The organism is Gemella sanguinis ATCC 700632 (assembly GCF_000701685.1).
In the GTDB taxonomy this organism is placed as follows: Bacteria; Bacillota; Bacilli; order Staphylococcales; family Gemellaceae; genus Gemella; species Gemella sanguinis.
Window position 1 is genome coordinate 1 of sequence record NZ_JNJO01000009.1, and the last position, 57,671, is coordinate 57,671.

Sequence of the window (57,671 nt, forward strand, 5' to 3'; positions counted from 1 at the left end):
ATTCTTTTTATTGTTTCTCTCATAGATTTTATTCCATAAAAGTCTTTTAAAAATACCAGTTTAAATAATACAACAGGATCTAGACTATTTCTCCCTGTCGTATGGCTATAGTATTTTTCTGTTAAATCATAAATAAATTTAAAATCGATAGCTTTATCTACTTTTCTTAAAAAATGGTCTTTAGGTACTATTTCTGATAGTGTCATTAGTATTATTTCATCTTTTATATTTTCTACTTTATTAAACATACTAAAACCTCCTTTGTATACTTATATTATACCATTTTAAAGGTTTTATTTCAGTTAAAAAAGGCTGTTGACTTATTTGTCAACAGCCTGAGGATTAACTAAAATATTTTTAGTTAATCCTTTTATAATATTACATAATATATTTCATAGATAATATAAACAGTAAATATTATTAATAAAAAGTTAGTAAATATTCTTAAATTATTTTTTAATAAAAGTGACAAAAAGTTAATAAACAAAACACCAATTATAGCGCCTAATGTGTTAGTAATTAAATCTGTTATATCAGGAAAACCAATTTTAAATATATATTGAGTACTTTCATAAATAAAACTTAACAAGAATCCTAAAATTATAGCGCTAATACCTGAGCGCTTTGGATTTAAAACCTTAATATATATACTAAATGGAATGAAAAATACTATATTTAAAAGTACTTCCATTGGATCGAAATTACCATTTCTAAATGGAACTAAATTAATAGATCTCCATGTAACACCTGGATGAAGTAATAGTTTTGGATTATCTAACCAACTAAGATTACTACTTTTTAATAAAGACCAGTCCATTTTTGCAACTATTACCCAAGTTAATATAAAAAGATATATAAAGAATAAGGATAAAGATAATTTCTTACTGTTTAAAAATGCTTTCATAATATCTTTCCTTTCTAATTTACATTATATTGTTCGATTTTAGCATAAAAGACTAAAACCAACTTAAATTATATTTTTAATACATTAAATAATTAATATTAATTAATAACTGACTATGTTATAATTACTATATTAATATATATTTTAGGAGTTTTCAAGTAATGTATAGATTAAAAAAAATATTAACTTTAAGTATATTTACTATATTTTTAATTTTTATATCCGGGTGTGACAATTCTAAAAATTTACTTCTTGGTGAATGGAACGCAGAAAAAGATGTTGATGTAAATGATATTGTAAAATTTGATAATGATAAAATGACAGTAAATGGAAAAGAATATAATTTTAAGATAAAATCAATTGAGAAAAAGGATGATGCTATTTACTATAAAATAGAAAAAGATGGTGAGTTATTTACAGTTTTATTCTTATTTAAGGAAGATAGGAATATTGCTTATATGCTTCAGCCTTATAAATCAGATAATTTAACAGAAGGTAAATTAATTTATAATATGCGTAAAGTTAGTAATAAAAACTAATTATATTATGTATAAACTATCTCATGTTAAAGTAAAAGATTATTATAGTTTGATTAGATATGACGGATAACTTACACTTAATATGATATAATAAAAAATAAAAAAATTCTAGGAGAAAAAATTGATGAATAAATATATAAAAATAATATCTTATATTTTATTAACAATCTTTTTAATTTCTTTATCAGCATGTAGTAAGTCTACAAATTTAATTGAAGGAGAATGGAAAGCACAAACAGGTGCAATGAATAATGAAATTGTAAAATTCGATAATGATAAAGTAACAGTAAATGGTAAAGAATACGACTACAAGCTAAAATCTAAAGAGAATAAAGGAGATCTAATATACTATAAAATTGAACAAAATGGAGAAACGTATACTATTATTTTTCCAGATAAAGATAAAAATATAGCAATAATGATCCAACCTTATTCTCAGAATGATGACTTATATGGTAAGGTACTTTATGCAATGAATAAGAAAGATCAACCTAATTATAAAGAATATGTTAAAAAATATATTAGCCAATAACTAATTAAGAATAAGATTTTTAAATCGTCTATAAAAGTAAAATATTATGACTTTTATTCTAAAATCGATTTAAATATTCTTATTCTTTTTTGTTTCATAATCTATACTTATATGGTATAATAACTACGTTAAGAAAACTTTTAGGAGATTAATAAATAGATGAATTTAGAAAAATATATTTCAATCGTGGAAGATTGGCCAAAAGAAGGTATTAGCTTTAAAGATATTACTACATTAATGGCAGATGGAGAAGCGTATAAATATGCAACTGATCAAATAGTGAATTATGCTAAAGAAAGAAAAGTTGATGTTGTAGTAGGTCCTGAAGCTCGTGGATTTATTATAGGTTGTCCTGTGTCTTATTCACTAGGTATAGGCTTTGTTCCTGTAAGAAAACCAAATAAATTACCTCGTGAAGTTATTAGCTATCAATATGACTTAGAATATGGTAGTAACACTTTAACAATGCATAAAGATGCTATTAAACCAGGTCAACGAGTATTAATTACCGATGATTTATTAGCAACTGGTGGAACAATTGAGGCAACTATAAAATTAGTAGAAGAATTAGGAGGAATTGTAGTAGGTATAGCGTTCTTAATCGAATTAGATGGACTAAATGGTATAGACAAACTACAAGGTTATGACGTTCTTACATTATTAAAAATGTAATCTACTATATCAAATAATATATGACATTTGAACTATTAGAAAAGAAATATCTAAAAAATATAAATACTGATGCTTATTTATATGAGCATGAAAAAACACAAGCAAAACTTGTATTTCTAAAAAATGATGATATAAATAAAAGTTTTAGCATAAGTTTTAAAACTGTTCCTTACAGTGATAATGGTATTTTTCATATTTTAGAGCATTCTGTTTTATGTGGTTCAGCGAAATATCCTGTAAAAGAACCTTTTGTAGAATTACTTAAAGGTTCTTTTAATACATTTTTAAATGCTATGACATTTCCTGATAAGACCATGTATCCAGTATCTTCTAAAAATGAAAAAGATTTAGAAATTTTAATGGATATATACTTAGATGCAGTATTCAATCCGAATTTAAAAAATAATCCGAATATTTTGGCACAAGAAGGTTGGCATTATCATCTAGAAGATAAAAAAGATGAACTTATTTATAAAGGTGTTGTTTATAACGAAATGAAAGGTGCTTACTCTTCTGTAGATGAAGTATTAGATCAGTATGTAACTGAACATTTATTTAGTGATACTTCTTATAAATATTCATATGGAGGGAAGCCAGAAGCCATCCCATCTATTACTCAGGAAGAGTTTCTAAGTACATATGATTATAACTACCATCCAAGCAATAGTTATATTGTTCTATATGGGGATATTAATGTAGAACAATATCTTAATCATATTGATAGTTACTTGAATAATTATGAATACAGAGACTATTCTAGTTACAAACTTAGTAGGCAAAATACTTTTACAAATGAAATAAAAAGACATGAATACTTCAATGAAGATGTAAAAGATAAATCTTATGTAGCATATAATTACATACTTGGAGACAGTAATAAATTCAGTGAAATTGAAAATATTGATATAATTGATGATATTTTATTGGGTAGTAGTAATACTGAATTTAGAAAATTCTTTATTGATAATGGTATTTGTGAAGATGTCTACAGTTATTTACAAAAAGATAGAAAAGAAACTGTATACTCTATTATCTTTAAATATGTTAATGATGATAAACTAGCAGAATTAGATATATTATATAAAAATTTACTTGCTAAAATTATAAATAATGGATTTGATTATGAACAGGTTCAAGCATCTATTAACAAAAAGAATTTCAGTATAAAAGAAGAAGTAAATAAAACATCATCGCCAAAAGGGGTATCTTATGCTATAAGATTATTACGTACATGGTTGTATGACGATAGTGATATCTTTAATGCATTTGATTTAGATAGTATGATTGATAGTTTACAACAAAATTGTGATAGAAAAAATTATGAGAATTTAGCTAAACAGTTTATCTTAGACAATAACAAACAGGTAATAATTCACTTAATACCTACAACTGTTAAAGAAAATAGAGAAAAAGACTTGGTAGAATATAAAAATTCATTATCAGATGATCAAATTGAGAAAATTATAGAAGATACTAAAAAATTGCAAGAATGGCAAAATACTCCTGATAAAAAGGAGGATTTAAATAGAATTAAATGTGTAGAAGCAAGTGATGTTGTATTGAAAAATCCATTTGCTGAAACTTCATTTGAGAAAGTAGAAGATATTAATTTTGCACACTTTAATACTGTAACAAATGGTATTTCATATTCTAAATTCTTGTTTGATATTACGGATTTCACTATTGAACAAATTCAATATTCTTCTCTATTAACTTATTTATTATTTAATTTTAATACTAAAAATAAAACTGAAGCAGAAATTATTAAGGATATAGGATTTAATCTGGGAGGCCTAAGCTCATATATTGATGTAATAAGAAAGTATCAAAGCGAAGAATGTGAAGTTAAGTTTATTATAACTGCTAAAAACTTAGTCGAAAAGGTTAAAGAACTAGCAAGTATTTTAGAGGAGACAACACTAAATGTTGATTTTAGTGATAAAGATGCTTTATATAATGTCCTTTTAGAAATTAAGTTAATGTTAGAAAGTAAATTTAAAAATGCTGGACATGGATTCGTTGCAAGAAGAATTAGCAGCTATTTCAACCCTCAAAGTAAATTAGCTTCATATCATAGTGAATATGAGTTCTACTTGTTTATATTAGACCTATTAAATAATTTCGAAACAAAATCTAGTGAAATTATTAATCAATTAAATATAGTTTCAAATTTAATATTTAGTAGTTTTAGAGTATTAATTAATTTTGTAGGTAGTGAAGAAGAATATTCAAATTATAAAAAAGACATATCAGCTTATACGGACAAGTTATATAATGATACTGAAAAGCAAGATGGGTTTACACTAAATTTTGAAACTCCAGGATATTCAGAAGGATTTTATTTTGATTCTCTGGTACAGTATGTAGGATTAGGTTACAACATAGATAATTACTCTGGTAGTCATCTTGTTTTAAGACATATTTTAAGTTTAGATTATTTATGGAATAATATCCGAGTGAAAAATGGTGCATACGGAGCAGGAGCCATATTTAACGCATTTGGTGACTTTAATTTATGGTCTTATCGTGATCCAAACTTAAAAGAAACACTTGATATTTATTACAATATAGATAAATATGTTAAAAATTTTACTTCTGATAATAAAGAAATGAATAAGTATATTATTGGTACATTAAATACATTAGATGTAATTATGTCTCCAAGTGCGTTAGCAACATACTCTTTAAATTTATATCTTACTAATTCACCATTTTATAAATATGATGAAATTGTTGAAGAAATAAAAAATACAAATGTTGATGATGTTAATAAACTTTCAAGTAACTTTATTAATATGAAAGATAAAGCATATGTATGTGTGCTTGGATCAAAAGAAAAAATATTATCTAATTCAGATTTATTTAGCAAAACAATAGAAATTAAGTAGAAAGGTATATAAATGAGAGTTCGTAATAGAGCAGATGCTAGAGAGCGTCTTGAAAATAGTCCGGTTGTTTTTTTACAACCTAAGGACAATAAAGGAAAGTGGAGAGAAATATTTGGAAATAATAATCCGATACATTTAGAAATTGGTAGTGGTAAAGGAAAATTTATTCATACTCTTGCAGAAAAGAATCCTAATATAAATTTTATAGCTATGGAAGCACAACCTACAGTTCTAACATTCCTATTAGATAAAGTAGAAGAAACACATAGAGAGAATTTAAAACTAATTTCTGGAAATGCTGAAGACTTATTAGAGTATTTTGCAGATGAAGAGGTTGATCAACTTTACTTAAATTTTTCAGATCCATGGCCTAAAAATAGACATGAAAAACGTCGTTTAACTTATCATACTTTCTTAAGTCGTTATGAAGTAATCTTAAATGGAGATAAAAAGATAGTTCAAAAAACGGATAACCAAGGTTTATTTGAATATAGCTTGATGAGTTATGTGAAGTATGGGTATATCTTTAATAAATTATCTTTAGATTTAACTAATAGTGTTTATGAAGAAGATAATATTCATACTGAATATGAAGATAAATTCATTAAAAAAGGTAATAGAATTTATATGGTAGAGGCTATAAAAGTAAAACAGAATATTTAGTTTACATAAATTTAATTATGTAAACTAAATAGGATTTATATTATTTTTATATAGAATGGCCAATATATCTTGATTTTAAAAAAAAATTTAATTATAATAATATTAGTATAAATTAAAGGAGAAATAGAAATAATGATATCAGTTAATGATTTTAAAACTGGAGTAACTATTGAAGTTGATGGTAACATTTGGAAAGTAATGGAATTCCAACACGTTAAACCTGGTAAAGGAGCTGCATTTGTTCGTTCTAAATTAAGAAACATGCGTACAGGTGCTGTTAACGATAAAACATTTAGAGCTGGTGAAAAAGTAGCTAAAGCTCAAATTAATAACCAAAAAATGTCATATCTATATTCTACAGGTGATGCATATGTATTCATGGATAATGCTACTTATGAACAAATCGAAGTTCCTGAAGCACAATTAGAACATGAATTAAACTTCTTAAAAGAGAATATGGAAGTATCTATTTTAATGTTTGGTGATGAAATTTTAGGTATTGATTTACCTACAACTGTAGAATTAGAAGTTACTGAAACTGAACCTGGAGTAAAAGGTGATACTGCTCAAGGTGCCACAAAAGCAGCTACAGTAGAAACAGGTTATACTCTACAAGTCCCTCTATTTGTTAAAGAAGGTGATGTATTAGTTATTAATACATCTGAAGGTACATACGTATCTAGAGCATAGTATATAATATTTGAACTCTCTATTTCGGTGGAGAGTTCTTTTTTCACCTAAAAAAATAAGCTAAAATCTTTACTTATACGTTTAAATGATGTTATAATTGCCTAATGTATTTTTGAAGGAGATTATAATGAAATTTGAAAAAGTATTAATTAGTATAGGTCTAATTTTTTATATTATAATTGCTAGTATGCTTGGTATTTATTCATATAAATTATTATTAGTTTTTTTTGGTATAAGTACTTTAATATTTTTAATAACTAAATTAAATTTTGAACCTTTTTTATCTATATTAATAGTTGCAATTGTTCTAGGGGTATTTTTAGGATTATCTCCTAATGTACTGATAGATTCTATAGAGAAGGGGACAGGTTCTCTTTTAGGTCATTTATCATTGATTTTAGGTTTAGGAGCTATGTTTGGAAAAGTTTTAGAAGAATTAGGAGCTGTTGAAATAACAGCAAAAAAAATGATAAGCATATTTGGAATTAAGAGAATTCAACTAGGCTTACTAATAGCAGGAATGTGTATAAGTTTCTCATTATTTTTTGATGTAGCGTTTATATTAGTTATACCAATAATATTAGCTGTAGCTAAAGAGCTTAAATTAGAAAAAATATATCTTGCTTTACCTGCTAGTATAGGTATTTTAACTATACACGCATTATTTCCACCGCATCCAAGTCCAAGTATAATAACAAAAACATTTAATCTTAATATGGCGGAAGTATTTTTCTATGGTTTAATTGTTGCTATACCAACAGCTTTAATAGGTGGTTTACTACTTACAAATTCTAATATTATAAAAACAAATGGAATTAATAGAGATTTACAAAATAAAGCTAGTATTTTTGAGATTAATAATAAATATATGAGTTCAACTTTTGCTATTATATTGATGCTACTCCCTGTATTATTAATAACTATACCTACTATAATTTTGGGGGTAACTAACCTACCTGAATTAATTAAATCGACACTGATTATAATTAGTAATCCAGTAGCAGCTTTACTTATAAGCTTACTTATAGCAATTGTAAAATTAATGACATCTAAAAAACTAAGAATTACTAGTATAGTGCCTTTGTTAAGCGAATCTATAAAAACAATTGCTGTTGTACTGTTAATTAACGGTGCTGCTGGTGGCTTAAAACAAGTGCTTGTTGATTCAAAAGTTACTGATGAGATAGTTAGACTTACAAATGGATTACATTTATCCCCTATTGTAATAAGTTTTTTTGTAGCAGCGATATTAAGAATTTCCTTAGGAAGTGCAACTATTGCAGCTATAACAACTCTAGCTATAGTTGAACCACTTGTGCAAAATATAACATATTCAGCAGTATTTATTATGTTAAGTATTGCATCAGGAAGTATGTTTTGCTCACATGTAAATGATCCAGGTTTTTGGTTATTTAAACAATATTTAAATTTAGATTTTAAAACAACCTTTAAAACTTGGACTTTAGGTACCACAATATCTTCATTAATAGCGTTTATTATAATATTAATAATTACTTCGCTTACATAAATTTATTTTAAATAATATCTATTTTTTACTTGCTATTTATGTAAAGGTATGTTATATTATATCTTGTGTATGTAGTAAATGTTATGAATAAACTATTTCCAAAAGGAGGATTAATTCATGGCAAAAGTTTGTTACGTAACTGGACGTAAAGCTCGTTCAGGAAATACTCGTTCACACGCGATGAACGCATCAAAAAGAAAATTCAAAGCTAATCTACAAAAAGTAACAATTTTAGTAGATGGACAACCTAAAAAAGTTTGGGTTTCTGCTAGAGCTTTAAAATCTGGAAAAGTTGAGCGTGTATAATAAATAACGATAAACTTTAAGCTATCTAAGGAAACTTAGATAGCTTTTTACATTTTTTTAATAAAATAAGTTAAAAAATATACAAAAAATTAAAAAAAGCCATTTAAATTGATTCTAAGCGCTCTATATTGTTTTTGGATAAATAGTACTAAAAAAATTTTTAGAAAGCTTATACGGCGTTTTACGAGGTCAAAAATCAAGTGCTAACTTAAAATATATGTAATATTAGAAAGAAGGTCTAATATATAATTAATAGATAAAGTAAAAGTTATATTTTGAAGTTTTATATTAAAAATATATTAAATTAAAAAAAGGGATAAGATATTAAACAATGTAATTAATTATTCAAATAGAGTATGAAGTTAAAAATTGTTTTGAATATAAATTATCTATTGATTAAATATAGGAACTAGAGTAATCAAAAATGTTATATAAAACAAAGAATATATAAATGTAGTTTTCAATAAGTAATTGATAATTAAATTGTTAAAGTATATAATTTTTTGAAATTAATAATATAATTATAGATAGAAACAATATAAATGTATTTCTAAATTAATATTAGTTTAAATAGGTAGTATACAAAGTATTGATTAAGATTATGAAATATGGTATAATATATTTGTTCGTATAATACATATTATATGTATAAATAAATAGTAGAAGGAGAATCCAGTAATACCAATGAATCAGCGTGATTATTATAAAAATAAAATAAATAAAATACTTCCCGAGTTTCCAGATTATATAGATGATTTTGTTGATACATATTATGATACTTTATCTCCACTTACATTATATAGATACTTGGAAACATACAAAAACTTTCTTTCATGGACTATTCGCGAAACTATTTCATCTGCTGATAATATTAAAGATGTTGAATTAAGTGTCCTTGAAAATATATCTAAAAAAGAAATGGAAAGTTATTTTAAAAGCTTAGCACGTGAGCAAGTTAATGGTAAATATAGATCACAAACTACAGTTAATAATTATAAGGCTGCTATGAGATCCTTATATAAGTTTTTAACTGTAACTAGTGAAACTGAACAAGGACGAGCATATTTTGAACGAAATGTAATGTTAAAAATACCTATTACGCGTGTAAAAGAAACTTTATCCTCAAGATCAAAAAAAATATCTGAAAAGATATTTCTTGATTCTCAAGATGAAGAATTTCTTAATTTTGTTGAAAACGAATATGAACAAACTCTTTCAAAACATGCAAAAAGTTTCTTTTTACGAGATAAAAAGCGTGATTTAGCTATACTTACTTTATTTCTTAAAAGTGGAATTCGTGTTAATGAACTAGCTAATTTAAAAGTTAAAGATGTAGATTTTCTTAATAGTGAAATAAATGTTATTCGTAAAGGAAATAAAACAGATACAGTAATAATTACCCAATCAGCATTAGATAAACTTAATGACTACCTTTCTTCATTAGGATTTAAATTAGAACGTGAAGATTATGTTTTTATCAATAAAAACAAAAAAGGACTATCAATAAGAGCAATACAAAAACTTGTAATGAAATACACAGATGCATTTAATGTACCTATGTCCCCTCACAAACTTCGTCATAGTTATGGGACAAAACTAGCACTCAAAACTAACGGAAATATTCCAATTATTATGACTCAGATGGGACACTCTAACAGTGATACTTCAATGCTCTATATTAATGAATCTAAGAAAATTATTAAACAATCTATAGATAAATTAGACGATTAAAAGAATATGGTTCACATAATGTTATTTATGTAAACCATATTCTTTTTTTATTTTGTTTATGAGTTCTGTTTTTCCATTAGTATAAGATTCTCTATCATATTTATACTTAATTTCAAGTTTTAGCTTTAGTTTCTCATAAGTTCTAGCTACTTCAGGATTTTTCAATAGTATCTCCTTAAACTTTACTTCATCAATATCCCCTTTTTTTCTTATGTGCAGATGAAATACTTTTGTTAGAAAACCGTTCGGACCATATCCTTTAACAAAAAATGCTCTATTATCCTCTTTCCAGCGTAATTCCCATTCTTTTGAGAGAATAGTTATTATATTATCAAAACTATTATTATCATTGGTTTCTATTATTATATCAATAATATTTTTTGAATATATATTTGGTATTGCTGTACTTCCAATATGGTATACTTTTATTGAGAAATCTTTCAAAACATATAATAACTGATTTTTTTCTTCTTCATACCAAGTTATCCATTCTTTATTAAATGGTACAAGTTCTATAGGATATTTCTTTTTGAATTGTTTATTTTTAAATATATTTGTTTCCATAATTTCTCCTTAATATAAAAATGCTAGGATAGGAAACCCTACCGCTAGCATTATTTAAATACATGAATAGAATTCTTAAAATACTCTATTCCTGATAAAATTGTCAATATTACTGATATCCATAATATTATATAATCCAATTCAAAATTCCATGTGTTGAATATCGGATTACCTAATAAAATTAATACTATTGCAACAAGCTGGCTAATAGTTTTTAATTTTCCTAGCATACCAGCTGGGATTACTTCCCCCTTCTCTACTGCTAGTAATCGTAGTCCAGTAACTGCGAATTCACGAGCTATAACAACTACAACCATCCAACTATGCATAAGCCCAAGTTCAACCATTACAATAAAAGCACTACCTACAAGAAGCTTATCTGCTAAAGGATCTAGGAATTTTCCCATATTTGTAATTAAGTTATACTTTCTAGCTAAGTAACCATCAATAAAATCTGTAATCGCAGCAACAATAAATATTAACGCAGCAATAAAAATATTTAGTTTAACAGGTCTTCCATTTATAATAGATACAGTACTATCTCCCATATTAAAAAGGAGACAGAATATAAATACTGGAATTAGAATTGTTCTGAATAAAGTAATTCTATTTGGTAAATTCATTGAAACTAATACCCTTCTATAACAATTTTTATTTCTATTTAATTATATCACAAAGTAAATTTGTGAACAATAGTAATTAATATTTAAAAACATAAAAAAAAGAGAAAATAAAAATATTTTCTCTTTTAAAGTAAGTTATAAAAATTAATAATTTAATTAGCTATGTTTATTATCTACTTCTAGTTGTTCTTCTAGTTGTTGTTGATTGGCTTCTAGTTGTAGCTTGTTGCTGATTAGACTGATAAGTTTGAGGTTGTACTTCTTGAGTATAGTTATAGTTTTGGCTTTGTTGAATTACTGGTTGTGAGACAACATTATTATTTAATGCAGTATCAATTTCTACTATGATTTCATTTGCTTGTTCTTCATTTTCATATATATCTATAGCATTTTTTGTTACAAAAGATTTTAATTCTTCTAATTTATTTTTTGAAGATTCTACTTTTTGAGCATCTGATAAAGCTTGACTATCTAATGTATTCTCTTTTATTGTATTCTTAATTGAACTTTTTAGTTCTTCTTTCATTTGAGATATAGTATCATTATATTTTGAGCTTATTTCATCATCTTTTGAATCTAATATTTCATTTTTATCATTAATCAATTTTTTAAAGATCTCAAACTTTTTATTAAGATCATTTTCATTTTTGAAGCTTGTTGAACTATTAGTAATTAATGTTATTTTGCTATTTTTAGTAGTATCTACGGGAGAATTATTTATTTCTATTTTTTGATTACTGTAGCTCTTTTGCTTATGATAAGCATAAGTAGATAATCCTGTAACTATTAATAACATTATTACATTCAATACTATTATAATTTTGTTATTTTTCAATATCATTTACCTCTCTATTAATATAAAATATTTACTGTGTAGGTGAATAGAATTTTAGATAGATATTTTATTCATAGTCTTCTGCAAATTCTTTTTCTAAAAATACCTTTCTAGGCTTACTACCATCTACAGGTCCGATATAACCATCTTCTTCTAGCATATCAATTATTCTTGCTGCTCTATTATACCCTATTTTGAATCGTCTTTGCAATAATGAAGAAGAAGCTTTTTGAGTTTTTGCAATAAATAAAAGTACTTCTTTATATAAAGGATCAGCTTCATCTGCTGAAGAGCCGCCACTTTGTGAGCTAACCTCACTAGGTGTCATATTTGGATCATATTGAGCTTCTGATTGACTTTTTACAAAATCAACTACTTTTTCTACCTCATCATCTGATAAGAAAGCACCTTGAATTCTGACAGGTTTACTTGAATCAGCTGATAAGTATAACATATCTCCTTTTCCTAATAGTGTTTCCGCCCCAGACTTATCTAATATAGTTCTTGAATCGACACTGGAACTTACAGCAAATGCTATTCTAGAAGGAATATTAGTTTTTATCACACCAGTGATAACATCAACAGAAGGTCTTTGTGTTGCTATAATCATATGTATTCCTGCTGCACGAGCTTTTTGGGCAATACGTGCTATAGATTCTTCTACTTCTTTAGATGATACCATCATAAGGTCAGCTAATTCATCAATAATTACAACTATATAAGGCAATTCTTTGTAATCAGGATCTTTTTCTGCTATTTTATTATACCCTTCAATATTTCTTACTCTAGTTCGAGCAAATTCTCTATAACGACTTTCCATCTCTAATACTACTTTATGAAGAACATCTGCAGCTTTTAGAGGATCTGTTACAACAGAAGTTAGTAAGTGAGGAATTCCATCATAGATAGAAAGTTCTACCATTTTAGGGTCAATCATTATAAGTTTTACTTTATCAGGTTTATTTTTTAATAAAATACTTGTAATAATTGTATTTACACAAACAGACTTCCCACTACCTGTTGAACCAGCAATAAGTAAATGTGGAGTCTTATCAATTCTTGTAAACATAGCTTCACCAGATACATCTTTACCTAAGGCAACAGATAATGGAGAATTATCTTTATCATTTACAAATACTTCTTTCATTGTAACTAATTCATTTACTGTATTTGGTATTTCGATACCAATTAATGATTTTCCAGGTATTGGTGCTTCTATTCTTACATCTTTTGCTGCAAGGTTTAAAGCTATATCATTACTTAAATTAACAATTTTACTGACTTTTGTTCCTGGAGTTGGTAAAATTTGGAATTGTGTAATTGAAGGACCTACAATAGCTTTAACTATTTTTACTTCAATACCAAAATTGTTAAATGTACTTTGTAATATTTTAGATTTTTCTACAATGTCTCCCTTAGTAACAGTTTGTTTTTTTGTTGGATTATTAAGTAAAGTTATTGGAGGCAGAACGTAGTTATCATACGATTCTTCATTTACTTCAATTTTATCAATTTCTTGAGCAGGCTCCTCTTTTATCTCTTGTATAATTCTTCTCTTAGTAGGACGTGAAGGTACTATTTCATCAGTATTTTCCTCTTCGGGAAACTCTCTAATATCAACTACTAATTCTTTATCTTTAATATCATTATATCTTTGCTCATTAGAATTTTCATTATTTAAATCTTCAGTATTATTTATTTCAAATTCAGAAGCTTCAATATTACTTTCTTTTTCTTCAACATATGTATCACGTTCAAAAGCATTAGATACATAATATTTAATCTTAAGTACAAAACTTCTATAGTTAATATTTAAGTATAGAACAATTATTGTTATAATTGCTGAAATAACAATAAGTAGTGAACCATAGTAAGAAAGTAAGTAAATTAGAAGTTTAACAGGATAGTATGAAATTATCCCACCACCATATAAAGATACTTTGTTATTATAAATATCACTAAATGAAATATAGTTAGTATCTTTATTACCTATTAAAACTAGCTGAAATAAGAAATCTATTAAAATAAATACACTGGCAACTAATATTGGAGATTTTAATTTTTTATCTAAAATATAATATATAGGTATTGCAATAATAATTAAATAAAAAATATAGCTAAAACTTCCGAATAAATATTTAAAAAAAGAATCAAAAAATCTACCGATTATTCCCATTTGTAAAACAGATAGTATTACAATAAGTATAGAAATAACAAAGTATAAAGACCTATACGCTTCTTTAGACAAAGTAGGTATATTATTTTTTTTCTTATTTGTCTTTTTTGTATTTTTTTTCTTAGTACTCTTTGTTTTTTTTGTTTTATTACTCAATATTCTCTCCTTTCTCTTTCCCATTCTCAATAAATATCGCCTCTGTTGGACAATTTTCATATGCTTCTATCACAAGACTTTTGAATGATTCAGGAATTTCCTTTTTAAATTGATTATTATCTATATGGCAAAATGCTATGCCATCTTCATCATAATCATATACATCTGGACATATGGCGTTGCAGTTACCACATGCGATACAATTTTCTCTTATTATTTTAGTCTTCATTATCTTGTTCTCTTAAATAATTTGAAAATTTCTTTAATGACTCGCTTCGATGACTAATTGAGTTTTTTTCTTCACTAGTAATTTCTGCAAAAGTCTTATCTAATTCTGGTACATAAAAAATGGGATCATAACCGAATCCATTATCCCCTCTTTTTTCAAAGATAATTTCACCATGACACTCTCCTCTGAATGTTTTTTCAACTCCATCAGGTGTAACATAAGCGATTACAGAAACAAATTTTGCCTTAGAATAATTACCATCTAACTCAAAAAGAACTTTTTCAATATTTTTTTCATCAGTTTGTTCTTTAGAATATCTAGCTGAAAAAACACCAGGTCTACCATCTAATAAATCAATAGCTAATCCACTATCATCAGCAATAGCAGTTTTTCCTGCAAACTTCGCTATTGTTCTGGCTTTAATTAGTGCATTTTCTTCAAATGTGTTTCCATTTTCTTCTATTTCATCAGTAAAACCTATTTCATTTAAAGTTAAAATATTATAATTATTTAAAATACTCTTAATTTCTTCAACTTTATGTAAGTTATTTGATGCTAATATTAATTCTTTCATAATAATATCTCCTATACTTCAACAATTTCAGATTTTATATTCTGTTTTAACCATTTTGAAGCTATATTATCAAAATTTTCACTTTTTGCTGATATGAAAAATTTGTGTTCAGTTTTATTAACTTTACTTTGATGTAATTTAGAGTACCCTAATACAGTACTTACTTCACGAGCGGCTTCTCGCCCAGATGAAATAACTTTAATTCGATTACCATAAAATTCTTCAATATTATTTTTTAACATAGGATAATGTGTGCAACCTAATACAACAGTATCCATTCCTAAACCTATAGTGTCATTCAGTGTTTCTTTTATAATATTATCAGCTTCTTCTTTATTTAAATACCCCTCAGATTCGATAAATGGTACAAAGCTAGGACAGGCTTTATCATATACAACTATATCAGAATTAATATTCTGTATTTCAATATCATAAACTTCTGATGTAGTAGTAAATTTAGTACCAAGAACCAATACTTTGTTATTTTCAGTTGCCTGAATAGCACGACGAGCTCCAGGTTGAACAACACCAATTATTGGTAAATCATATTTTCCTTGAAGATATTCAAGCGCAGCAGCTGTAGCTGTATTACACGCAAGGATTATCATTTTAACACCTTGATTAATAAGGTACTTAATTGCTTTTTCCGTATTAATAATTATTTCATCTTTCTTTTTATCACCATATGGACAATTTTTCACATCTCCAAAATAGTAAATAGTTTCATTAGGTAGTTGTCGCATTATTTCTCTTGCAACTGTTAGGCCTCCTACTCCACTATCAAAAACGCCTATTGCATTATTCATTAAAATCCTCTTTCTTATTAGAACCTAATAATTCCTCTAGTTCTAGTATTTTTTTATATGATTTAGCTACAATTCCCACATACTCCTTTAAAAGTATATTAAAGAATGAAAATAATTTAACCAAATCAGAATCGCTAATATCTAAGTTTTGTAAAAATTCGATATTATTTATACTTAGATAATAAATTAATTTAACAAGATTATTATTTATTCCATAAATAGATTCATCAATGTTAAATCTATCAACAAAGCTATTTTTTAGAAAGCTATACCCAACATAATCATAATCTGTTTTCTGATATTTAAATAAAAAACCTTGATTTTTTAAAATATATAATAAAAAATAGCTGCACACTAGTTTTTCAGAGGTTCCTTCCTCAACTAAGTCTAGTGATCTTTTTAAAAGTCTATACGATACTGGTGCGTTAAAAGCAATATAATTAACAAATTCCAATAAGTTTGATATATAACTATTTTTTAGCACATCATACACAATATTACTATAAGGATTTTCAATTTCAAGGTTAGTAATTTTATTCATACCGTTGGTAGGAAAATAGTTTATTGAAACCTCATAAGGTGAACTAACTTTTAACTTTTTTTTACTTTTATAAACATTCTCATAAAAGAAGCTTTCAATATTACCTTGCTCAGTTAAAATATGTAATATTTCATGATAATCCTTATATCTTATTTTTTTTATAATAATACCTTTTATAAAATTTCTGTTATTCAAAAACATCATCTCTATAACCTAAATCTCGTATTTGATTAGGTTTTGATCTCCAATTATCTATAACTTTTACCCATAATTCAAGAAAAACTTTCTCTCCAAGAAGTACTTCTATATCTCTTCTAGCTCGAGAGCCGATTTCCTTAATCATTTTACCTTGTTTACCAATAATCATACCTTTTTGAGATTTTCTCTCCACAACTATGGTAGCAATAATGTTCTTTTTCTTACCCTCTTGTTTCTCAATTCTATCAATAACAACTGCAATAGAATGAGGAATTTCTTGATCAGTTAACTGTAATACTTTTTCTCTTATAAACTCTGAAATTACAAAGTATTCTGGAGAATCTGTAATTACATCATCTGGATACATTTTAAAGCTAGGTTGTAAGTATTTTTTTGTAGTACTTAGTAGATTATCAACATTAATGGATTTTAGAGCTGAAATAGGAACTATTTCAACAAAATCATATAGTTCATTATAAAATGTAATAATTTCTAATAATTTTTCTGGAGTTATTAAATCAATTTTATTAATTAATAAAAAAGTAGGAACTTTAAGTTCTTTTACAATATTGATTAAATGTTGATCCCCAGGACCAAATTTTTCACTAGCATTAATAATTAAATATACAATTTCTGATTCTTGAATAGCACTACTTGCTAATTTCATCATATAATCACCTAATTTATGTTTAGGTTTATGAATACCAGGAGTATCTATAAATACGATTTGTGAATCAGAATCTGTATAAACACCATTTATTATATTTCTAGTTGTTTGGGGTTTATCAGACATAATTGCAATTTTTTGCTTAAGAATATTATTTAATAATGTTGATTTTCCAGCATTCGGACGTCCAATAATAGTAACAAAACCTGTTTTTATTTGTTCATCAAACATAATTATCTCCTTAATCCAAATTCTTCTAGAATTTTATCTTGTTTTTCAAACATTTCTTTCTCATCTTCTGGTGTCATATGGTCATAACCTAATAGATGTAGAAAGCCATGAACGGCTAAAAATCCAATTTCTCTATCGAAACTGTGATTATAGTCTTCAGCTTGTTCCTTAGCTATATCTACACAGATTATAACATCACCAATTGAATTAATTTCGTCTTCTAAACCGATAATACTAATTTCAGATTCAACCTCATCGTTAAGGGCAAATGAAATTACATCGGTTGGAACATCTTTACCACGGTAATCTCTATTTATTTCTTGAATTTCTTCTTTATTCACAAATGATAAAGACATTTCAGTAATATCCGTATTTACATTTTCATGTTTTGCTGCAGATTCTAACAGTTTCAATAACATATTTTTTGTACTGTCTTGTACTAAATTATCATCGTCAATAATGTCTACAAAAGTCATAACTTTCTCCTTTAATTTTTTAAAGATGCTAAGGGATAGTTTAAAGATAATAAATATAAATTAATCTAAAAACTCTCCCCTATTAATTAATTTAATGAACTAAAATTTTGTTGTCTTAATGCTTCATAAATTATCAATGCAGCAGTATTAGAAAGATTCAATGAACGAACCTTATCAGACATAGGTATTCTTAAACATTGATTATTGTACTTTTCTCTGAATTCTTTAGGTAAACCTTTAGTTTCACGTCCAAAAATGAAATAAATTTCTTCGTCATTTTTATTTGAAAAATCAAAATCTGAATAGTTTTTTTCACCAAATTTTGTAATTAAGTAATAATGTTTATCTTCAGTATTTTCTAAAAATTCTTCAAAACTATCCCAAACAACTAAATCAAGATCTTTCCAATAGTCTAGACCAGCTCTTTTAACTTGCTTATCATCAATTGAGAACCCCAATGGTCTTATAAGATGTAATCTTGTGTTTGTACCAACACAAGTTCGTGCAATATTACCGGTATTTGCAGGGATTTCAGGTTGATATAAAACTATATTATTCATACTAATTAGAATGGAAGTTTGCCACCAAACATTCTTCCAAGTCCCTTTCTCTTAGATTTATCATTCATTAAACCACCGAACTGTTTCATCATTTTACGCATTTCTTCAAATTGTTTAATAAGTTTGTGAACTTCACTTATTGGACGTCCACTACCTTGAGCAATACGTTTACGACGTGGAACATTAATGATATCAGGATTTTGTCTTTCTTCAATTGTCATTGATTTTATGATAGCTTCAATATATACGAATTGCTTTTCATCAACAGCATCAAGATTCATATTTTTCATTTTTCCCATACCTGGAATCATACCCAAGATATCTTTAATACTACCTAATTTTTTTACTTGTTCTAATTGTGATAAGAAGTCTTCAAAAGTAAAACTTTGTGTTAGAATTTTCTCTTGCATTTTTTTTGCTTCATCTTCATCAATTGAAGCTTGAGCTTTTTCTATTAGCGTAAGCACATCACCCATTCCAAGAATTCTAGATGCCATACGTTCTGGGTGGAATAATTCTAAATCATTCATTTTTTCACCCATACCTACTAATTTAATTGGTTTTCCAGTTATAGATTTAATTGATAATGCAGCCCCACCACGAGTATCACCATCTAATTTAGTTAATACTAAACCAGTGATGTCTAATTGTTCATCAAAAGATGTGGCTATATTTACAGCTTCTTGACCTATCATTGCATCAACTACAAGTAAAATCTCATCAGGATTTGATACTGATTTTATATCTTTAAGCTCATCCATAAGTAACTCATCAATATGTAAACGACCCGCTGTATCAATAATTACATAATTATAATAGTTTTCTTTAGCAAATTCTAAACCTTCTTTTACGATATCAGCAGGATCTTTATCGACAAAGAAAACTTCAATGTCCAATTGTTTTCCTAAAGTTTTTAACTGCTGAACTGCTGCTGGACGATATACGTCTGCTGCAATAAGAAGCGGTTTTTTCTTCATTGTTTTTTTAGCTTTTAAAGCAAGCTTACCCGCTGTAGTAGTTTTACCTGCCCCTTGCAGCCCAACCATCATTACTGTTGTAATTTTTCCGCCTTGATTTAGTTCTACGTTTGTACCACCTAATAGTTCAACTAATTCTTCATTAACAATTTTTACAATTTGTTGTGCAGGGGTAAGAGATTTCATTACCTCTGTTCCAACAGCACGCTCACTAATTTTTTTTACAAATTCTTTAACAACTTTAAAGTTAACATCGGCTTCTAATAGTGCTAGACGAACTTCTCTCATCATTTCCTTTACATCAGATTCAGATACTTTACCTTTACCTGTTAGCTTTGCAATTGTATTTTGTAATCTTTCTGATAAATTTTCAAATGCCATACAACACTCTCCTAATTTTCTAGTTTTATTAATTGATCGACGTAAGAAAGTATTCCTTCGTCACTAGTACTTTTTCTTAACTCATTTAACAAGAATAATCTCTCATTATTCAATTTTATTAAGTTTAATTTCTCTTCATACTGCTCTAATTCAGTAATTGTTCTTTTTATATTATTAGAAACAGCTTGTTTTGAAATATCATAATTCTCTGAAATTTCTGTTAGCGAAAAATCATTGAAATAATAATCATTTAGATATTGTTTTTGTTTTTCACTTAATAATTCAGAATAAAAATCGTAGAGTTGTGAAATTTTAATAACTTGTTCTATTTCCACAATTTTCCTCCAATTTAAAATATAAATCTACATCCTTATATTATACGATAAAACCTTACTTTTTTCAATCTTTTGCCCCTTAATATGTCCGGTTTAATAGCTTTACAGAAGAAATTAATAAGTAAAAAAAGATAAATTATTTGTTAATTATAATTTATCTTTTCTCGTAATTTTTTAAATATAATCTAATGCAGAATTGTCAATTGAAATAGAAATTTTTTCAGTTGTAAAACTCTCTGAAAAGTAGTTATTTATATATTTTAATAATAAGTGTAGTTTGTTATATTCAGTATCTTGGTATTTAATGATAATGTTAAATTTATATTCGTTGTTAACTTTATAAAACATACTTTTATTTGGACCTAAAATATCTAATGTATTTTGTTTTTCATTTAAGAAATTATATATAGTTTTTGCAGCAAATTCTGTTTTTTGTTCATTGTTCCCTTTTATAGTAATGAAGGATATTTTACAAAAAGGTGGATAATCTAATAATCTTCTACGATTCAATTCATATTTATAAAAATTTACATAATCGTGATTAATTGAATAATCTATAATATTACTTTCAATATTAGTTTGGAATATTACCTCACCAGTTTTATTACTTCGTCCTGCCCTTCCAGCTGTTTGAACTAATAATTGGAATAGTTTTTCATTTGCTTTAAAACTAGGTATTGAAATTAGACTATCTATTGATAGCACACCAACAAGTGTAATATTTGGAAAATCAAGCCCTTTTGAAATCATTTGTGTACCTAAAAGTATATCTGATTTTTTATTTTTAAAATTAGTTAATAATTTTTCGTATGCTCCCTTTTTGTTAGTTGTATCGGAATCCATTCGTGTAATACGTATTCCAGGAATATGCTCCAAAAGGTATTCTTCAACACGTTGTATTCCATAATTACCAGAAACTAATTCAGGCTTATTGCAGCATTTCTTTATATTAGAAACGTATTTTTTGTAACCACATAAGTGACAACGTAGAGAATTGTCATGTTTGTGATAGTTTAAACTAATATCACAATTTTCACATTTATATATATGACCACAAGAAAAACATCTTATAAAATTAGTATAACCTCTCTTATTCATCAGTAGAAGAACCTGTTCATTTCTTGAAACCTTCTCTTTTATTTTATTTAATAATTCATTTGAAATAACTTGGTTTTTATCATCTACATGTGAAATAGAAATTTTAGGTAAATTATTGTTATATCTTTGTGTTAAAGTTAGCAAATTATTGTTATTATTATTTTTAAAATAATAATATAAATCTATAGTAGGCGTTGCACTAGCATAAAGAACAGTACATTTATTATATATACCACGTTTTTTGGCGATATCTTTTGTGTCGTAACGTGGAGATTCTGTTTGTTTATAACTATTCTCATGTTCTTCATCAATAATAATTAACCCTAAGTTTTCAAAAGGAGCAAAAACTGCCGATCTAGTACCTAAACAAATATTAACTTTACCATCTTTAATTTTTTTCCATTCATGATACTTATCTTTAGGAGATAATCTAGAATGAATTACTGATATATTATTACCAAAAATATTTCTAAATTTTTTTTCAATTTGAGGAGTAAGAATTATTTCAGGAACAAGGACTATTGAATTTTTATTTGATTTTAAAGCCTCTTCTACAAGTCTTATATATATTTCTGTTTTTCCTGAACCTGTAACACCGTGTAGTAAATATTCATTAAAACTATTTTTGTTAAAGTCTTTTAAAATATGATTAAGAACTCCTTGTTGCTTTTCATTTAGTTGTACATTATTTGATAAGATTTTATTATCATAATTAGTTTTAATTTCTTCTTCTAATAGTTTAATTGAATTATTCTCTATAAGTTTTTTTACAACATTATCCCCAATAGATAATACTTCTTTAACTAAAGATTTCTTAATTTTTTTATTTTTTACTAAATAATTAATTAAAGTTGTTTGTTTTTTAGTGAATTTCTTTTCTTTATAGTCATTCAAGATGATATATGTTTCGGTATCTGCTTTTATTTCTTTATTTTTACTAATAAGTTTTATAGCCTTTAATGAAATTAATTGGCCTATTTGTTCTTTAGTGAATATTTTTTCAAATTTTTTCTTTTCAATTAGTTTATTGTTATTAAAATACTTAGCATAATCAATTAATAATGTTGTATTTGGGTCTAATAATTCATAATACTCAATATACTTATTTTTAAATATTGTTGGAATAATTGTTTCAATAGCTTGTATTCTTGTACAAAATAATTCCTCTGACATTACTTTGGAAAGTAAAATCATTTCTTTAGTAAGAACAGGGAAATCATCTTTTACTTTTTTTATATATTTAAAATTAGAAATATCTGTTTTTCCTTCATATTTTTCAAAAGTATCAATTACATAACCTTGTACAATTCTCATACCGAATGGTACTTCTACTCTAAAGCCTATAATATTTTTATTTTTTAATTCATTTGGAATTTTATAATAGAAACTTCTATTAACGTTATAGTTACTTATATCAGTAATTACTTTCGCAAACATTTTTTTCCCCTCCTTTCTAAGAAACATAAACTAAGAGTGGAATAAATCAGATTGATTTTAACCACTCCTAAAATTTATCAAGTAACTTTATTAATTAAATAATTGTATTTAATATTTCTTTAGCAATAGATTCTTTACTACTTTTTTCAATTTTTCTTACATTCTTATTTTTATCAATAATATAAACTTCGTTATCATCACTACCAAAGCCTATATCATTCTTCGAAATGTCATTAGCTACAATGTAGTCAAGATGTTTTTTTTCAATCTTTTCCATAGCATATTCTAATAATGAATTTGTTTCTGCAGCAAAGCCAATAACTATTTGATTATCTCTTTTATTTTCACCTACGTACTTTAATATATCCGGTGTACGTTTAAGTTTAATAGATAAATCACCATCTTGTTTCTTTACTTTTTTATCGAATACTTCAATTGGTGTGTAGTCTGAAACTGCGGCTGCTTTAATAATAATATCACAATCTAAAAAATTATTTTTTACTACATTATACATATCTTGAGTACTTACTATTTTCTCAACAGTTATATTTAGGTGTTGAGGTTTTGTATCTACTCCAGTTACTAGTATTACTTTCGCACCTCTTTTAGCACATTCATTTGCAAGTGCAATTCCCATCTTACCACTAGAAGGGTTCGTAAAACATCTGAATGGATCAATGAACTCTTTTGTAGGCCCAGCTGTTATTAATACTTTTTTATTTAAAAGCTCATTATTGCTTTCGAATAGAACGCTACTAATAATAGTATCTGTAGAAGGAAATTTTCCTTTTCCTACATCACCACATGCTAATAATCCTGATGCTGGTTCTATTAGATTAAATCCTAATCTTGAAAGTTTTTTAATATTTTCTTGAATTATAGGATTTTCATACATAGCAGTATTCATTGCGGGAAAAATAAAAACTTTATTAAAGTTTCTAACTGCTAACATTAAAGATGAGGCTAAATCATCAGCCAGACCATTTGCAAATTTTGAAATTAAGTTAGCAGTTGCAGGTGCTACAATAATTTTATCAGCCCATTTTCCTAAATCAATATGTTGTATTTCTTCTTCATTAATTTCAGTAAACGTATCTGTATAAACTTTATTTTTAGTTAATGTTTGAAATGGAAGTTCCGTAACGAATTGTTTGGCATTATTTGTTAATATTACTTTAACATTATGACCTTGTTTTACTAATTGACTAGTAAGATCAATAGCTTTATATGCTGCAATTCCTCCTGAAACTATTTGTAATATATTCATTATATGCTCCTTATTTTATATGCTAGAAATGAAATTAGAAAATATCATTATTTTTTCCACCAGGTCCAAATACAGCGATTTCTAATTTTGATAAACGTTTTAATATATCAACATTAGTGACTTGAACAGGTTTTTCTTCTCTTGAAGAATTTTTAAGAGCCTCTACTTTAATTTTTAAATTTTGGTTTTCTATTTCTAATTCTTTTAGTTTAGTTAATAATTTATCTAATTTCATATAGTCTTCAATAATTAAATCTAAATAATCATTAACATCATCTTCACTATATCCTTTTGTTCTGCTTTTTTTAAATTCTTTTTCATAAATATTTTTTGCTGTTAAATTTAATTCTATACTCATTTTATTACTCCTTTTATTCAAATTCTGAAAAATATGCAATACAACTTACTAAATAAAGAGGTGCCGTTTCTGCTCTCAAAATCCTCTTACCTAAGCTTACCATTTTAAATTCAGATTTAGTTAAAATACTAATCTCATTTTCTGATATTCCGCCTTCGCTTCCGAAAACTGCTATAATTGATTTATTATCTAAATCATCTTTTAATAAAGCTTTTAAATTTTCATTATTTTTATTTTGTGATTCTTTTTCATAAGCTACAACTTTATAATCCATATTAGTTGTAGTATTGATTAATTCCTGTAAATTATTAACATAACTCAGTGTAGGAATTATATTACGTTTAGATTGCTCAGCAGCTTCTTTTAATATCTTATCCCATCTTTTTAATTTTGAATTTATTTTATCAGACTTAATTTTTGCGATATTTCGTTCAGAGTTAAAAAGAATAATATTAAAAACACCAAGTTCTGTTAGCTTTTGTAGAAGGTATTCTATTTTATCATTCTTTAGTGGTGGAATCGCTACAGTTATTTTAGTTTTAAGCTCATTAGATTCTTCAACTTTCTCAAATGGTTCAACAATTACTCTATCGATATTGTTGTCTATAATATTGCATACATATTTTATCTCATCGTTAAATACGATAAATACCTTATCATTTATATTTTTTCTCATTACTCTCACAATATGATTGCTGTCTTCTTTAGATAGTTCATACTCTGAGTTTAAATTAAAATTCTTATTTACAAAATATTGTTGCATAAGCACTCCTATATCTTTATCTTTATATATAATTTTACATTAGAATTTATATTAATGCAATAGCTACTCCAATCTCATTTATTAAATAATTATTAAGTAAAACAACAGTACGTTATTTAAATTTAAATTCAATGCTATAACGCATAATAATACCCCTCTTACTGGTTTGTTCAGTAAAAGGGGTACATATCAGATTTTTATTAATCTCTTTTTTTATTAACTTCCAGAAGGAATATATCCTTCGATATGTTTTTTAGCTAACTCTTCATGTTCAGCATATGTTTTTGAGAAATATCCTTTGCCATCTTTTGTAGCATGTAAGAAATATAAATAATCTGTTTTTTCAGCATTATTTAGTGCTTCAAATGAAATTGTACTAGTCGAAGCTATTGGACCAGGAGGTAAACCTACAGTTGTATATGTGTTATACGGTGAATCTTCTGTTAGTTCTTTTTGAGTAGGAGCTCCAGTCAATTTATCTGCTGCATAGTTTGCAGAAGGGTCTGTTTGTAGTTTCATACCTTTTGCAAGTCTATTTAAGAATACACTAGCAATTAGTTTATTTTCATCTGTTTTTGTAGATTCTTTTTCTAGAATACTAGCCATTGTGATATATTTGTGAATTGAAATTTGAGTTTTCTTACCATTTATATTCCAAGTTTTATTTGTATTTTTATACAATGGAACAATTTTATCATTCGCAGCTTGAACCATTTTTGTTATTAGGCTTTCTACAGTCTCGTTATCGTCTATGTTATAAACTGCAGGATATAAATAACCTTCTAATGCATATTTAATATTTTTACCATAAACTTCATCAGTAATTAATTCAGGGAATTGTTCTTGTAATTTCTTAATAAAATCAGAATCATTAACCTTTTCTAAAAATTCTTCAGAACTTAGTTTTGTATTCTCAAGATTTTTAGAAATTTTAAGGATACTATCACCTTCTATAACTGAAAATGTCTTTCCGGTTCTTGCATTATCTTTTGAAGTTAATTCTTCAATTATTTGTGCAAGACTCATACTTGGTTTCAAGTTGAAGTTTCCAATATAAAATCCAGAATTTGAATTCAATCTTGTGTAAATTTTAAATACAGTTTCATTTTTTATTAGCCCTTTACTTTTTAGTTCTTGAGCTATTTTTGCACTTCCATAATTTTCTTTTACTTCTATTCTTACATCATTATTGTTATTTTTATCAACAGGAGTTGTCATGTAATAGAAAAACGATAATGCAGCTATAGCAATAGCTAGTATTACAGTAAAAATAATAGGTAAAATTGAAGTTTTTCTTTTATTTTTTTGTCTTAGTTCTTCTCTACGCTTTAATTTTTCTTCGTTCATTCTTTACTCGCTTTCGTCATAATAAAAAGTATCAAGTACTTCTGAAATCATATCATACTCTTCGTCAGTTTCTACAGGTTCGAATCTAATTCTCTCGTCATCTTCTTCTACACATACCATAGGGAAGATACTTATTTCATCTTCGTCAATTGTTTCTTCTTCAGCAAAAATATAATATAAATTATTATTTGTTGGATTAGTAAATTCTAATATTTTACGATACTCTTTTTCTTCTCCTTCTAGAGTGCTTAGAGTATAAATCTCTTCAGTATTATCTATACTAATTTTTTTTAAATCTTTTTCTTCCATTTTTTTATCCTCCGTAGAATATTTATTTTAATTTAATTTAATTTGTCTAAATAAGTTTGTAATATTAAAACGGCAGCCATTTTATCTATTACATTTTTTCTTTTTTTTCTAGAGACATTAGCTTCAAGAAGTACTCGCTCTGCCCCCATAGTTGTAAGTCTTTCATCTTGTAGGATGATTTCAACTGACTTAATTTTTTTCTTAAGAACTTCAACAAAATATAAAGTAGCTTCACCTCTAAAACCAATACTATTGTCCATGTTTTTGGGTAAACCGACAATAATTTTTCCTACATTATGTTTATTTACCAGCTCTTTAATTCTCTTTATTTTGAAATCCTTTATTTGCTCATTAATATTTATTGTTTCGATTCCTTGGGCTGTTAAACCTAATAGATCACTTACTGCAACTCCAATAGTTTTAGATCCATAATCCAAGCCCATTATTCTTTTTTCTAACATTTAAGACTCCTGTATAAAAAAGTACAATAGAAATTCTAATATATCATCCATTTCTATTAATCTAATTTGTTCTCTGGCATGATTATCACGAGGAATATAAATTGGATCAGCTGTTTTTATATATCCCATAAGTTGATTAATAGGGTCATATCCACGTTGTTTTATTGTAGCTACAACATTTTTTAATATATTATGAATATCATTTTTGTCATAAAAATTACTATCAAACAATCTAGTTTCATCAAAATTTGTCATAATTATTACCTCCAATTATGCTAATTCAATTAAAATTCCTACAGCATTTTCTCCAGTATGTGTTGAAATAATAGGTGTTGTAACAAAAATATCTTTGTCTTCAACATAGTAGTTAAAATTATCTTTTATTTCCTGTCTTATTAAATTGACATATTCATCAGAAATTGCATGTGGTAATGAAATTTTTTTAATTTCACGGTCACCAATTACATCCCTCATGTGATTAATTAAAGAATGTACTAGTTTCTTCTTACCTCTTACTTTATCAATAGCAATTAGTTCAGTTTCTTTTAATTGAGTTAAAACTTTAATATTTAACAAATTACCAATAAGAGCTGAGGCTTTACTTAAACGACCACCCTTAACTAAATTATCAAGGTTATCTATTGTTACAAAAGTATATATATTTTTTACCTGCTCTCTTAAGTTATCTGCAACTACATCTAAAGAAATATTATTATTTATTTGTTCAATTGCAGATTCTAATAAGTATACCATACCTCTAGTAGTTGTTTTAGTGTCTACAACATATATATTATTAAAATCTGAACTTGCTGCAAGTACTGAATTATATGTACCACTTAAAGCTGAAGATATAGTTAAAACTAAAATTTTATACCCTTCTTTTGTCCATTTTTCAAATGCTTCTATATATTTTCCAATAGCAGGTTGGCTTGTAGAAAATTCCTTTGCAGTTCTCATTCTAATTATATATTCTTCATTTCCGATTGTTCTATAATCGTACTCTTCTCCGTCAATATTTATTGTAAGTGGTATAACCTCAAGATTGTATTTTTCAATTTCATCTAAGGTTAAATCACTTGAAGAATCAATGATAATTTTAACCTTTTCCATCTTTAATCCCCTTTTCGTCTTTTATAGTGCATAAAAACATAATTATGCTCATTATTTTCATCTTTTGTAAATTCTTGGCGAGCTATTAATTCCCAATCTTCTTCTGAAAAATCAGGGAATTTTGTATCAGCTTCTACTACCGTATCAACTTCAGTAATAAACATTTCGTCGCATCGATTTAGGTACTGATTGTAAATTGTTCCTCCACCAAATATGAATACTTTTTCTGTTTCTGTATTATCAAAAACTCTATCATCACTATATATCTCTATATTGTTATAGTCTTTAGTATATTGTTTTACAGAATCAACATTTCTTGTTAGTACCCTATTAATTCTATTAGGAAGTGGTCGTCCAATGCTTTCTAATGTTTTTCTACCCATTATTATAGTTTGTCCCGTAGTAAGTTCTTTTACACGTAACATATCATTTTTTAAACGCCAAGGAATTGTATTCTCATTTCCTATAGATTTGTTCTTATCATAAGCTACTATTAATGATAACATAGTTGTACCTCCTAAACTGCAATAGGTGCCTTAATAAACGGATGCGATTCATAGTTTACAAGTTCTACATCCGAAATTTTCAAGTCAAAAATACTTTGAAACTCATTAATTTTTAAAGATGGTAAATCATAAGGTGTTCTAGAAATTTGTTCATTTACTTGATCAAAGTGATTGTTATAAATATGTGCATCACCTAAAGTGTGAACAAACTCACCTACTTCTAGATTACATTCTTTTGCTATTAAAATAGTTAGTAATGAATATGAAGCTATATTAAAAGGTACACCTAGGAAAACATCTCCGCTACGTTGATATAATTGACAACTTAACTTACCATCACTAACATAAAACTGGAATAGAGAATGACAAGGAGGTAAAGCCATTGTGTCAACCTCAGCTGGATTCCAAGAAGAAACTATTAATCTTCGTGAAGATGGATTTTCTTTAATTTGTTCAATTACATTTTTCAATTGATCAACACCGTTGAAATTTCTCCATTGTTTACCATAAACATTTCCTAAATCACCATATTTATTTGAGAATTCATCATCAGTTAATATTTTTTCTTTGAAAAATTTCATTTGTTCTTTATACTCTTTGGCAAAATCTTCATCAACTAATGTTCTATGTCCAAAATCTGTCATGTCAGGTCCATTATATTCATCGCTTTCAACCCATTTTTTAAAGGCCCATTCATTCCAGATATTATTATTATTTTGTAATAAGAATCTAATATTTGTATCACCTTTTATAAACCAAAGTAATTCTGACCAAACTAGATTGAAATTTACTTTTTTTGTTGTTAATAATGGGAATCCATTGTTAAGGTCGAACTTCATTTGATAACCAAATATACTTTTTGTTCCAACACCAGTTCTATCCTTTTTCTCTATTCCATTATCTAAAATATGTTTACATAAATCTAAGTATTCTTTGTCTGCCACTTTATTTCTCCATTATGCTTTATAATTATTTTCTTTCAAATATTTAATTAACTCTTTGATCTTTTCTAAAGAATTTTTTCCGAAATGATGTTCAATACCTTCTACTTCCTCATAAATTTTATCTTCTTGAACACCAATAATTCTTAGAAAATCTTCTAATAATTCATGTCTAGTAAGAGCATATTCACCCATTTTTCTTCCGTTTTCTGTAAGAGCAATGCCTCTATACTTTTCATAAACTATATAGCCTTCTACATCTAGCTTCTTTAGCATTTTTGTAACTGTAGAAGGATATACCTCTAACTTTTCTGCAATATCTGCACTTCGTGCATATCCTTTGTTCTTAACCAAAGAATATATTACTTCTATATAGTCTTCCATAGTTGGAGTTGTTTTTGTCATATATTACCTCCTTATAAAATTACAAATGGTGATTTTTCAACTTTAGATTGCTCAACTACTATATTGAGTTCTCTAATATAGTCTTGTAGTAACTCTTTAACAAGATGTTCTGAAAAATGACCGATATCAATAATATTCTTTTTCATTTCTATAGCATCTAATGCAGCATGATAACCAACATCTCCTGTTAAATAAATATCGACATCAGGAATTGAATAGATAAAATCTGCTCCACTTCCTCCAAGAATAGCTACTGAATGAATTTTTTTATTATTACCTATAACTGCTGAGACAGTTTCAAGTTTAAATTGGGCCTTTAAATATTTTATAAATTCTTCTAAATCCATCTCTTTAGATAATTTTCCAAATCTTCCTAGACCAGAATTATGATCTAGTTCATGTTCAAACAATACATTAATTTCTTCTAATTTCAACTTCTTAGCTAAGAAATCATTAAGACCTAATGAAGCGGAATCAAGATTAGTATGAAATGATATAACAGAAATATTATTTTGAATTAAGTTTCTTATTATATTAGATTTAAAATCATCTGTAAAGTTTAATGATTTTAATGGTTTAAAAATCAAAGGATGATGCGATACAATTAGATTTATACCATTTTTTATTGCTTCATCTACTACATCGGTAGTAACATCTAAACAAACTAAGACTTTATTAACTTCATCATTATAGTTACCTAACATTAATCCAACATTATCCCATTTTTCTGCCAATTTAATATCGGCAAGACGGTTTAAATGATCAAAAACATTTTTTACTTTTACCACATCTAGCCCTCCTTTAATATTTATCATCATTTAATTATATCATTTTAAAAAAAAAATTGCCATAATGACACTTATTTGTAATGAAATTAACATATAGTAATAATCAATTGAAATATTGTATTTTTGCATTTTGATTATCGTTTTAATAATTTCAATACTCTAGACATTTTGATTATTATATATTATTATAATTATAATTATAAAGTATTTTTAGGAGTTATTTATGCAAGTTGTAGAGGGGTATTTAAATAAGGTTATTTTTCATAATGAAGAAAATAATTACTATATATTATCAATATTTTTAAATAATAATTACGACTTTATTGAAGGTGATTATCTTAGTGTTGTTGGTACATTTGATGATATTGAATTTATAGAAGATGAACTTTATATGTTTAAAGGTCAAATTGTTCATCATAGAAAATATGGAGTTCAACTATCTGCGATAATAGTTGAACCGGTAATACAAAAAGATAAAGACGCTATTATTTCATATTTATCTAGTTCTATTTTTCAAGGTATCGGTAGAAAAACAGCTGAGCAAATAGTTGAAAGCTTAGGAGTTGATGCTCTTGATAAGATATATGAGGATAAAGAATCACTTTATAATTTAAAAGGTATTACAAAACAACGAAAAGATACAATCTACTCTACAATTATTTCTAATAAACAAACACAAGATATTATATTAAAGTTAAATGAATATAATTTAAGTAATAATTTAATATTAAAAATTTATAATTATTATAAGCATAATACCTTAAAAACAATTTCTGAAAATCCATATACACTAGTTAGAGATATAAAAGGAATTAGTTTTAAAACTGTAGATAAAATAGCTGAACTGAATAATATAGATCCTAATAATTGTAATAGAATTATTTATGGCTTTATATACACAATAAGCACATTTTGTTTTTCAACTGGTAATACATATATTAAAAAAAATACTTTACTTTATAACACATTTAACGTATTATATGCATCTAGAAAAGTTGCTATAGAAAAAGATGATATATTAAATGCTTTAAATTATTGTTTGGAAGTTGGGAAATTAATTGAAATAGAGAATAAAGTATTTTTACCAGAAATTTATTATTCTGAGTATTTTATTTACAACGATATAAAAAATCGTTTATCTAAGCCAAATAATCTTGAAATAAGTGATAAATTACTTAATAAATACATTAAAGAAGTTGAAGATGAACTTAATATAGAATATGACATTGTTCAAATAGAAGCAATAAAAAATTCTGTTTTAAACAATTTTTCAATTCTAACAGGTGGACCAGGAACGGGTAAAACTACAATTATATTGGCTGTTATAAAAATTTTTCAAAAAATTAAAAATTATAGTTTGGTTGAATTACAAGATGAAAACAAGAATATCTTAACATTATGTGCTCCTACAGGTAAAGCAGCAAAGAGAATGACAGAAAGTACAGGTTTCTTTGCTTCTACAATCCATAAAGCTATAGGTTGGACAACTGAAGATGAAAACATGGAAGAGTTTGTTAGTGACAAAAAAATTAAATCTGAACTAGTAATTATAGATGAAGCTAGTATGATTGACGTATTTCTCATGCACAATCTTTTAAAAATAATTGATTCTAACTCTAAGATAATACTCGTAGGTGATAATGATCAGTTACCTTCTATTGCTCCAGGAAATGTACTTAATGATTTAATTAATTCTAATGAAATTTCTACAGTAAAATTAAATAGAATTTTTAGGCAAAGTGAACATTCAAGTATAATAAATATTTCGCATTCAATTAAAAATAATATCCCGTTTGATGTACTTGAAAATTTTGATGATAAAGAATTCTTGTTAGCTTTAAAAAATGATTTATTAAAAGTTATAACAACTACATATAGTAATTTACTAGAAATTTCAGATAAAGAAAAAATTCAAATATTAGCTCCTATCTATAAAGGTATTTGTGGTATAAATGAAATTAATAAAACTATTCAAGATCTTTTCAATAAAAATGAATTATTAATAGAATATGGAGAATTAATTTATAAAGCAGAAGATAGAGTTATGCAACTTGTAAATAGACCAGAAGATAATATATTTAATGGTGATATAGGATATATATATGATATTTACAAAGAAAATGGCAAATATAAAATAATTATTGACTATGATAACAACCTTGTAACCTATGAGAAGCAAGATTTAAATCAAATAACACTCTCTTATGCCTGCTCTATTCATAAGGCCCAAGGTTCAGAATTTGATAATATTATAATTCCATTTATAGATAATTATAATTTTATGTTAAATAAAAATCTCACTTATACTGCAGTTACTCGAGCCAAAAACAAATTGATTTTATGTGGAAATCCTAATGTGTTTTATAAATCAATAGAACCGAATAATACTGTAACAAGACAAACAGCTTTGTGCTGGTTTTTCACAGCGAATAACAATTTAGATAAAACAGAAATTATCCTTGAAGAAGATTATATTTTAAATTATCAAAATATTAACAATATAGACCCTATGATTGGTATGGAGGATATTAAACCTTCAGACTTTTTATAAAAAAACTTGGAAATATTATTTTCCAAGTTTTTTCTTATATATTAGATAATTCACGAGCTAATCTATCTATATCATTAATGTGTAAGAATACAGAATTTATTGAAGAACCATTTTTAGTTGATAGAGATTTATCTACAACAGTTATTACTTCAGGTATTAATTTTTCTATTGATGTTAATCTATTATTTAATTCATTAAGTTTATCATAATCTGTATTATTGTTAGATAATGACTTTAGAAAATTAATTTCATTTAAAACACGTTGTTTTAATTCCGAGAATTTATTTCCCTTTTCCCCTAAATCTCTCCCTTTAGTTAAATCAGTTTCAATAGAACCAACTAGCTCATCCATAGTAATAACGTCTTTTGAAAAATCTTTAATTTTACTTTTAATAAAATCATTAGAGTATTTCTTTTCAGTGATATTATAACTTAGTTCATCAATATTATTAGTCTTAAATGTTAAAGTGTTATTGTTCTTAGTTAAAATCTCTATTGTTAAATCTTTATTATCAAATTTTTCAGATGTAAGACTATTATATGATAATTGTTCCCCTTTAAATGAATTAATTTTTAATGATTTTAAAATTGACTTAAAATCTTCTTCATTAATAACTTCATCCTTAATTGTAATAATTAATTTATTATTTTTGGTATCAAATTCAGTTTTTTCAAGCTGGTTAATCTGTACTGAATTAGTTAAGTTTTGAAGTTGATCATTTGTATTGGACTTATTAGAACTACAACCTTGCAAAAAAAGCAAGGTTGTAATTAATATTAATATTTTTTTCATGAATTAATATATACTAAAATAATTCTGGAGCTGAAATAATATTTAAATTCTCGTCAATTTCAAATACTAAAGGTGTACCTGTTGGTAAATTTAAATCAAGAATTTTTTCATCAGAAATATTTAATAAATATTTAATTAATGCTCTTAAACTATTTCCATGGGCAGAAATAAGAACATTTTTACCAGCTTTAATTTGTTTAGAAATATCACTTTCCCAGTATGGAAGTACACGATCAATTGTAAGTTTTAAACTCTCTCCAGTTGGAATTTCATTTTCTGGTATTTCTTTGTATCTATCAATATTACCTGGATACATAGGACTATCTTTCTCAACTTGAGGAGGAGCTACATCAAAACTTCTTCTCCAAATATGAACTTGTTCATCTCCATATTTTTGAGCAGTTTCAGCTTTGTTTAATCCTTGAAGTGCTCCATAGTGTCTTTCATTAAGTCTCCAGCTTTTATATACTGGAATCCATAATAAATCTAATTCTTCTAAGAATAAGTTTAATGTTTTAATTGCACGTTTTTGATATGAAGTATAAGCTACATCAAAAGTTAATCCTAATTCTTTAAGACTTTGACCACCTTTAATAGCTTCTTGTCTACCTTTATCTGTGATATCTACATCAACCCATCCTGTAAATCTGTTTTCAAGATTCCATTGACTTTCACCATGTCTAGTTAATACTAATTTCATTAAGAAATCCTCCTAGTGTTATAATTATACAGTTAATTATACAATACTTTTTGAAATTAGTACATACTTTTTATATTAAAAAATTATGATAACGATAAATTGTTATTATTAAACAGTTTTTGTAATAATAAACTGTTGATACAATCTTCTTAATATTTTATTAATAAACTTTACGATTAACTTTATTTTTCTTAATGATTTTAACTTTGTTTGTTTCGAAGAAAGTAAAAACTTTCGCTAAAATTACTAATACTATTAACCAATATATAAACATAATAATACCTTCTTTCTTTTTATACGTAAAACTTAATTCCATTTCGTATATATATATTAACATACGGAAAACCGAAAATCAAGTAAAAAATTCATATTTCTTAATTTTTTTTATTAAATTAAATATACTCTTGATTTTTAATACGGATTACTTTATAATAATATATAGAATAAACAAAGGATAGGATTGCATTATATGACTACAACATTTAGTATTAGATTTAAACAATGTTTAAAAGAAAAAAATATTAAACAAGCAGAACTTGCTCGTTCAACAAAAATCACACCCTCTTCTATTAGTGATTGGTCTAAAGGTAAATACGTACCTAAACGTGATAAATTATTAGCTATTGCTGAATTTCTAGAAGTTAATCCAGACTGGCTAGTTGGGGAAAGTGATAATATGGAAATTACTCCTCTCCCTACTTCAACTAATAATCATATTAATGAAGATACAGAAGAATTAATAGATAACATTTCTAAACTTCCTATACTTGGTACAATTTGTGCTGGTGATGGTGTTTATATTGAAGAAGAGTATGATGAACATATTTTTATTGATCAAGGTATGCGTGCGGATTTTGCTTTACGTGTTAAAGGTGATAGTATGATTGAAGCTGGTATCTTTGATGGTGATTTGGTATTTATTCGTCAACAAAGCTCAGTACGTAATGGTAAAATTGCTGCTGTACGTCTTACTGAATGGAATGAGGCATCTTTAAAGAAAATATTCGTAAAAAATGATAATGTCATTTTATATCCGTGTAATCCAGAGTTTGAACCTATTGTAACTAGAAATGTTGAGATAATTGGTGAATGTGTGGGAGTCTATAGAGAGTTATAACAAGAATAAATCTGTAATAGTAAAAGAAAGAAGATAAGATGAACCTATCTTCTTTCTTTTATTTATTGTATTCTAAATATGCAATTCTATCTTTACCATTGATATCTTTGTAAACAGTTGTAATAAAATTATTACTTTTACCTAATTCTAAAATTTTTTCTTTTTGATCATAGCCAATTTCTAAAAAAATGGTTCCATCATTTTCTAAATACTGATTAGCATTTTCAATAATTTTCCTATAAAAATATATTCCATCTTCTTCTGCAAACAATGCTAAGTGTGGATCATAGTTTAAAACACTATCTTTAATTGTTATTTTATCTTTGTAACTAATATAAGGTGGATTAGATATTATTAAATCAAATTTTCCAGAAATATTATCAAACAAATCAGATTTAATAAAAGTAATGTTTGCATTATTATTATTTGCATTCTCTATAGCTATTGATAATGCTTTTTCACTTATATCACTAGCTACTATTTCAGTATATTTTTCAACAATTTCTTTCTTAAGCGTTATAGCGATTATTCCACTACCCGTACATAAATCTAATATTCTAAAAGAATCTTTTTTTGATTTTTTTATATACTCTAAAACCTTATATATTAATTCTTCAGTCTCTATTCGAGGAGATAAAACATCTTTGGTAACTTTAAATTTTCTATCATAAAAATAATCAAAACCAACTAAATGACTTAATGGTGTATCTTCATTTATATTTTTATTTATTAAATCAAAATATCTATTTTCTTGTTCAACTGATAACTCTTCTGATAATTTATTGGAAAATTGTTCCGCCGTTTCATCAAGCATATACATTAATAAAAATTTAGCTAATGATTCTTCTTTGTCTTGCCTTCTTAAAAGAAGACAAGCTTTTAATATAGCTTGTCTTCTGTTCATTATAGTTCTTCACCTTTATTAAGTTCTGCCATTTTTTCTGCTTGTTCAGCAATACGTAATGCTTCTAGAACCTCATCAAGTTTCCCTTCCATAATTTGATCAAGTTTTTGAATAGTTAATCCTATTCTATGATCAGTTACACGGTTTTGAGGATAGTTATAAGTTCTAATACGTTCTGAACGATCTCCAGTACCAACTTTAGATTTACGTTCTGCATCAAATTTAGCTTGTTCTTCTTGTTGATATTTATCATAAACACGAGCACGAAGAACTTTCATAGCTTTCTCTTTATTCTTAATTTGAGAACGTTCATCTTGCATAGATACAACTACTCCTGTAGGAATATGTGTTAAACGAACAGCTGACATTGTTGTATTTACTGATTGTCCTCCTGCTCCACTAGAAGCAAATGTATCTACACGGATATCATTCTCATTAATTTCTATTTCAACTTCTTCAGCTTCTGGAAGAACTACCACTGTAGCTGTAGAAGTATGGATACGTCCACTTGATTCTGTTGTTGGTACACGTTGAACACGGTGAGCTCCACTTTCAAATTTCATTTTAGAATATACATCTTCACCTGAAATTATAAAAATTGCCTCTTTAATACCACCTATCCCAGTTTCTGATCTTTCTAGTACATCAACTTTCCAACCTTGAGACTCTGCAAAACGAGTGTACATTCTTAATAAATCACCAGCAAATAGTTGAGCTTCATCTCCACCAGCTGCACCACGAACCTCAACAACAACGTTTTTACCATCATTTGGATCCTTAGGTAATAATAGTATTTTTAATTCTTCTTCCATAGGTGCAAGAGTTGGTTCTAATTCTTTTATCTCCTCTTGCATCATTTCTTTCATTTCCTTATCTTCTTCAATTTCAAGAAGTTCTTTTGTGTCTTTTATTTGTTGAACAATATCCTTATACTCTCTAAAAACTGATACAGTTTTTTCAATTGAACGTTGTTCTTTAGAGTATTCCATAAGTTTTTTTGTATCACTTACAACATCTGGATCACTTAATAATTCATTTAACTTTTCGTAGCGTTCTTCCACTACTTCAAGTTGTCCTAAAATTTCCATTATATCCTCCTACTTTTATCTTTCTATTTCGTGACAATGACGACATCTAGCTTCATATGATTCGCTAGCTCCTATCACTACAATAGGATCATCATATTTTGCTGGTTTTCCATTTATTAATCTTTGACTTCTACTTGCTTCTTTTCCACACTTATTACATACTGCATGCAATTTAGTTACCATTTCACTAATAGCCATAATTTCTGGCATTGGATGAAATGGTTCTGCTTTAAAATCCATATCTAAACCTGCAACTATAACTCTTATTCCGTCATCAGCTAATTTATTAATAATTTTTACTATATCATTATCAAAAAATTGTATTTCGTCAATTCCTATAATATCATAATTTGTATCTTTAACAAAGTTTAAAATATCAGATGACTTTTCTATACTTATTGAATCATAGCTATTACCATTATGTGTAGAAACTCGATTTTCATCATATCTATTATCTATACTCGGTTTAAATAATAATACTTTTTGTTTGGCAATAACGCCTCGTTTTATTCTTCTTAATAATTCTTCGGATTTTCCTGAAAACATACTACCGCATATGCATTCAATCCAACCAAACTTTCTATTTTCTACCATTTTCTAATCTCCTAAAGAACAATACTAAATTTTAAAATTTTTAGTATACATAGAATAAAAACAGACAATCCAAATAGATATGCCTGTTTTTGTTTTTTACTTGATACCGTATTTTTTGTTGAAACGTTCGATACGACCATCTGCTTGAGCAAAACGTTGACGTCCTGTGTAGAATGGGTGTGTGTCTGAACTGATTTCAACTTTTAATAATGGGTATGTATTTCCGTCTTCCCACTCGATAGTTTCTTTAGATGGTTTAGTAGAACCACTTAAGAATTTGAAACCACTAGTAGTGTCCATAAATACAACTTTACGGTAATCTGGATGAATTCCTTCTCTCATTATTATCGTCTCCTTCTGCCCTGAACGCTTTTAATACGAACAGAGTTATTTTTAAGTGATTTAATCACATACCTTATTATTATAAATAATTATAAGGAAAAAATCAAGTACTTTTATTAATAAATGTAAACTTTTTTTGTTGACAGTTAAATATAATTATTAGCTTTTTAGAATTACTATAAGCGAACCCTATTCTGTTATTTTATATAATCTGTTGCAACATCTTCTCCAAACCATTTATTTGATATTTCTTGAAATTTACCTTCTTTATAAAGTTCTTTAAAGGCCTCATTAACTTTCTTTACTAATGTTGTATCTGCTTTTCTAGCACCTACAGCAAATGAATCACCTTCAAATCCTGCATTAATTATATTATAATCTTGTAGTTTATTTTGTTGTTTTAAATAATAATTAGCATATACCCTATCTATAAGTAATGCATCTATTCTATCATTTTCTAAATCTATTAGAGCTTCATTAAAGCTTTCATACTGTGTTGCGTCATTATTTTTCACAATATTTTTTAAGATTTCTGGATTACTATTAAATGAATCATACCCAGAAGAACCATTTTGAGCCCCTAAAACTTTATCTTTTAGCTGCTCTTTATTTACTATATTTTTTGATTTTTTTGTTACAATAACTTGTTCATTAATCATATATTCATCAGAAAATAAAACGGTTTTTTCTCTCTCTGAAGTTTTAGAGTATCCATTCCAAATTAAATCTATATTACCATTTTTTAATTCTGTTTCTTTTAAATCCCAATTTATTGCTTGCCATTGAACTTTTATATTATATTTTTTAAAAACTTCATTTGCAAGATCAATATCAAAACCAATATTTTTTCCAGATTTATCTTGAAATCCCATTGGTACAAATGTATTATCAAAACCTATAACAATTGTTTTCTGATTTTCAAAATCATTCCAATTATCTTTTTGAGGTTTATCTTTTCCACCAGAAGCACAACCAGTTAGTATCAATAGAAAACTTAGTAATGTAATAATTAATTTCGATATTTTCATGATGCTTCTCCTTTATTTCGGTTCGACTTTCAAAATATCATCTGCAATATTTTCAGCAAACTGTAAATCATGTGTTACTACAATTTGAGTAACACCAAGTTTTTTATTTTGTAATATTAGCTTTTCCACTTCCAAACGAAGTTCAGGATCTAAAGCACTTGTTGGCTCATCATAACCAATTATCTTAGGTTCAATCATCATTGCACGTGCTAAGGCAACCCTTTGCTTCTGACCTCCAGAAAGAGAATGTGGATAACTTTTACAATGATTTTCTAATCCTAATTGTTCTAATAATTTGATAGCCTTTGATTCTGCTTCATCCTTTTTTATTCCCATAGTTTGTACAGGAGATATAACTAAATTTTCTAACACAGTCATATGAGGGAATAATTGAAAGTCTTGAAATACGAAACCAAGAAGATTTCTTTTTTCTAACTCATTTAAAGGAAGATTTTCTCCGTTAAATATTATCTCTCCAGAGTCTATTGACTCCAACCCTGCTAACATACGAAGCAATGTAGTTTTACCACCACCAGAAGGTCCTACTATTGCTAGAATTTTATTTTCCTCTACTTTTAAATTAAAGTTTGATAAAATCTCTTTATCTTTAAATTTTTTACTAATATTTTTTAACTCTAACATAGTTCTTACCTCCTATCGTAATTATAACATTTTTCTACACGTTTAGAAACAACCGTTACAATACCAATTAAAATTAAATATATCATACCTGCTACAAACATTGGAAGTAAGCTAGCATCTCTGTTTGCTGCAGTTCTACTTGCTAATATTAAATCACTAATACCTAAAGCATAAACTAATGATGTATCTTTTACTAAACTCATTATTTCATTAAATACACTAGGTAAAACTATTTTTATTACTTGTGGTAATATTATGAAGCGTATAGTCTGAAATTGATTGAATTTTAATACTTTTGCTGCCTCATATTGACCTTTAGGAATAGAATTAATTCCACCTCTAAATATTTCAGCAAAATATGCAGCATAATTCAATGTAAAAGCAATTATTGCAGCTGGTAATCTATCAAAACGAACTCCTACAGTTGGTAAAACATAATAAATAAAAATTAATTGTAGAAGTAAGGGTGTACCCCTCATTATCCAAATATATATATTTATAAAGTAATTTAAAATTGTTATGTTAAATCGCATAATAAATGCAATTATAATACCAAGAGGAATAGATAATATTAAAACAAGAAAAAAAACTTCTAATGTTATTAAAGTACCGTTTAATAAACTTGGCAATATTTCTATTAAATATTCCATAAAATCCTCCTTTTTTAGTTAATATGTATTTTTGTAATTTTACCATTGTTTCATAATTTTTTCAATACTTTTCAAATAGTATTAAATTTTAGATAAAAAAAAAAAAACGCTTTTAAAAGCGTTCTTTATTATTTGTTTAATTTAGAATCGTGGAATTTTTTCATAATTCCTTCTTTAGATAATAAACTTCTAACTGTGTCAGAAGGTTGTGCTCCATTACCTAACCATTTTAATGCTAATTCTTCATCGATTTTAACTTCAGCTGGATCTTTTACAGCGTTGTAAGTACCGATAGTTTCGATAGAACGTCCATCACGTGGAGATCTTGAATCAGCAACAACGATACGGTAGAAAGGTGATTTTTTAGCACCTAATCTTTTTAAACGGATTTTTACTGCCATTTTATTTGTACTCCTTATGTTTCAACTTTTTATTTTAATTTAGTGTGTGTGTTTATGAAGTGTTTAATGAAAAAGTTGAATCTATAACGCTAAGTTTTCTAAGCTAGATATTATTCTATCATTAATAAAAGAGTATGTCAATACTTTTTAACTAAAAATGTCAACTTTTTTTGTTGACACTTATAATAACTATTATATAGTCTTTTATAAAGAATGTAAAGAAATAATATTTATAAAATTATACTTAGTATAATAGCTGATTTTAATATTTAATAACTAAAAATAGATGGATATATAATCCACCTATTTCTTATTTTTTAATCTTCTAATACCTTTTCAATTTCATTTAATACTTGTTCTTTTCCAATTTTTGTAACTGAAGAGAACGGTATTATAGCCATATTATTTGTTAGGTCTAGTTCTTTTTTAATTTTAGATAAATTTCTAGATAGTTCATTTTTAGATATTTTATCAATTTTCGTTAATACTACTACAAATGGAATTTCATAATAATTTAAAAATTCATTCATTTCTATGTCGTCTTGTGAAGGTTTATGTCTACTATCTATTAGATGTAAAACAAAACCAAGATTTTGGCTATTCGTAAAGTACTCTACTATCATATCATATAGTTTTTCTTTTTCTGATTTAGATAACTTAGCATAACCATATCCAGGTACATCAACTAATACCAGTTTATCATCAATATCAAAGAAATTTAGTGTTCTTGTCTTACCTGGTTTAGAAGAAACACGTGCATAATTTTTTCTCTCTAAAATCGTATTAATGAAAGATGATTTCCCAACATTCGATCGACCACACATAGCCACTTCAGGTTTCTCATGTTCTGGATATTGTTTTTTTGAAACTGCACTAATTAATAAATCAACATTATGTGTATTTAATTTTCTCATTTTTATTCTCCGAATACTATATTAAATACTTCTTGTATATTGTTTACAGAATGTATTGTAAGTTTATCTAAGATTTCTTTAGGTATGTCTATTAAATCTTTTTTATTTTTTGTAGGAATAATTATTGTATTAATATTCATTTTTTCTGAACTCAGAATTTTTTCTTTAACACCACCTATTGGTAATACTTTACCATGTAGTGTCATTTCTCCGGTCATTGCAATATTATTATCAACTGCTTTTCCTGTTAATGCAGAATACACAGAAGTTGTAATTGTTATTCCTGCTGAAGGTCCATCTTTAGGAACAGCTCCTTCTGGAACATGTAGATGTATATCTATCTCAGAAAAATTAATATTATCAATTCCTAATTCTTTTGAATTAGAACGTAAATATGAAATTGCCATCTGAGCAGATTCTTTCATAACATCTCCTAATTTTCCAGTTAAGATTATTTTACCAGAACCTTTAGAAATACTTGTTTCAATTTCTAATGTATCTCCACCTACAGAAGTATAAGCTAGACCATTTACTAGGCCTACTTCTGGTTTTGTATTTTTATCTTTTAAGCTATATTTTTCTGGACCACAGTACTCTTCTAAGTTATTTATTCCAACTTTTACTATTTCAGAACCTTTTAGAATTTTTAAGGCTGCTTTTCTACATATTGATCCAATTACTCGTTCTAAGTTCCTAACCCCTGCTTCATAAGTATAACAATTTATAATTTTATTAATAGCTTGTTTTGAAAAAGTTATTTGTTTTGAGTTTAAACCATTTTCTTTAATTTGCCTTGGAATTAAATATTTTACTGCAATATTCTCTTTTTCTTTTACAGTGTAAGACTCTAATTCTATTACTTCCATACGATCCCTTAAAGGTGCTGGAATTAAAGATAAATTATTTGCGGTTGCAATGAATAAAACTTTAGATAAGTCAAATGGAATATCAAGATAATGATCAACAAATTCGTTATTTTGAGCTGGATCAATAACTTCAAGCATTGCAGATGATGGATCACCCTTTATATCAGAAGTCATTTTATCAATCTCATCTAACAAAATAACAGGATTTTTTGTTTTTACTTTCTTTAATGATTGTATAAGTTTTCCAGGTAAAGCTCCTAAATATGTTCTTCTATGTCCTCTAATTTCTGCTTCATCTCTAACTCCTCCAAGTGAAATACGTACAAAACTTCGTCCCATAGATTTAGCAATTGACTTCGCTAATGAACTTTTACCTACGCCAGGAGGTCCTGATAAACAAAGAATTGGTGATTTCATATCATCTCGAAGTTTTTTAACTGCAAGGAATTCAAGTATTCTTTCTTTAATTTTTTCAAGTCCATAATGATCATCATTTAATATTTTCTCAGCATTAACTATATCAATCTCGTCTTCAGTTAATGAATTCCAAGGTAAAGCAATTACTGTATCAATGTATGTTCTAATAATTGAATGTTCTGGACTCATAACTGGCGTTTTTTCTAAACGATCAACTTCTTTTAGTAAAAGATTTTTATCATTTTCTGAAAGATTAATTTTTAAGATTTCTTGACGAAGTGACTCTATATCATCTTCCTCTGGAGAAATTTGTTTTAATTCATCTTGAACAACTTTCATTTGTTCACGTAAAAAATACTCTTTTTGTTGAGTATCTATATTAGTTCTTACTTTATCATCAATTTCTCTTTTGAATTCATGACCTAATAAGTAGTAACTAATACTCTTATCTATAAAGCTTGCTTTTTTCTCTAAATCTAATATAAATAAGACACGTTTTCTAAGTGTTCTATCCATTGGAAAGTACTTAATATTTTTATTAATAAATTTTTCTAAATCATCTGTTTTAAAATAATCAATGTCAAAACTTTCTTTACTTAAATAAGTTTTAAACTTATTTTCTAATTCTTTTAAAACAGCTTTTTTATCAAATCCATTATCTATTGTTTCTTTAATATTAATATCTAAATATTCTACTTGATTATCATTGTAAACACCACTTCTAACCTCAGCTACTCCATAACAATGATATTCATATTTGTCATTTTTTTTATCTATTGTCAACTGACCATAAGTACCGAAGAATACGTTGAATCCATCAGTATCAAACATATCATCTTCAGAAAATTCTTCATCATAAGCATCAATAGGTTTTCTTTTGTTAGTTATAAAAACCGATATTTTATCTTTTTTTAATTTTTTTATAGTTTTTAAAAACTTTTTGTCCGTTACTTCAATTGTATATGTATTAGTTGGAAAGAATATTTCTCTATTTTCTAATAAGTAATATTTTGTCAAAACGAACTCCTCTCTACCCTAGTTTATTTTAATAGTGGTTTAGTTTTATTTAATACATTTTCACGTGTTATTATACATGTTTTAATGTTTTCTTTACTTGGTATATCGTACATTACATCTAGAAGTAATTCTTCAATAATAGAACGTAATCCACGAGCTCCAGTTTTTCGCTTAATAGACTCACGAGCAATCTCTACTAAAGCATCTTCCTCAAATATTAAGTCTACATTATCAAGACTGAATAAGTACTGATATTGTTTAATTACCGAGTTCTTAGGCTCTGTTAAAACTCTAACTAAGTCATTTTCATTAAGTTCTTCTAAGTAACAAATTACAGGAATACGACCAATAAATTCTGGAATAATTCCAAATTTTACTAAATCTTCATGTTTAACTTTCGAAATTATCGCATCAGTATCATTTAATTCATCACTTTTTGAAAACCCAATAACTTTTTCTCCTAAACGACGTTTTATGATTTCTTCAATACCTGAAAAAGCTCCACCAATTATAAATAGAATATCTTTAGTATTGATTTTTATCATTTCTTCACCAGGGTGCTTTCTTCCACCTTGTGGGGGAACACTTGCTATTGTACCTTCAAGTATTTTAAGAAGTGCCTGTTGCACACCTTCACCAGAAACATCACGTGTAATAGATACATTTTCACCTTTCTTTGCGATTTTATCTATTTCATCAATATAAATTATTCCTTTTTCTGCTTTTTCAATATCGTAATTTGCATTTTGAATTAGACGTAATAAAATATTTTCAACATCTTCTCCTACATAACCTGCTTCGGTTAATGTAGTAGCATCAGAAATAGCAAACGGAACATCTAACATTTTTGCTAATGTTTGTGCAATTAGTGTTTTACCTGAACCTGTACTACCGATTAATGCAATATTACTTTTTTGTAAATCTATATTTTCGTTGGTTTGTTTTGCTTTAATACGTTTATAATGATTATAAACAGCTACAGCTACTGATTTTTTAGCTTTATCTTGACTTATAACATACTCATTTAAGTGTGTCATAATCTCATGTGGTTTTAATAAGTTAAAATCTGGTTCATTTGTAGCATTTCTATACTCTAATTCTTCTTCAATAATATCTGAACATAACTCTACACATTCATCACAAATAAATACATCATTACCAGCAATCATTTTAAAAACTTCATTAGAGTTTTTTCCACAGAAAGAGCATCTAATATCTTTTCTATCATTAACCATAATTGTGCCTCTCATCCTTTTTTTCAATTATATTAATATTGTAAATTTTAGTAAATCTCCAAAAATCATATCATCATATTATATCATATTTACATTTAATTTTCTAGTAGATAAGTTTAAAAAACCTTATAATAAAGGAATTCTTAAACGATGATATTTATATTTTTAAAAAAACTGAGATATAAAATTTAAATTAAAACTTTATGTCTCAGTTAACGTTATTATTTATTATTATTAATTTTTCTAAACATTTGAATATATAATCCTACATATAGCAAAATTCCAATAATTATAAGATATATTGTAGAAATTATACTACCTTCTATACCGAAACTCCCACCAGTTAACAAGATATTTTCTGAATTAAATGTTAAGTTAAAAATAGTGTCAGAGATTTTAATACCACTAACATAACCACCCATAATAACTCCTAAAATGATATTCCAAGCACCATGAAGGCTCCTACTATCCAAATATTATCTGTATACCAAAAAATCAATGAAAGTACAACACCGAATATATAAATATTAACTGATGAAATATATGATACAGACGGATTTTTTATGTGAAATATAAGGAAAAACAATGAATTTATATATACTCCCCACCATTTACCCTTTGAAGCGGCAATTCTATTCATCAAGTAACCTCTAAAAATTAACTCTTCTATAAAACCTTGAATACAAAATAAAAAGATTACAACTGCTACAATTTTATAATTACTATCTTTTAATATATTAAAACTTACATTTGTTAATAAAAATATAATTCCTACAATTAAAATCAAAGATAATAGAGCAAGGCTAAATCCTGTTATTACACTTTTTAATATTTTACTATTTTTGAAACCAAGAGTTTTAAGTGAATTATTTTCGAAGTATCTTACAAATAAAATGATAAATATTAAACTTGAAATATATGATGTTAAGTTAGCTATAAGTTTATCTTGAATATGTGGATTTAATATAAAATCAAAAGTAATACCTTGGATAAATGATGCAATAATACAAACAATAAATGCATACCACCAGGTAATTACATTACTTTTCTTCAGTAATTCTAAACTATACATAATTCCTCCATAAATTATAATATAATTTATTCTATTTCAAAATCAATATATTGTCAAACCGAGAATTAAATTTTTATACTTTTAAGCCTATTAATTTAATGATATAATTATTTTATAAACCTTAGGAGGTAACTCATGACATTTTTTTCAAAGCTTGGTGAAAATATAATTCTACCACAAGACGTTTTAATACAATCAAAAGAAACTGCTGCAGTCTCAGGTGCAATAAATGCGACGATTGGAATAGCTACAAAAAATAAAAAAGCCTTATTTCTACCATCAATAGATAAAGTGATAAAGGAGATTAATAATTCAGAATATCTACCCTACTCACCTACACCTGGATTGCCAGAAATGAGAAATTTATGGAAAGAAAAAATAATTAGTGATAATCCTAAAATTAATAAAGAGCATCTAAGTCTTCCAATGGTTACAACTGGTATAACACAAGGTATAGATATCGCAGCGAATTTATTTAGTAGTGAAGGTGATGCATTATTATTACCAAGTTTATTTTGGCAAAATTACGCACAAATCTATTCTATAAAATTAGGAAATAAAGTTTATACATATAACCAGTTTAACGAGAATAATACCTATTATTTAGAGAACTTCAAAGAAGTACTTTATAGTATAAAAGAAAGTAAAATATCATTAATTCTAAATTTCCCTAATAATCCAACAGGTTATACACCATCAACAGAAGAACTAGATGAATTAACTATAATTATTGATAGATTTGCTAAAGAGAACCCGGAAAAACAAGTCATTATTATATGTGACGACGCTTATTTTGGACTTTTCTTTGAGGAAAACCACAAAACTCCTTCTCTAAGTTCTATTTACAAATTGGAAACTAATTCAAATTGTCTTATTGTAAAATTAGATGGTATAACAAAAGAGTATTATGGATGGGGGCTTCGAATTGGTTTCATTACCTACTATACTGGAAATGATAATTTACGTGAACATCTTTTAGAAAAAACTCAAGGTTATTTAAGAAGTACAACATCTTCACCGTGTAATTTATCACAACAAATAGCAATACGTTTATTAAAAGATAAAGATACGTATATCGAGAAAAAAGACAATGATAAAATTATCCACGAAAGATATATAATATTAAAAAAATCACTTGATGATTATAAATTAAGTGATAGTGTTACTGTCTTACCTTTTAATTCAGGATACTTCTTTACAATAAAAATGCCATCAAGAATTAATGCGCATGATTTTAGATTGAAATTTTTACACGATTATAAATATGGTGTTTATTCTATGGATAATGAACATATTAGAATTGCATTCTCGTGTTTAGATAAAGAATTAATACCAGATTTAGTAAAAAACTTTAAACTTTGCTTAAATGAATTTTAAAACAAAAAGGAAATTACACTTTTACGTAATTTCCTTTTTTTATTATTTAATATTTTTCTTTAATAATTCAACCATATGAGAATTTGCATTTAATTCAATTTCATTATTTAACTCAATAAAATCATAATTACCATACTTATTATCTAAAGCAGCTTTAATTAAATAATCAGTAACATTAGGATTTTTAGGTAGTATAGGACCATGTAAGTAAGTACCTATTAAATTATTGTATAAAATACCTTCTTTTTTATCCTCATCATTATTACCATATCCAACTATAACATTTCCTAATGTTTCATAGTTATGATATGTTCTTCCACCATGATTTTCAAAACCAACAATATTACCAAATTTATCAGATTCTACTAAAATATTTCCAATTAATCTAGGTGCATCTTTTATTGATTCTGTGTAAAAATCAAGTATATTTAAACCGGGTAATTTATCTCCGTCTACAGTTTTATAGTATTCTCCTAAAAATTGATATCCTCCACAAATTGTCAGTGCTGGTATACCATCCTCTATCGCTGATTTAAATTCATTTTTTATCTTGCTGAATTGTTCAGTTGCTATACATTGTTCCCTATCAGATCCTCCTCCAATAAAAAACATATCGCAATCAGACAGTTTAATACCATCAGTAGAAGTAATATTCTCAACTTTCAAGTCTATTCCACGCCATTCACATCTTTTCTTCAACGCTATTACATTACCTATATCACCATATAGATTTAATTTATCTGGCATAAAATGATATAATTTTAATTCCATATTAATTATTCTCCAATTCCTTTTGAGTTGCAATTAAAGCTGTATAATTCGGTATAACTAATGCATACTTTTCTTGGTAATTTTTCAGTTGCTTAACAGCATCCTTTATTTCTTTTCTAACAACAACATTAGCATTGACATCACTGTATTTTATTCGTAAGGCTAATTCCTCAGCTCTTTTTCCTGAACAAATAATATTTTTGATGTTCTGATTTTTCATTATATTAAAATCAGTATCCCATATCCATGATATATCGATTCCATCAGCTCCATTATCATTTAAAACTAATAAATAATTTATTTGTTCTTTAATTGGGTTACCAATAGCTAAAGAAGCATTTAAACCTGCAGGATTTTTAGCAAGGTTAAGCAGTGCCATTGAACTTTCAGATATCTTTATACTTTGCATACGACCGTTTTTCGGAGTATAGCTACCCAGTCCATTTTTAATTAAATCATTGTCTAGATTTAACTCCTTAAGTAATGAATATGCTGCTAAAAGATTATATATATTATAATCTCCTGCTAGTCTTGTATTAAAACTATCTTCATTATTTATCGAAAGCTCTATAAATGGTTCGACTTTTGCTTTAGTAACAGTATACTTAGTTTCTTGATGTTTAAAATCACAATTTTCACAATGATAGTATCCTAATTGACTGTAATGAACATGATCATAAGTCAATTCAGTTCCACAACTAGGACAGAATTTTGACTCTGAAATACCATAATCAGTAAAATTATACGCATCTTTATCAATTCCAAAATAAATATTATTATTACCATATTTAGAAAGTCTTGTAACAAAAGGGTCATCACTATTAAGAATTAGTTGGATGTTTTTACCTTCCAATTGTTCACCTATTGTTGCTATAAGAGTATCAATTTCTCCAAAACGATCTATTTGGTCTCTAAAGAAATTATTAATAACAAACTTCGTAGGAGTAATGTATTGCATTACTCTTTTTATTGAACCTTCATCTATCTCAATAACTGCTAATTTAGTATCATTTTTTGATTGGATTGCAAAAGTAGATATAATACCATCTAACATATTTGCTCCTTCAAAATTATTTATAAAATTAATACCTGCCTCTTTTAAAGTATGACCAATTAAATTTGATGTAGTTGTTTTACCGTTTGTTCCAGTAACAAAAACAATTTCATCATATTGTTTAGACAGTTTAATCAATATATCCTTATCAAGTTTTCTTAGAACTTTACCAGGTAAGTCAGTTCCTTTTTTTCCTATTAATTTACTTGTATTTCTAGTTAATTTTGCTAAATTTTTATAAAATGATAGCATAATTTCTCCTTCTTTTTAAAAAATTAAAGGCTATTTTGTGTAGTGTCAAATTTATAACCTATTCCCCAAACTGTGATAATCATCTTAGCCACTTTAGGCGAAATCTTATCAATTTTCTTTCTTACTCTTTTTATGTGAGTATCTACTGTTCTTAAATCTGTGTAAAAGTCATAATCCCATACAGCTCTTAGTATTTCAGTTCTTTTAAATGCTTTATCTGGTGATTTAGCTAAAAACAGAAGTAAATCAAACTCTTTTGGAGTAAGAAAAATTTCAGAATCTTCTACAATAACTTTATGTGCATTAACATCAATTATTAGTCCAGGGAATACTAGCACATCTTTTGTATATAATTCAGGTGTATAGAAGACGCTTCTTTTTGTTCTTTGTAAAATAGCATTTACTCTAAGCATTAGTTCTCGAGGACTGAATGGTTTAATTACGTAATCATCAGCACCCAATTCAAATCCTTCTACTCTACTTTGTTCATCAGCTTGAGCAGACATAATTATAACAGGAGTTGCTTTTGTTTTTCTTAATTCAGCTAATATTGTTTTTCCATTTAACATCGGTAAATGAACATCTAGAAGAACACAAGAATAATCCATATATTTTAATCTTTCTAAACCATCTTGTCCATTAGTAGCTTCATCAACTATATATCCTTCTTTTTCAAGATACATTATCAATAATTTTCTAATTCTTTCTTCATCATCAATAACTAAAACTCTTTCTGCCATCTTACATCACTTCCTATTTTCTATTTTTCTCCATTATTCGCTTTATTAATTAATCTTTTAACTTCATGAATTGTTAAAACTCGGTATTCACCCTTTTTAAGACCTTCTAATGTCAAATCCTCTATTGCTTCACGTTTTAATTTTAAAACTTCATAACCTAGTGTTTCAAACATACGACGAATCTGTCTATTTTTACCTTCATGAATTGTTAATCTAACTAAAGTATTTGAACTTTTATTTTTATTTTTTACAATATTAACTTCAGCAGGTGCAGTTTTATAATTATCAATTCTAACACCTGAACGTAAAATTTTTAAATGTCTATCTTCTAGTTTTCCACTAATTTTTGCTATATATGTCTTTTTAATTTTATGTCTTGGATGTGTTATAAGATTTATAAATTCCCCATCATTTGACATAATCAATGCTCCTGATGTATCGTAATCAAGACGACCCACAGGAACAACTCTTTCATTAACTGATTCAAAAAAGTCTTTTACACAAGTTCTATCTTTTTCATCTGACATAGATGTAATTACTTTTTCAGGTTTGTAGAAAAGATAATATCTTTTATTTTCTTTTAATAACCTTACTCCTTCTACAATTATAATATCGCTAGGTTCTGCTTTTACACCTAGTTGATTAACTACAGTTCCATTAACTGTTACTTTTCCATCAAGTATTAACTGTTCTGCTTTTCTTCTTGATGTATAACCTGAAGCAGCAATTAATTTTTGCAATCTCTCAGCCATTATTTCCTCCTAATTTTCCAAAAAGTTATTTAACTCATTATTATCTAGTACGTTAGATTTAGGGAGCTTATCTAAGCTTTCTAAACCGAAAACATCTAAAAATAAATCAGTTGTTTCATATAATTTAGGTTTACCTATAGTATCTAATGTTTTATTCGAAACTATAAGTTCCTTAGCGACCAATGAATGAATTATTGAATCACTACTAACACCTCTTATTTTATCTATTTGCACTTTAGTAATAGGTTGATTATACGCTATTATTGCTAAGGTTTCAATAGACGCTTTAGATAACTTAACGAGATTTTTTGAAGATATAACATGTTTGATTTTATCATATGCTTTATCTTCAACTAATAATTTATAAGTTGTCCCAAAATTTTTAACAACTAAATAACTATCATTTTTATTATATTCTTCTGTAAAAATATTTAATATATTTTCAGCTTCATGCTGCTCTAAATCCATAAAATTAGACACAAACTCAATACTAAGTCCTTCTTCACCCTTTATAAAAAGTAAAGCTTCTATCATTTTTTTTGTTTCATCTAATAACATACTTATTTTTCCTCTACAATATATTCTAATGATAATTCATCCTTGTTATTACTACAAAATATCTGTTGATCTTTAATCATTGTAAGAATACTTATAAATACAAGTACTAACTCATACTTTTCTGTATAACTATCTACTAATTCATTAAATAAGATTTTTTTATTATTTTGAAATTTTAAAAGAAGATCTTCTTTAATTTTTTCTAAAGATATTTCTCTTTTATAACTTATAATGCTTTGATCATTATTATTATTATCGAAAGTTTTTAAAATATTTTCCATAGCATGAAGTAATTTATTTGAAGAGATATTTAAATTTCTTAAATCAACTTCCGTTTCAATATCAATACTTTCTTTTTCTAAATATTGGGCTCTACTTTGATGTAGAGCCTCTAATTTTTGACTTAATTCTTTATAGTTTTTATACTCAATTAATTGTTGAACTAGATCATCTTCAACTATATCTTGCTCATCGTTATTAAAAACAGGAAGTAAACTTTTACTTTTAATATGAATTAATGTTGCTGCCATAACTATGTATTCTTCAGCATTTTCCAATGAAAATTCATCATTATTATTTATATAATCTAAATAGCTTTCTGTTAATTTTGCTATTGGTATATTATAAATGTCTATTTCCATTTTTTCAATTAAATGAAGTAGTAAATCTAAAGGACCTTGAAAAACATCCAAATTGACATTATACATTACTTAAATTTTCCTTTATTTCATTGCTTTTCTAGGATGATTAGAAAACATCCTTTTTATTGCTTTTGTTTTTTTCAAACTTTTTATATATGATTTTAAACTATGTATATTTTTTAAACCTAAAATCTCTTGAACATCTTGAATTGGTACATTATCTTCTAACAAATGAACAGCTAAAGAATTTCGAAAATTCATTGTATTTAATTCTTTAGTTAAATCAAGTTCTTTTTGACGTTTTTTAAATATTTTCCAATATCCTTGTCTACTTATTCCTTCACCATCATGGTTTAAAAATAATTTACTTTCTTCAGAAATTGGAACTTTATGTTTTTTTAATGCATCCAAATAATTGCGGATTGCTTCAATTGATTCTGTATTCAAAGCTACTGTTCTATAGCCATCCTGTTTTCTATACTTGATATAACCGATTTCTAAGTTAACATCTTTCATTTCTAAATTAATACATTCTGTAGGTTTAATCCCTATTGAGTATGACAATTCGAATATTGCTTTATCTCTAAAATCATTTAAAGTAAGAGTATCAATATCTAATATTTGTGCAATCTCATCTCTAGTAAAAATAACTAAATCATGTTCAGCATCTTTTGTAATTTTTATATCAATCTGTGGTTTATCTTTAATAATATTTTTGTCAAAAAGATATTCGCTATATACGTGTACAGTTGATACTGTTCTAGCAAGTGTAGCAGCTGAATATTTATTATCTCTTAAATATTCCATATAGTTATTAATACAAACCTCTGTTAACCATGAGCGAATATCATCGCAGTCATAGCCATTGCTATCAAGATAAATAAATAATTTTCTCAAATCACGTTCATATGATTTTACTGTGTTTGATGAAAAATGTTTTTTATCAATTAGATAATTTTGAAAATCTTTAAAATCATTTTTGTTCATAAAAATACCCCCTTAGTATTTTACAAATACTATCCCCTTATTATAAATATTATACTTAAATTATATCATCTATGCTACTTTATGTAAATGTATTTGAATGATTTATACTCATTAATTTAATTATATTTTCAAAATAAAAATACTTTAAAAATAAGCTTTAGAAATAAATTATTTCTTAATCACGATATTTTTAAAGTATTATAATATTATTTTTTTCTACCGAACTTATTTTTAATGCCTCTCACAAAGAATAAATTAATTATTATTATAAATATAGGAACTAAAATAGCTTTATGAGAGTAATACTTAGATGATGCTGCACCTAAAATTACTCCAAATAAAAATACTAATATAACTATTAGATAAATAAAAAGAGGATCCTTACTTTCTTTTTTCTTTAAAAACATATATTTATATAGATGTTCCGTCATAGATCGTAAGTTACCAGTACAAAAAACACTTGCAAATACTAAGTTGTTTACTTTCCTGAATCCGTCATATTGAATAGCACAAATAAATGATATTACAATTGGACGTATATCAATACCAAATATAGAGTGTTTAAGAAAAATAAATAATAAAGCCAGTGATTGAGTAACTAATAACATATATATATGTTTAAATATTGATAGTTGTTTATATTTATTTTCTATAATTTTACTTACCAATACTCCTAAAACAAAAGAAATGATTGGAACTAAATAATGTATAACATCAGATAATTTCCCTTCAATTATATCTACTCCCACAAATATTAAGTTTCCAGTTTGCGCATTCGCAAAAATTCCACCACAATTCACATAAGTATATGAATCAAAAAATCCTCCTATTACAGTCAACAATAGACAAAAAGCCAATTGTTCATGAACAGGTAAGTTTTTGTTAATTAAAGTCTCTTTAAATTTCATAATAAAAAATATTTATCCTCCAATCTTTCCTAATCAAAAATTGTTTCCCAATCTTCTATATTGTTATAACAATCAAAACACATTTTAATTTGATCAATTGTAGTTCTATTAGATGATAATTCAGGAAGGTTATCTAATGAGAAAAATTTTGCATCTAATGTTTCAGTATTATCTTTGAAATAATGATCAATGTACTCACATAATACAAATATTTTCACCATACCATAAGGGAAATTAACATTATGGTGTCTATTATAATCGAAGACAGCTATTATCTTATTTGGATTTACAATCGCCCCAGCTTCTTCACTAGCTTCTTTAATTATATTTTCCCTAACACTACGGTTAACATCTTGATAACCACCAGGTAATGCCCATTTCCCGTCAATTTTTTCCTTAACTAATAATATCTTATTATCTTTTATTATAGCACCTCTATTTTCAACTTTTGGTGTTTGGTATCCTATTTCACCAGCGAAATTAATTTCGACTTTTTCAGGAGAAATATTGTACTTATAAGCCAGCATCTCACATGAAATCTCTCTTATTCTTTTAGATCTTTCTCTATCAAATTTATCTTTACTATAAGCCAAAGAGCATTGAGCTAAAAACTGTAATTCTTGTGCCCAGTTTTTCCAAACATTATCTTCATAAACTTTTACTACGTCTTCTATTCTTTTTATAAATATAGCATCTTTTACATCAAGAAAATCATAATCCGTTTGTAATAAAAATACATTAACAAGATTTTCACTTAAGTTATTTTTATCAGCAGTTAAATATAAAGTATTTTGCTCTATACCTGTATTGTTTTCACAAAATTCAAAGTTAATTCCATTATTTAAAAAGATATTTTTTATGTCTTCTGTAACTCTGTATTCTAATGCAGAATCAATTAATAATTTTTGATACATAAATATAATTGCACCTCCAATATTATCATTTAATTATATCACATATAAAGAAATTTTTTCTACTACATTCTTATAAATTACATATAATTTTAAAGGATATATCTATACATATTCCCTTTACAATAATTTGTATATAAAAAATATAATAAACTTCTTGTAAGAATTTCTTATTAGTTGTATAATTAAAGTTGTAAGTTATCATAAAGGAGGGGTTATCATGAAATATATTATTTCTTTATTTTGGGCATTTATCTTCTCATTTATTGCAATATTTATTATTTCATCAATATTAGGAAGTAATGGACTATCAGGAGAAAATATGGTTCGTGACTGTTGTATTCTTTCTATAATATTTACAGCTTTTGTTGCTATATTAGAAGCAATTGGATTTGACAAAAAGCGCAGTGAAAATTAATAATAAATAGTTTATAGAAAGTAGGTATTGTAGTTATTTACACTATTACCTACTTTTTTATATAGGAGTGTTAAATAATGGATATAATGTTAGCTACAATGTGTTATATTGATAAAGGTGATAGCTTTCTTATGTTAAAACGTAATAAGAAAGAAAATGATATACATGAAGGATTAACTATAAGTGTTGGAGGTAAATTCGAACCTGGAGAAAGCCCTGAAGATTGCATAATCAGAGAAGTAAAAGAAGAAACAAATTTAGATATAATATCTCCAAAGTTAAGAGGTATTATTACTTTTCCTTCTTTTGATGGAGAAAAAGATTGGTATACGTATGTTTTTACTGCTACAGAGTATACTGGAAGTATGTTTGAAGACTGTAATGAGGGAGAATTAGTCT

The 57,671-nt window shown here is 26.5% G+C and carries 66 protein-coding genes (1 of these 66 running past the window's edge); 14 read left to right on the plus strand and 52 right to left on the minus strand.

Going from position 1 to position 57,671, the window contains the following annotated elements; translation table 11 throughout:
• Together T369_RS0105175 and T369_RS0105180 are read right to left on the minus strand one after the other, a co-directional pair.
• A partial coding sequence (locus T369_RS0105175; protein ID WP_031552625.1) for a transposase occupies positions 1-248 on the minus strand: 248 nt, incomplete at its 3' end.
• Between the two features lie 122 nt (positions 249-370).
• Entirely contained in the window at positions 371-904 is a 534-nt protein-coding gene (locus tag T369_RS0105180) for a VanZ family protein (RefSeq protein ID WP_031552628.1), read from the minus strand.
• Positions 905-1,065: 161 nt separating this feature from the next.
• On the opposite strand from T369_RS0105180, the gene T369_RS0105185 reads away from it, so the two are divergent.
• The 9 genes from T369_RS0105185 to xerS all read left to right on the plus strand — a co-directional run bounded on the left by T369_RS0105185 (position 1,066) and on the right by xerS (position 10,453).
• A complete protein-coding gene (locus T369_RS0105185) occupies positions 1,066-1,443 on the plus strand; it encodes a hypothetical protein (protein WP_031552630.1) in 378 nt (125 codons plus the stop codon).
• A gap of 124 nt (positions 1,444-1,567) precedes the next feature.
• Positions 1,568-1,975: a hypothetical protein gene (locus tag T369_RS0105190; protein ID WP_031552633.1), complete on the plus strand. Its 408-nt coding sequence runs from the start codon at positions 1,568-1,570 to the stop codon at positions 1,973-1,975.
• A 159-nt stretch (positions 1,976-2,134) separates the two neighbouring features.
• Positions 2,135-2,647 (plus strand): adenine phosphoribosyltransferase, encoded by a 513-nt coding sequence (locus T369_RS0105195; protein ID WP_031552635.1) that lies wholly within the window; start codon positions 2,135-2,137, stop codon positions 2,645-2,647.
• Between the two features lie 20 nt (positions 2,648-2,667).
• On the plus strand, positions 2,668-5,535 hold the full coding sequence (locus T369_RS0105200) for an insulinase family protein (protein ID WP_031552637.1): 2,868 nt from the start codon (positions 2,668-2,670) through the stop codon (positions 5,533-5,535).
• A gap of 12 nt (positions 5,536-5,547) precedes the next feature.
• The gene (gene trmB / locus T369_RS0105205) at positions 5,548-6,198 is read left to right on the plus strand and encodes a tRNA (guanosine(46)-N7)-methyltransferase TrmB (RefSeq protein WP_031552639.1); all 651 of its coding nucleotides are present in this window, start codon (positions 5,548-5,550) and stop codon (positions 6,196-6,198) included.
• 132 nt (positions 6,199-6,330) lie between these two features.
• Positions 6,331-6,888: an elongation factor P gene (gene efp, locus T369_RS0105210; protein WP_006365044.1), complete on the plus strand. Its 558-nt coding sequence runs from the start codon at positions 6,331-6,333 to the stop codon at positions 6,886-6,888.
• A 127-nt stretch (positions 6,889-7,015) separates the two neighbouring features.
• Positions 7,016-8,416: a GntP family permease gene (locus T369_RS0105215; protein ID WP_031552641.1), complete on the plus strand. Its 1,401-nt coding sequence runs from the start codon at positions 7,016-7,018 to the stop codon at positions 8,414-8,416.
• A 117-nt stretch (positions 8,417-8,533) separates the two neighbouring features.
• The gene (rpmB, locus tag T369_RS0105220) at positions 8,534-8,722 is read left to right on the plus strand and encodes a 50S ribosomal protein L28 (protein WP_006365046.1); all 189 of its coding nucleotides are present in this window, start codon (positions 8,534-8,536) and stop codon (positions 8,720-8,722) included.
• A gap of 684 nt (positions 8,723-9,406) precedes the next feature.
• Complete coding sequence (gene xerS / locus T369_RS0105225; protein ID WP_031552642.1) at positions 9,407-10,453, plus strand: tyrosine recombinase XerS; 1,047 nt, start codon at positions 9,407-9,409, stop codon at positions 10,451-10,453.
• 21 nt (positions 10,454-10,474) lie between these two features.
• Here xerS and T369_RS0105230 read toward each other — a convergent pair whose 3' ends face one another.
• The 26 genes from T369_RS0105230 to T369_RS0105355 all read right to left on the minus strand — a co-directional run bounded on the left by T369_RS0105230 (position 10,475) and on the right by T369_RS0105355 (position 31,572).
• The gene (locus tag T369_RS0105230; protein WP_031552644.1) at positions 10,475-11,017 is read right to left on the minus strand and encodes a GrpB family protein; all 543 of its coding nucleotides are present in this window, start codon (positions 11,015-11,017) and stop codon (positions 10,475-10,477) included.
• A 50-nt stretch (positions 11,018-11,067) separates the two neighbouring features.
• The gene (gene pgsA / locus T369_RS0105235; protein ID WP_006365050.1) at positions 11,068-11,640 is read right to left on the minus strand and encodes a CDP-diacylglycerol--glycerol-3-phosphate 3-phosphatidyltransferase; all 573 of its coding nucleotides are present in this window, start codon (positions 11,638-11,640) and stop codon (positions 11,068-11,070) included.
• Between the two features lie 169 nt (positions 11,641-11,809).
• A complete protein-coding gene (locus T369_RS0105240; protein WP_152668015.1) occupies positions 11,810-12,475 on the minus strand; it encodes a hypothetical protein in 666 nt (221 codons plus the stop codon).
• A gap of 67 nt (positions 12,476-12,542) precedes the next feature.
• A complete protein-coding gene (locus T369_RS0105245; RefSeq protein ID WP_051618974.1) occupies positions 12,543-14,651 on the minus strand; it encodes a DNA translocase FtsK in 2,109 nt (702 codons plus the stop codon).
• A 148-nt stretch (positions 14,652-14,799) separates the two neighbouring features.
• Positions 14,800-15,036: a ferredoxin gene (locus tag T369_RS0105250; protein ID WP_006365053.1), complete on the minus strand. Its 237-nt coding sequence runs from the start codon at positions 15,034-15,036 to the stop codon at positions 14,800-14,802.
• The gene (locus T369_RS0105255; RefSeq protein WP_031552651.1) at positions 15,026-15,610 is read right to left on the minus strand and encodes an XTP/dITP diphosphatase; all 585 of its coding nucleotides are present in this window, start codon (positions 15,608-15,610) and stop codon (positions 15,026-15,028) included. The genes T369_RS0105250 and T369_RS0105255 overlap by 11 nt, the downstream gene beginning before the upstream one ends.
• 11 nt (positions 15,611-15,621) lie before the next feature.
• On the minus strand, positions 15,622-16,416 hold the full coding sequence (gene racE / locus T369_RS0105260; RefSeq protein ID WP_031552653.1) for a glutamate racemase: 795 nt from the start codon (positions 16,414-16,416) through the stop codon (positions 15,622-15,624).
• Complete coding sequence (gene recO / locus T369_RS0105265; protein WP_233417884.1) at positions 16,409-17,158, minus strand: DNA repair protein RecO; 750 nt, start codon at positions 17,156-17,158, stop codon at positions 16,409-16,411. The genes racE and recO overlap by 8 nt, the downstream gene beginning before the upstream one ends.
• On the minus strand, positions 17,145-18,053 hold the full coding sequence (era, locus tag T369_RS0105270; RefSeq protein ID WP_006365057.1) for a GTPase Era: 909 nt from the start codon (positions 18,051-18,053) through the stop codon (positions 17,145-17,147). The genes recO and era overlap by 14 nt, the downstream gene beginning before the upstream one ends.
• A 2-nt stretch (positions 18,054-18,055) precedes the next feature.
• Positions 18,056-18,529 carry an rRNA maturation RNase YbeY gene (gene ybeY, locus T369_RS0105275; protein WP_031552658.1) on the minus strand — a complete coding sequence of 158 codons (474 nt, stop codon included), beginning with the start codon at positions 18,527-18,529 and terminating at the stop codon, positions 18,056-18,058.
• Positions 18,530-18,615: 86 nt separating this feature from the next.
• Entirely contained in the window at positions 18,616-19,089 is a 474-nt protein-coding gene (gene trmL / locus T369_RS0105280; protein WP_031552661.1) for a tRNA (uridine(34)/cytosine(34)/5-carboxymethylaminomethyluridine(34)-2'-O)-methyltransferase TrmL, read from the minus strand.
• Between the two features lie 5 nt (positions 19,090-19,094).
• Positions 19,095-20,447: a signal recognition particle protein gene (gene ffh / locus T369_RS0105285; protein WP_031552663.1), complete on the minus strand. Its 1,353-nt coding sequence runs from the start codon at positions 20,445-20,447 to the stop codon at positions 19,095-19,097.
• An 11-nt stretch (positions 20,448-20,458) separates the two neighbouring features.
• A complete protein-coding gene (gene ylxM / locus T369_RS0105290; protein WP_006365061.1) occupies positions 20,459-20,782 on the minus strand; it encodes a YlxM family DNA-binding protein in 324 nt (107 codons plus the stop codon).
• A 174-nt stretch (positions 20,783-20,956) separates the two neighbouring features.
• Positions 20,957-23,317 carry a replication restart helicase PriA gene (gene priA, locus T369_RS0105295; RefSeq protein WP_031552666.1) on the minus strand — a complete coding sequence of 787 codons (2,361 nt, stop codon included), beginning with the start codon at positions 23,315-23,317 and terminating at the stop codon, positions 20,957-20,959.
• Between the two features lie 94 nt (positions 23,318-23,411).
• Positions 23,412-24,587 carry a bifunctional phosphopantothenoylcysteine decarboxylase/phosphopantothenate--cysteine ligase CoaBC gene (gene coaBC / locus T369_RS0105300; RefSeq protein WP_035496431.1) on the minus strand — a complete coding sequence of 392 codons (1,176 nt, stop codon included), beginning with the start codon at positions 24,585-24,587 and terminating at the stop codon, positions 23,412-23,414.
• A 31-nt stretch (positions 24,588-24,618) separates the two neighbouring features.
• Positions 24,619-24,942 (minus strand): DivIVA domain-containing protein, encoded by a 324-nt coding sequence (locus tag T369_RS0105305; protein WP_031552670.1) that lies wholly within the window; start codon positions 24,940-24,942, stop codon positions 24,619-24,621.
• Between the two features lie 13 nt (positions 24,943-24,955).
• On the minus strand, positions 24,956-25,705 hold the full coding sequence (locus T369_RS0105310; RefSeq protein ID WP_031552673.1) for an RsmE family RNA methyltransferase: 750 nt from the start codon (positions 25,703-25,705) through the stop codon (positions 24,956-24,958).
• Positions 25,706-25,921: 216 nt separating this feature from the next.
• Positions 25,922-27,052: an endolytic transglycosylase MltG gene (gene mltG / locus T369_RS0105315; RefSeq protein WP_031552675.1), complete on the minus strand. Its 1,131-nt coding sequence runs from the start codon at positions 27,050-27,052 to the stop codon at positions 25,922-25,924.
• Positions 27,053-27,055: 3 nt separating this feature from the next.
• Positions 27,056-27,361 carry a DUF1292 domain-containing protein gene (locus T369_RS0105320; protein WP_006365067.1) on the minus strand — a complete coding sequence of 102 codons (306 nt, stop codon included), beginning with the start codon at positions 27,359-27,361 and terminating at the stop codon, positions 27,056-27,058.
• Between the two features lie 32 nt (positions 27,362-27,393).
• Positions 27,394-27,822 (minus strand): Holliday junction resolvase RuvX, encoded by a 429-nt coding sequence (gene ruvX / locus T369_RS0105325; RefSeq protein WP_031552677.1) that lies wholly within the window; start codon positions 27,820-27,822, stop codon positions 27,394-27,396.
• Entirely contained in the window at positions 27,823-28,077 is a 255-nt protein-coding gene (locus T369_RS0105330; protein ID WP_006365069.1) for an IreB family regulatory phosphoprotein, read from the minus strand.
• Positions 28,078-28,092: 15 nt separating this feature from the next.
• Positions 28,093-28,932 carry a DegV family protein gene (locus T369_RS0105335; protein WP_006365070.1) on the minus strand — a complete coding sequence of 280 codons (840 nt, stop codon included), beginning with the start codon at positions 28,930-28,932 and terminating at the stop codon, positions 28,093-28,095.
• A 2-nt stretch (positions 28,933-28,934) separates the two neighbouring features.
• A complete protein-coding gene (locus T369_RS0105340) occupies positions 28,935-29,438 on the minus strand; it encodes a dihydrofolate reductase (protein WP_006365071.1) in 504 nt (167 codons plus the stop codon).
• Positions 29,439-29,449: 11 nt separating this feature from the next.
• Positions 29,450-30,382, minus strand: a complete 933-nt coding sequence (locus T369_RS0105345) for a thymidylate synthase (RefSeq protein WP_031552682.1) — start codon at positions 30,380-30,382, stop codon at positions 29,450-29,452.
• Between the two features lie 12 nt (positions 30,383-30,394).
• Entirely contained in the window at positions 30,395-30,784 is a 390-nt protein-coding gene (gene mntR / locus T369_RS0105350; protein WP_006365073.1) for a transcriptional regulator MntR, read from the minus strand.
• Positions 30,785-30,795: 11 nt separating this feature from the next.
• Positions 30,796-31,572: a Nif3-like dinuclear metal center hexameric protein gene (locus T369_RS0105355; protein WP_031552685.1), complete on the minus strand. Its 777-nt coding sequence runs from the start codon at positions 31,570-31,572 to the stop codon at positions 30,796-30,798.
• A gap of 223 nt (positions 31,573-31,795) precedes the next feature.
• Between T369_RS0105355 and recD2 the strand changes: the two genes are divergently transcribed.
• Positions 31,796-34,123 (plus strand): SF1B family DNA helicase RecD2, encoded by a 2,328-nt coding sequence (recD2, locus tag T369_RS0105360; protein WP_031552688.1) that lies wholly within the window; start codon positions 31,796-31,798, stop codon positions 34,121-34,123.
• Between the two features lie 34 nt (positions 34,124-34,157).
• On the opposite strand, the gene T369_RS0105365 is transcribed toward recD2, so the two are convergent.
• A complete protein-coding gene (locus tag T369_RS0105365) occupies positions 34,158-34,916 on the minus strand; it encodes a hypothetical protein (protein WP_233417885.1) in 759 nt (252 codons plus the stop codon).
• A 13-nt stretch (positions 34,917-34,929) separates the two neighbouring features.
• Complete coding sequence (gene gpmA, locus T369_RS0105370; RefSeq protein WP_031552694.1) at positions 34,930-35,616, minus strand: 2,3-diphosphoglycerate-dependent phosphoglycerate mutase; 687 nt, start codon at positions 35,614-35,616, stop codon at positions 34,930-34,932.
• 469 nt (positions 35,617-36,085) lie between these two features.
• Between gpmA and T369_RS0105380 the strand changes: the two genes are divergently transcribed.
• Positions 36,086-36,733: a LexA family protein gene (locus T369_RS0105380; RefSeq protein ID WP_006365079.1), complete on the plus strand. Its 648-nt coding sequence runs from the start codon at positions 36,086-36,088 to the stop codon at positions 36,731-36,733.
• A gap of 58 nt (positions 36,734-36,791) precedes the next feature.
• On the opposite strand, the gene prmC is transcribed toward T369_RS0105380, so the two are convergent.
• The 13 genes from prmC to T369_RS08850 form a co-directional block, all read right to left on the minus strand.
• Positions 36,792-37,637 (minus strand): peptide chain release factor N(5)-glutamine methyltransferase, encoded by an 846-nt coding sequence (gene prmC, locus T369_RS0105385; protein WP_031552697.1) that lies wholly within the window; start codon positions 37,635-37,637, stop codon positions 36,792-36,794.
• A complete protein-coding gene (gene prfA / locus T369_RS0105390) occupies positions 37,637-38,725 on the minus strand; it encodes a peptide chain release factor 1 (protein WP_031552701.1) in 1,089 nt (362 codons plus the stop codon). Before prfA ends, prmC begins: the two co-directional genes overlap by 1 nt.
• A gap of 15 nt (positions 38,726-38,740) precedes the next feature.
• Positions 38,741-39,319, minus strand: coding sequence for a thymidine kinase (locus T369_RS0105395; protein WP_031552704.1), 579 nt, complete (start codon positions 39,317-39,319; stop codon positions 38,741-38,743).
• Between the two features lie 96 nt (positions 39,320-39,415).
• Entirely contained in the window at positions 39,416-39,661 is a 246-nt protein-coding gene (locus tag T369_RS0105400; protein WP_003145327.1) for a type B 50S ribosomal protein L31, read from the minus strand.
• Between the two features lie 197 nt (positions 39,662-39,858).
• On the minus strand, positions 39,859-40,689 hold the full coding sequence (locus tag T369_RS0105405; protein WP_031552708.1) for an amino acid ABC transporter substrate-binding protein: 831 nt from the start codon (positions 40,687-40,689) through the stop codon (positions 39,859-39,861).
• 12 nt (positions 40,690-40,701) lie between these two features.
• Positions 40,702-41,331, minus strand: coding sequence for an amino acid ABC transporter ATP-binding protein (locus tag T369_RS0105410; RefSeq protein WP_031552711.1), 630 nt, complete (start codon positions 41,329-41,331; stop codon positions 40,702-40,704).
• A 5-nt stretch (positions 41,332-41,336) separates the two neighbouring features.
• The gene (locus tag T369_RS0105415) at positions 41,337-41,981 is read right to left on the minus strand and encodes an amino acid ABC transporter permease (RefSeq protein ID WP_031552714.1); all 645 of its coding nucleotides are present in this window, start codon (positions 41,979-41,981) and stop codon (positions 41,337-41,339) included.
• Between the two features lie 128 nt (positions 41,982-42,109).
• The gene (gene rpsP, locus T369_RS0105420; RefSeq protein ID WP_006365091.1) at positions 42,110-42,382 is read right to left on the minus strand and encodes a 30S ribosomal protein S16; all 273 of its coding nucleotides are present in this window, start codon (positions 42,380-42,382) and stop codon (positions 42,110-42,112) included.
• A gap of 317 nt (positions 42,383-42,699) precedes the next feature.
• Complete coding sequence (yihA, locus tag T369_RS0105425; protein WP_031552716.1) at positions 42,700-43,296, minus strand: ribosome biogenesis GTP-binding protein YihA/YsxC; 597 nt, start codon at positions 43,294-43,296, stop codon at positions 42,700-42,702.
• 2 nt (positions 43,297-43,298) lie between these two features.
• Positions 43,299-45,596, minus strand: coding sequence for an endopeptidase La (gene lon, locus T369_RS0105430; RefSeq protein ID WP_031552719.1), 2,298 nt, complete (start codon positions 45,594-45,596; stop codon positions 43,299-43,301).
• Between the two features lie 23 nt (positions 45,597-45,619).
• Complete coding sequence (clpX, locus tag T369_RS0105435) at positions 45,620-46,831, minus strand: ATP-dependent Clp protease ATP-binding subunit ClpX (protein WP_031552723.1); 1,212 nt, start codon at positions 46,829-46,831, stop codon at positions 45,620-45,622.
• 221 nt (positions 46,832-47,052) lie between these two features.
• On the minus strand, positions 47,053-47,253 hold the full coding sequence (locus tag T369_RS0105440) for a hypothetical protein (RefSeq protein ID WP_031552726.1): 201 nt from the start codon (positions 47,251-47,253) through the stop codon (positions 47,053-47,055).
• Between the two features lie 8 nt (positions 47,254-47,261).
• Entirely contained in the window at positions 47,262-47,903 is a 642-nt protein-coding gene (locus tag T369_RS08850; RefSeq protein ID WP_035496434.1) for a CPBP family intramembrane glutamic endopeptidase, read from the minus strand.
• Between the two features lie 135 nt (positions 47,904-48,038).
• On the opposite strand from T369_RS08850, the gene T369_RS0105450 reads away from it, so the two are divergent.
• Entirely contained in the window at positions 48,039-49,280 is a 1,242-nt protein-coding gene (locus T369_RS0105450; protein WP_031552729.1) for an aminotransferase class I/II-fold pyridoxal phosphate-dependent enzyme, read from the plus strand.
• Between the two features lie 42 nt (positions 49,281-49,322).
• On the opposite strand, the gene T369_RS0105455 is transcribed toward T369_RS0105450, so the two are convergent.
• From T369_RS0105455 to T369_RS0105495, 9 genes are all read right to left on the minus strand, one after another.
• The gene (locus T369_RS0105455) at positions 49,323-50,051 is read right to left on the minus strand and encodes a type 1 glutamine amidotransferase (protein WP_031552732.1); all 729 of its coding nucleotides are present in this window, start codon (positions 50,049-50,051) and stop codon (positions 49,323-49,325) included.
• 1 nt (position 50,052) lies between these two features.
• A complete protein-coding gene (locus tag T369_RS0105460; protein WP_031552735.1) occupies positions 50,053-51,357 on the minus strand; it encodes a Mur ligase family protein in 1,305 nt (434 codons plus the stop codon).
• 23 nt (positions 51,358-51,380) lie between these two features.
• On the minus strand, positions 51,381-52,097 hold the full coding sequence (locus T369_RS0105465; protein WP_031552738.1) for a response regulator transcription factor: 717 nt from the start codon (positions 52,095-52,097) through the stop codon (positions 51,381-51,383).
• 20 nt (positions 52,098-52,117) lie between these two features.
• Positions 52,118-52,849, minus strand: a complete 732-nt coding sequence (locus T369_RS0105470) for a pseudouridine synthase (protein WP_031552740.1) — start codon at positions 52,847-52,849, stop codon at positions 52,118-52,120.
• Between the two features lie 9 nt (positions 52,850-52,858).
• Positions 52,859-53,407, minus strand: coding sequence for an SMC-Scp complex subunit ScpB (gene scpB / locus T369_RS0105475; RefSeq protein ID WP_031552743.1), 549 nt, complete (start codon positions 53,405-53,407; stop codon positions 52,859-52,861).
• Between the two features lie 2 nt (positions 53,408-53,409).
• Positions 53,410-54,114 carry a segregation and condensation protein A gene (locus T369_RS0105480; protein ID WP_031552747.1) on the minus strand — a complete coding sequence of 235 codons (705 nt, stop codon included), beginning with the start codon at positions 54,112-54,114 and terminating at the stop codon, positions 53,410-53,412.
• Between the two features lie 15 nt (positions 54,115-54,129).
• A complete protein-coding gene (locus T369_RS0105485) occupies positions 54,130-55,035 on the minus strand; it encodes a tyrosine-type recombinase/integrase (RefSeq protein ID WP_031552750.1) in 906 nt (301 codons plus the stop codon).
• A gap of 206 nt (positions 55,036-55,241) precedes the next feature.
• A complete protein-coding gene (locus T369_RS0105490; RefSeq protein ID WP_031552751.1) occupies positions 55,242-55,943 on the minus strand; it encodes a YoaK family protein in 702 nt (233 codons plus the stop codon).
• A gap of 29 nt (positions 55,944-55,972) precedes the next feature.
• Positions 55,973-56,857: an NUDIX hydrolase gene (locus T369_RS0105495; protein WP_031552754.1), complete on the minus strand. Its 885-nt coding sequence runs from the start codon at positions 56,855-56,857 to the stop codon at positions 55,973-55,975.
• A gap of 217 nt (positions 56,858-57,074) precedes the next feature.
• On the opposite strand from T369_RS0105495, the gene T369_RS0105500 reads away from it, so the two are divergent.
• Positions 57,075-57,272 (plus strand): DUF2929 family protein, encoded by a 198-nt coding sequence (locus T369_RS0105500; protein WP_031552758.1) that lies wholly within the window; start codon positions 57,075-57,077, stop codon positions 57,270-57,272.
• A 77-nt stretch (positions 57,273-57,349) separates the two neighbouring features.
• Positions 57,350-57,671, plus strand: partial view of an NUDIX hydrolase gene (locus T369_RS0105505; RefSeq protein WP_031552760.1) — the 5' portion only. Its footprint extends 152 nt past the window's final position; only the first 322 of its 474 coding nucleotides appear in the window; it begins with the start codon at positions 57,350-57,352; its stop codon lies beyond the right edge, outside the window.

Bases quoted from the DNA above. Each gene is read 5' to 3' on its own strand.
- T369_RS0105180 (WP_031552628.1), bottom strand. From the start codon at position 904: ATGAAAGCATTTTTAAACAGTAAGAAATTATCTTTATCCTTATTCTTT.
- T369_RS0105185 (WP_031552630.1), top strand. From the start codon at position 1,066: ATGTATAGATTAAAAAAAATATTAACTTTAAGTATATTTACTATATTT.
- T369_RS0105190 (WP_031552633.1), top strand. From the start codon at position 1,568: ATGAATAAATATATAAAAATAATATCTTATATTTTATTAACAATCTTT.
- T369_RS0105195 (WP_031552635.1), top strand. From the start codon at position 2,135: ATGAATTTAGAAAAATATATTTCAATCGTGGAAGATTGGCCAAAAGAA.
- T369_RS0105200 (WP_031552637.1), top strand. From the start codon at position 2,668: ATGACATTTGAACTATTAGAAAAGAAATATCTAAAAAATATAAATACT.
- trmB (WP_031552639.1), top strand. From the start codon at position 5,548: ATGAGAGTTCGTAATAGAGCAGATGCTAGAGAGCGTCTTGAAAATAGT.
- efp (WP_006365044.1), top strand. From the start codon at position 6,331: ATGATATCAGTTAATGATTTTAAAACTGGAGTAACTATTGAAGTTGAT.
- T369_RS0105215 (WP_031552641.1), top strand. From the start codon at position 7,016: ATGAAATTTGAAAAAGTATTAATTAGTATAGGTCTAATTTTTTATATT.
- rpmB (WP_006365046.1), top strand. From the start codon at position 8,534: ATGGCAAAAGTTTGTTACGTAACTGGACGTAAAGCTCGTTCAGGAAAT.
- xerS (WP_031552642.1), top strand. From the start codon at position 9,407: ATGAATCAGCGTGATTATTATAAAAATAAAATAAATAAAATACTTCCC.
- T369_RS0105230 (WP_031552644.1), bottom strand. From the start codon at position 11,017: ATGGAAACAAATATATTTAAAAATAAACAATTCAAAAAGAAATATCCT.
- pgsA (WP_006365050.1), bottom strand. From the start codon at position 11,640: ATGAATTTACCAAATAGAATTACTTTATTCAGAACAATTCTAATTCCA.
- T369_RS0105245 (WP_051618974.1), bottom strand. From the start codon at position 14,651: ATGGGAATAATCGGTAGATTTTTTGATTCTTTTTTTAAATATTTATTC.
- T369_RS0105250 (WP_006365053.1), bottom strand. From the start codon at position 15,036: ATGAAGACTAAAATAATAAGAGAAAATTGTATCGCATGTGGTAACTGC.
- T369_RS0105255 (WP_031552651.1), bottom strand. From the start codon at position 15,610: ATGAAAGAATTAATATTAGCATCAAATAACTTACATAAAGTTGAAGAA.
- racE (WP_031552653.1), bottom strand. From the start codon at position 16,416: ATGAATAATGCAATAGGCGTTTTTGATAGTGGAGTAGGAGGCCTAACA.
- recO (WP_233417884.1), bottom strand. From the start codon at position 17,158: ATGTTTTTGAATAACAGAAATTTTATAAAAGGTATTATTATAAAAAAA.
- era (WP_006365057.1), bottom strand. From the start codon at position 18,053: ATGTTTGATGAACAAATAAAAACAGGTTTTGTTACTATTATTGGACGT.
- ybeY (WP_031552658.1), bottom strand. From the start codon at position 18,529: ATGACTTTTGTAGACATTATTGACGATGATAATTTAGTACAAGACAGT.
- trmL (WP_031552661.1), bottom strand. From the start codon at position 19,089: ATGAATAATATAGTTTTATATCAACCTGAAATCCCTGCAAATACCGGT.
- ffh (WP_031552663.1), bottom strand. From the start codon at position 20,447: ATGGCATTTGAAAATTTATCAGAAAGATTACAAAATACAATTGCAAAG.
- priA (WP_031552666.1), bottom strand. From the start codon at position 23,317: ATGTTTGCGAAAGTAATTACTGATATAAGTAACTATAACGTTAATAGA.
- T369_RS0105305 (WP_031552670.1), bottom strand. From the start codon at position 24,942: ATGAGTATAGAATTAAATTTAACAGCAAAAAATATTTATGAAAAAGAA.
- T369_RS0105310 (WP_031552673.1), bottom strand. From the start codon at position 25,705: ATGCAACAATATTTTGTAAATAAGAATTTTAATTTAAACTCAGAGTAT.
- mltG (WP_031552675.1), bottom strand. From the start codon at position 27,052: ATGAACGAAGAAAAATTAAAGCGTAGAGAAGAACTAAGACAAAAAAAT.
- T369_RS0105320 (WP_006365067.1), bottom strand. From the start codon at position 27,361: ATGGAAGAAAAAGATTTAAAAAAAATTAGTATAGATAATACTGAAGAG.
- ruvX (WP_031552677.1), bottom strand. From the start codon at position 27,822: ATGTTAGAAAAAAGAATAATGGGCTTGGATTATGGATCTAAAACTATT.
- T369_RS0105330 (WP_006365069.1), bottom strand. From the start codon at position 28,077: ATGACAAATTTTGATGAAACTAGATTGTTTGATAGTAATTTTTATGAC.
- T369_RS0105335 (WP_006365070.1), bottom strand. From the start codon at position 28,932: ATGGAAAAGGTTAAAATTATCATTGATTCTTCAAGTGATTTAACCTTA.
- T369_RS0105340 (WP_006365071.1), bottom strand. From the start codon at position 29,438: ATGTTATCATTAATAGTAGCTTATGATAAGAACAAATCTATAGGAAAT.
- mntR (WP_006365073.1), bottom strand. From the start codon at position 30,784: ATGACAAAAACAACTCCAACTATGGAAGACTATATAGAAGTAATATAT.
- recD2 (WP_031552688.1), top strand. From the start codon at position 31,796: ATGCAAGTTGTAGAGGGGTATTTAAATAAGGTTATTTTTCATAATGAA.
- T369_RS0105365 (WP_233417885.1), bottom strand. From the start codon at position 34,916: ATGAAAAAAATATTAATATTAATTACAACCTTGCTTTTTTTGCAAGGT.
- gpmA (WP_031552694.1), bottom strand. From the start codon at position 35,616: ATGAAATTAGTATTAACTAGACATGGTGAAAGTCAATGGAATCTTGAA.
- T369_RS0105380 (WP_006365079.1), top strand. From the start codon at position 36,086: ATGACTACAACATTTAGTATTAGATTTAAACAATGTTTAAAAGAAAAA.
- prmC (WP_031552697.1), bottom strand. From the start codon at position 37,637: ATGAACAGAAGACAAGCTATATTAAAAGCTTGTCTTCTTTTAAGAAGG.
- prfA (WP_031552701.1), bottom strand. From the start codon at position 38,725: ATGGAAATTTTAGGACAACTTGAAGTAGTGGAAGAACGCTACGAAAAG.
- T369_RS0105395 (WP_031552704.1), bottom strand. From the start codon at position 39,319: ATGGTAGAAAATAGAAAGTTTGGTTGGATTGAATGCATATGCGGTAGT.
- T369_RS0105400 (WP_003145327.1), bottom strand. From the start codon at position 39,661: ATGAGAGAAGGAATTCATCCAGATTACCGTAAAGTTGTATTTATGGAC.
- T369_RS0105405 (WP_031552708.1), bottom strand. From the start codon at position 40,689: ATGAAAATATCGAAATTAATTATTACATTACTAAGTTTTCTATTGATA.
- T369_RS0105410 (WP_031552711.1), bottom strand. From the start codon at position 41,331: ATGTTAGAGTTAAAAAATATTAGTAAAAAATTTAAAGATAAAGAGATT.
- T369_RS0105415 (WP_031552714.1), bottom strand. From the start codon at position 41,981: ATGGAATATTTAATAGAAATATTGCCAAGTTTATTAAACGGTACTTTA.
- rpsP (WP_006365091.1), bottom strand. From the start codon at position 42,382: ATGGCAGTAAAAATCCGTTTAAAAAGATTAGGTGCTAAAAAATCACCT.
- yihA (WP_031552716.1), bottom strand. From the start codon at position 43,296: ATGAGAAAATTAAATACACATAATGTTGATTTATTAATTAGTGCAGTT.
- clpX (WP_031552723.1), bottom strand. From the start codon at position 46,831: ATGGTTAATGATAGAAAAGATATTAGATGCTCTTTCTGTGGAAAAAAC.
- T369_RS0105440 (WP_031552726.1), bottom strand. From the start codon at position 47,253: ATGGGTGGTTATGTTAGTGGTATTAAAATCTCTGACACTATTTTTAAC.
- T369_RS08850 (WP_035496434.1), bottom strand. From the start codon at position 47,903: ATGTATAGTTTAGAATTACTGAAGAAAAGTAATGTAATTACCTGGTGG.
- T369_RS0105450 (WP_031552729.1), top strand. From the start codon at position 48,039: ATGACATTTTTTTCAAAGCTTGGTGAAAATATAATTCTACCACAAGAC.
- T369_RS0105455 (WP_031552732.1), bottom strand. From the start codon at position 50,051: ATGGAATTAAAATTATATCATTTTATGCCAGATAAATTAAATCTATAT.
- T369_RS0105460 (WP_031552735.1), bottom strand. From the start codon at position 51,357: ATGCTATCATTTTATAAAAATTTAGCAAAATTAACTAGAAATACAAGT.
- T369_RS0105465 (WP_031552738.1), bottom strand. From the start codon at position 52,097: ATGGCAGAAAGAGTTTTAGTTATTGATGATGAAGAAAGAATTAGAAAA.
- T369_RS0105470 (WP_031552740.1), bottom strand. From the start codon at position 52,849: ATGGCTGAGAGATTGCAAAAATTAATTGCTGCTTCAGGTTATACATCA.
- scpB (WP_031552743.1), bottom strand. From the start codon at position 53,407: ATGTTATTAGATGAAACAAAAAAAATGATAGAAGCTTTACTTTTTATA.
- T369_RS0105480 (WP_031552747.1), bottom strand. From the start codon at position 54,114: ATGTATAATGTCAATTTGGATGTTTTTCAAGGTCCTTTAGATTTACTA.
- T369_RS0105485 (WP_031552750.1), bottom strand. From the start codon at position 55,035: ATGAACAAAAATGATTTTAAAGATTTTCAAAATTATCTAATTGATAAA.
- T369_RS0105490 (WP_031552751.1), bottom strand. From the start codon at position 55,943: ATGAAATTTAAAGAGACTTTAATTAACAAAAACTTACCTGTTCATGAA.
- T369_RS0105495 (WP_031552754.1), bottom strand. From the start codon at position 56,857: ATGTATCAAAAATTATTAATTGATTCTGCATTAGAATACAGAGTTACA.
- T369_RS0105500 (WP_031552758.1), top strand. From the start codon at position 57,075: ATGAAATATATTATTTCTTTATTTTGGGCATTTATCTTCTCATTTATT.